Annotated in this window: 56 protein-coding genes, 2 tRNA genes and 1 riboswitch (2 of these 59 only partly in view); of the genes, 38 read left to right on the forward strand and 20 right to left on the reverse strand. The window is 62.0% G+C overall.

From position 1 onward, the window contains the following. The 4 genes in view from ASU23_RS31455 to era are tightly spaced (at most 48 nt apart) and all read left to right on the forward strand, a layout consistent with a single transcriptional unit that may run on beyond the window. Positions 1-174: the final stretch of a PhoH family protein gene (locus tag ASU23_RS31455; protein WP_223304543.1), read on the forward strand. It extends 828 nt beyond the left edge of the window; only the last 174 of its 1,002 coding nucleotides appear in the window; its start codon lies beyond the left edge, outside the window; its stop codon occupies positions 172-174. A gap of 48 nt (positions 175-222) precedes the next feature. Next, a complete protein-coding gene (gene ybeY, locus ASU23_RS31460) occupies positions 223-765 on the forward strand; it encodes an rRNA maturation RNase YbeY (protein WP_003944525.1) in 543 nt (180 codons plus the stop codon). A 21-nt stretch (positions 766-786) separates the two neighbouring features. Further along, positions 787-2,091, forward strand: a complete 1,305-nt coding sequence (locus tag ASU23_RS31465; RefSeq protein ID WP_058039411.1) for a hemolysin family protein — start codon at positions 787-789, stop codon at positions 2,089-2,091. 24 nt (positions 2,092-2,115) lie between these two features. After that, the gene (gene era / locus ASU23_RS31470) at positions 2,116-3,033 is read left to right on the forward strand and encodes a GTPase Era (RefSeq protein ID WP_003944451.1); all 918 of its coding nucleotides are present in this window, start codon (positions 2,116-2,118) and stop codon (positions 3,031-3,033) included. On the opposite strand, the gene ASU23_RS31475 is transcribed toward era, so the two are convergent. Then, positions 3,030-3,581 (reverse strand): TetR/AcrR family transcriptional regulator, encoded by a 552-nt coding sequence (locus tag ASU23_RS31475; RefSeq protein WP_003944561.1) that lies wholly within the window; start codon positions 3,579-3,581, stop codon positions 3,030-3,032. The two genes, era and ASU23_RS31475, sit on opposite strands and share 4 nt — an antisense overlap. A gap of 4 nt (positions 3,582-3,585) precedes the next feature. After that, entirely contained in the window at positions 3,586-5,004 is a 1,419-nt protein-coding gene (locus tag ASU23_RS31480) for an amidase (RefSeq protein WP_058039412.1), read from the reverse strand. A gap of 329 nt (positions 5,005-5,333) precedes the next feature. On the opposite strand from ASU23_RS31480, the gene kdpF reads away from it, so the two are divergent. From kdpF to ASU23_RS31510, 6 genes are read left to right on the forward strand one after another with little or no spacing between them, the layout of a single operon-like run. Further along, positions 5,334-5,432 (forward strand): K(+)-transporting ATPase subunit F, encoded by a 99-nt coding sequence (gene kdpF / locus ASU23_RS31485; protein WP_007731078.1) that lies wholly within the window; start codon positions 5,334-5,336, stop codon positions 5,430-5,432. Further along, positions 5,432-7,117 (forward strand): potassium-transporting ATPase subunit KdpA, encoded by a 1,686-nt coding sequence (gene kdpA, locus ASU23_RS31490; protein ID WP_003944472.1) that lies wholly within the window; start codon positions 5,432-5,434, stop codon positions 7,115-7,117. The genes kdpF and kdpA overlap by 1 nt, the downstream gene beginning before the upstream one ends. Continuing rightward, positions 7,114-9,219: a potassium-transporting ATPase subunit KdpB gene (gene kdpB / locus ASU23_RS31495; protein ID WP_058039413.1), complete on the forward strand. Its 2,106-nt coding sequence runs from the start codon at positions 7,114-7,116 to the stop codon at positions 9,217-9,219. Before kdpA ends, kdpB begins: the two co-directional genes overlap by 4 nt. A 6-nt stretch (positions 9,220-9,225) precedes the next feature. Next, positions 9,226-9,876 carry a potassium-transporting ATPase subunit C gene (locus ASU23_RS31500; protein ID WP_050654653.1) on the forward strand — a complete coding sequence of 217 codons (651 nt, stop codon included), beginning with the start codon at positions 9,226-9,228 and terminating at the stop codon, positions 9,874-9,876. Positions 9,877-9,883: 7 nt separating this feature from the next. Beyond that, complete coding sequence (locus ASU23_RS31505; RefSeq protein WP_058039501.1) at positions 9,884-12,424, forward strand: sensor histidine kinase KdpD; 2,541 nt, start codon at positions 9,884-9,886, stop codon at positions 12,422-12,424. Beyond that, positions 12,421-13,101 carry a response regulator gene (locus tag ASU23_RS31510; protein WP_003944545.1) on the forward strand — a complete coding sequence of 227 codons (681 nt, stop codon included), beginning with the start codon at positions 12,421-12,423 and terminating at the stop codon, positions 13,099-13,101. Before ASU23_RS31505 ends, ASU23_RS31510 begins: the two co-directional genes overlap by 4 nt. 9 nt (positions 13,102-13,110) lie before the next feature. Here ASU23_RS31510 and ASU23_RS31515 read toward each other — a convergent pair whose 3' ends face one another. Then, positions 13,111-14,091 (reverse strand): zinc-binding alcohol dehydrogenase family protein, encoded by a 981-nt coding sequence (locus ASU23_RS31515; protein ID WP_030536604.1) that lies wholly within the window; start codon positions 14,089-14,091, stop codon positions 13,111-13,113. Continuing rightward, positions 14,088-14,549 carry a MarR family winged helix-turn-helix transcriptional regulator gene (locus ASU23_RS31520; RefSeq protein WP_007731082.1) on the reverse strand — a complete coding sequence of 154 codons (462 nt, stop codon included), beginning with the start codon at positions 14,547-14,549 and terminating at the stop codon, positions 14,088-14,090. Before ASU23_RS31520 ends, ASU23_RS31515 begins: the two co-directional genes overlap by 4 nt. Before the next feature lie 121 nt (positions 14,550-14,670). Here ASU23_RS31520 and dinB point away from each other — a divergent pair, with 121 nt between their 5' ends. Then, the gene (dinB, locus tag ASU23_RS31525; RefSeq protein WP_007731083.1) at positions 14,671-15,969 is read left to right on the forward strand and encodes a DNA polymerase IV; all 1,299 of its coding nucleotides are present in this window, start codon (positions 14,671-14,673) and stop codon (positions 15,967-15,969) included. Here dinB and ASU23_RS31530 read toward each other — a convergent pair. Together ASU23_RS31530 and ASU23_RS31535 are read right to left on the reverse strand one after the other, a co-directional pair. Beyond that, positions 15,966-17,246, reverse strand: coding sequence for an LLM class flavin-dependent oxidoreductase (locus ASU23_RS31530; protein WP_058039414.1), 1,281 nt, complete (start codon positions 17,244-17,246; stop codon positions 15,966-15,968). The two genes, dinB and ASU23_RS31530, sit on opposite strands and share 4 nt — an antisense overlap. Further along, complete coding sequence (locus tag ASU23_RS31535) at positions 17,246-18,010, reverse strand: 3-oxoacyl-ACP reductase (protein ID WP_007731086.1); 765 nt, start codon at positions 18,008-18,010, stop codon at positions 17,246-17,248. The genes ASU23_RS31530 and ASU23_RS31535 overlap by 1 nt, the downstream gene beginning before the upstream one ends. Before the next feature lie 17 nt (positions 18,011-18,027). Next, positions 18,028-18,121: riboswitch (TPP riboswitch) on the reverse strand. A gap of 138 nt (positions 18,122-18,259) precedes the next feature. On the opposite strand from ASU23_RS31535, the gene ASU23_RS31540 reads away from it, so the two are divergent. Next, positions 18,260-18,700: a DoxX family protein gene (locus ASU23_RS31540; protein ID WP_003944516.1), complete on the forward strand. Its 441-nt coding sequence runs from the start codon at positions 18,260-18,262 to the stop codon at positions 18,698-18,700. Positions 18,701-18,803: 103 nt separating this feature from the next. After that, the gene (locus tag ASU23_RS31545) at positions 18,804-19,793 is read left to right on the forward strand and encodes a diiron oxygenase (protein WP_003944493.1); all 990 of its coding nucleotides are present in this window, start codon (positions 18,804-18,806) and stop codon (positions 19,791-19,793) included. Here ASU23_RS31545 and ASU23_RS31550 read toward each other — a convergent pair. Next, on the reverse strand, positions 19,790-20,539 hold the full coding sequence (locus ASU23_RS31550) for a TetR/AcrR family transcriptional regulator (RefSeq protein WP_003944575.1): 750 nt from the start codon (positions 20,537-20,539) through the stop codon (positions 19,790-19,792). The two genes, ASU23_RS31545 and ASU23_RS31550, sit on opposite strands and share 4 nt — an antisense overlap. Positions 20,540-20,635: 96 nt before the next feature. Here ASU23_RS31550 and recO point away from each other — a divergent pair, with 96 nt between their 5' ends. From recO to ASU23_RS31565, 3 genes are read left to right on the forward strand one after another with little or no spacing between them, the layout of a single operon-like run. Continuing rightward, the gene (gene recO / locus ASU23_RS31555) at positions 20,636-21,451 is read left to right on the forward strand and encodes a DNA repair protein RecO (protein ID WP_029255636.1); all 816 of its coding nucleotides are present in this window, start codon (positions 20,636-20,638) and stop codon (positions 21,449-21,451) included. Next, on the forward strand, positions 21,408-22,226 hold the full coding sequence (locus ASU23_RS31560) for an isoprenyl transferase (protein ID WP_003944543.1): 819 nt from the start codon (positions 21,408-21,410) through the stop codon (positions 22,224-22,226). Before recO ends, ASU23_RS31560 begins: the two co-directional genes overlap by 44 nt. Continuing rightward, positions 22,223-22,645 (forward strand): YbjN domain-containing protein, encoded by a 423-nt coding sequence (locus ASU23_RS31565; RefSeq protein WP_019749000.1) that lies wholly within the window; start codon positions 22,223-22,225, stop codon positions 22,643-22,645. Before ASU23_RS31560 ends, ASU23_RS31565 begins: the two co-directional genes overlap by 4 nt. 5 nt (positions 22,646-22,650) lie before the next feature. On the opposite strand, the gene ASU23_RS31570 is transcribed toward ASU23_RS31565, so the two are convergent. Next, positions 22,651-23,082, reverse strand: coding sequence for a Fur family transcriptional regulator (locus ASU23_RS31570; RefSeq protein ID WP_003944514.1), 432 nt, complete (start codon positions 23,080-23,082; stop codon positions 22,651-22,653). Positions 23,083-23,093: 11 nt separating this feature from the next. Then, positions 23,094-23,381, reverse strand: a complete 288-nt coding sequence (locus ASU23_RS31575; RefSeq protein WP_223257795.1) for a helix-turn-helix transcriptional regulator — start codon at positions 23,379-23,381, stop codon at positions 23,094-23,096. A gap of 294 nt (positions 23,382-23,675) precedes the next feature. Between ASU23_RS31575 and ASU23_RS31580 the strand changes: the two genes are divergently transcribed. Together ASU23_RS31580 and ASU23_RS31585 are read left to right on the forward strand one after the other, a co-directional pair. Then, the gene (locus ASU23_RS31580) at positions 23,676-25,067 is read left to right on the forward strand and encodes a glycine--tRNA ligase (RefSeq protein WP_003944491.1); all 1,392 of its coding nucleotides are present in this window, start codon (positions 23,676-23,678) and stop codon (positions 25,065-25,067) included. Between the two features lie 94 nt (positions 25,068-25,161). Further along, complete coding sequence (locus ASU23_RS31585; RefSeq protein WP_058039415.1) at positions 25,162-25,743, forward strand: dihydrofolate reductase family protein; 582 nt, start codon at positions 25,162-25,164, stop codon at positions 25,741-25,743. On the opposite strand, the gene ASU23_RS31590 is transcribed toward ASU23_RS31585, so the two are convergent. From ASU23_RS31590 to ASU23_RS35025, 3 genes are read right to left on the reverse strand one after another with little or no spacing between them, the layout of a single operon-like run. Beyond that, positions 25,718-26,194 carry a MepB family protein gene (locus tag ASU23_RS31590; RefSeq protein WP_058039416.1) on the reverse strand — a complete coding sequence of 159 codons (477 nt, stop codon included), beginning with the start codon at positions 26,192-26,194 and terminating at the stop codon, positions 25,718-25,720. The two genes, ASU23_RS31585 and ASU23_RS31590, sit on opposite strands and share 26 nt — an antisense overlap. A 48-nt stretch (positions 26,195-26,242) precedes the next feature. Beyond that, positions 26,243-26,521, reverse strand: coding sequence for a nuclear transport factor 2 family protein (locus tag ASU23_RS31595; protein ID WP_253741573.1), 279 nt, complete (start codon positions 26,519-26,521; stop codon positions 26,243-26,245). After that, entirely contained in the window at positions 26,449-26,607 is a 159-nt protein-coding gene (locus tag ASU23_RS35025) for a hypothetical protein (RefSeq protein WP_253741562.1), read from the reverse strand. Before ASU23_RS35025 ends, ASU23_RS31595 begins: the two co-directional genes overlap by 73 nt. A gap of 138 nt (positions 26,608-26,745) precedes the next feature. Between ASU23_RS35025 and ASU23_RS31600 the strand changes: the two genes are divergently transcribed. Further along, positions 26,746-27,552 (forward strand): helix-turn-helix domain-containing protein, encoded by an 807-nt coding sequence (locus tag ASU23_RS31600; RefSeq protein ID WP_058039417.1) that lies wholly within the window; start codon positions 26,746-26,748, stop codon positions 27,550-27,552. Here ASU23_RS31600 and ASU23_RS31605 read toward each other — a convergent pair. Next, positions 27,527-28,264, reverse strand: a complete 738-nt coding sequence (locus ASU23_RS31605) for a polyprenol monophosphomannose synthase (RefSeq protein ID WP_003944487.1) — start codon at positions 28,262-28,264, stop codon at positions 27,527-27,529. The two genes, ASU23_RS31600 and ASU23_RS31605, sit on opposite strands and share 26 nt — an antisense overlap. Before the next feature lie 99 nt (positions 28,265-28,363). Next, complete coding sequence (locus ASU23_RS31610) at positions 28,364-30,430, reverse strand: TPM domain-containing protein (protein WP_058039418.1); 2,067 nt, start codon at positions 30,428-30,430, stop codon at positions 28,364-28,366. Between the two features lie 180 nt (positions 30,431-30,610). Here ASU23_RS31610 and ASU23_RS31615 point away from each other — a divergent pair, with 180 nt between their 5' ends. Next, a complete protein-coding gene (locus ASU23_RS31615) occupies positions 30,611-31,189 on the forward strand; it encodes a YdcF family protein (RefSeq protein ID WP_128638009.1) in 579 nt (192 codons plus the stop codon). 5 nt (positions 31,190-31,194) lie between these two features. Continuing rightward, on the forward strand, positions 31,195-32,493 hold the full coding sequence (locus tag ASU23_RS31620) for a deoxyguanosinetriphosphate triphosphohydrolase (RefSeq protein ID WP_058039419.1): 1,299 nt from the start codon (positions 31,195-31,197) through the stop codon (positions 32,491-32,493). 13 nt (positions 32,494-32,506) lie between these two features. Here ASU23_RS31620 and ASU23_RS31625 read toward each other — a convergent pair whose 3' ends face one another. Beyond that, complete coding sequence (locus tag ASU23_RS31625) at positions 32,507-34,057, reverse strand: serine/threonine-protein kinase (RefSeq protein ID WP_058039420.1); 1,551 nt, start codon at positions 34,055-34,057, stop codon at positions 32,507-32,509. Positions 34,058-34,129: 72 nt separating this feature from the next. Here ASU23_RS31625 and dnaG point away from each other — a divergent pair, with 72 nt between their 5' ends. Next, complete coding sequence (gene dnaG / locus ASU23_RS31630; RefSeq protein ID WP_030536590.1) at positions 34,130-36,049, forward strand: DNA primase; 1,920 nt, start codon at positions 34,130-34,132, stop codon at positions 36,047-36,049. Position 36,050: 1 nt separating this feature from the next. On the opposite strand, the gene ASU23_RS31635 is transcribed toward dnaG, so the two are convergent. Further along, positions 36,051-36,302, reverse strand: a complete 252-nt coding sequence (locus tag ASU23_RS31635) for a hypothetical protein (RefSeq protein ID WP_003941570.1) — start codon at positions 36,300-36,302, stop codon at positions 36,051-36,053. Positions 36,303-36,438: 136 nt separating this feature from the next. On the opposite strand from ASU23_RS31635, the gene ASU23_RS31640 reads away from it, so the two are divergent. Beyond that, positions 36,439-36,511: transfer RNA gene (locus ASU23_RS31640), tRNA-Asn, on the forward strand. A gap of 108 nt (positions 36,512-36,619) precedes the next feature. On the opposite strand, the gene ASU23_RS31645 is transcribed toward ASU23_RS31640, so the two are convergent. Continuing rightward, entirely contained in the window at positions 36,620-37,207 is a 588-nt protein-coding gene (locus ASU23_RS31645; RefSeq protein WP_231915815.1) for an HAD-IA family hydrolase, read from the reverse strand. A gap of 131 nt (positions 37,208-37,338) precedes the next feature. Next, positions 37,339-37,536, reverse strand: a complete 198-nt coding sequence (locus ASU23_RS35030; protein WP_223304512.1) for a hypothetical protein — start codon at positions 37,534-37,536, stop codon at positions 37,339-37,341. 177 nt (positions 37,537-37,713) lie between these two features. Between ASU23_RS35030 and ASU23_RS31655 the strand changes: the two genes are divergently transcribed. The 3 genes from ASU23_RS31655 (at position 37,714) to ASU23_RS31675 (ending at position 40,352) form a co-directional block, all read left to right on the forward strand. Further along, positions 37,714-37,787: transfer RNA gene (locus ASU23_RS31655), tRNA-Ile, on the forward strand. Between the two features lie 987 nt (positions 37,788-38,774). Next, the gene (locus tag ASU23_RS31660) at positions 38,775-39,122 is read left to right on the forward strand and encodes a hypothetical protein (protein WP_058039421.1); all 348 of its coding nucleotides are present in this window, start codon (positions 38,775-38,777) and stop codon (positions 39,120-39,122) included. Between the two features lie 711 nt (positions 39,123-39,833). Next, positions 39,834-40,352, forward strand: coding sequence for a DinB family protein (locus ASU23_RS31675; protein WP_058039422.1), 519 nt, complete (start codon positions 39,834-39,836; stop codon positions 40,350-40,352). On the opposite strand, the gene ASU23_RS31680 is transcribed toward ASU23_RS31675, so the two are convergent. Together ASU23_RS31680 and ASU23_RS31685 are read right to left on the reverse strand one after the other, a co-directional pair. Next, on the reverse strand, positions 40,353-41,825 hold the full coding sequence (locus tag ASU23_RS31680; RefSeq protein ID WP_058039423.1) for a mannitol dehydrogenase family protein: 1,473 nt from the start codon (positions 41,823-41,825) through the stop codon (positions 40,353-40,355). Positions 41,826-41,832: 7 nt separating this feature from the next. Beyond that, the gene (locus ASU23_RS31685; protein ID WP_058039503.1) at positions 41,833-42,843 is read right to left on the reverse strand and encodes an NAD(P)-dependent alcohol dehydrogenase; all 1,011 of its coding nucleotides are present in this window, start codon (positions 42,841-42,843) and stop codon (positions 41,833-41,835) included. A gap of 139 nt (positions 42,844-42,982) precedes the next feature. On the opposite strand from ASU23_RS31685, the gene ASU23_RS31690 reads away from it, so the two are divergent. From ASU23_RS31690 to ASU23_RS31745, 12 genes are all read left to right on the forward strand, one after another. Further along, complete coding sequence (locus ASU23_RS31690) at positions 42,983-43,981, forward strand: sugar-binding transcriptional regulator (RefSeq protein WP_054827191.1); 999 nt, start codon at positions 42,983-42,985, stop codon at positions 43,979-43,981. A 63-nt stretch (positions 43,982-44,044) separates the two neighbouring features. Next, complete coding sequence (locus ASU23_RS31695) at positions 44,045-45,397, forward strand: sugar ABC transporter substrate-binding protein (protein ID WP_030536581.1); 1,353 nt, start codon at positions 44,045-44,047, stop codon at positions 45,395-45,397. Continuing rightward, a complete protein-coding gene (locus ASU23_RS31700) occupies positions 45,394-46,344 on the forward strand; it encodes a carbohydrate ABC transporter permease (protein ID WP_058039424.1) in 951 nt (316 codons plus the stop codon). The genes ASU23_RS31695 and ASU23_RS31700 overlap by 4 nt, the downstream gene beginning before the upstream one ends. Then, positions 46,344-47,210: a carbohydrate ABC transporter permease gene (locus ASU23_RS31705; protein ID WP_054781981.1), complete on the forward strand. Its 867-nt coding sequence runs from the start codon at positions 46,344-46,346 to the stop codon at positions 47,208-47,210. Before ASU23_RS31700 ends, ASU23_RS31705 begins: the two co-directional genes overlap by 1 nt. A gap of 27 nt (positions 47,211-47,237) precedes the next feature. Continuing rightward, complete coding sequence (locus ASU23_RS31710; RefSeq protein WP_058039425.1) at positions 47,238-48,332, forward strand: ABC transporter ATP-binding protein; 1,095 nt, start codon at positions 47,238-47,240, stop codon at positions 48,330-48,332. Positions 48,333-48,379: 47 nt separating this feature from the next. After that, positions 48,380-49,297 carry a carbohydrate kinase gene (locus ASU23_RS31715; RefSeq protein WP_058039426.1) on the forward strand — a complete coding sequence of 306 codons (918 nt, stop codon included), beginning with the start codon at positions 48,380-48,382 and terminating at the stop codon, positions 49,295-49,297. 95 nt (positions 49,298-49,392) lie between these two features. Beyond that, a complete protein-coding gene (locus ASU23_RS31720; protein ID WP_058039427.1) occupies positions 49,393-51,609 on the forward strand; it encodes an MMPL family transporter in 2,217 nt (738 codons plus the stop codon). Between the two features lie 18 nt (positions 51,610-51,627). Then, on the forward strand, positions 51,628-52,830 hold the full coding sequence (locus tag ASU23_RS31725; RefSeq protein WP_058039428.1) for a sensor histidine kinase: 1,203 nt from the start codon (positions 51,628-51,630) through the stop codon (positions 52,828-52,830). Further along, complete coding sequence (locus ASU23_RS31730; RefSeq protein WP_042450142.1) at positions 52,827-53,501, forward strand: response regulator transcription factor; 675 nt, start codon at positions 52,827-52,829, stop codon at positions 53,499-53,501. The genes ASU23_RS31725 and ASU23_RS31730 overlap by 4 nt, the downstream gene beginning before the upstream one ends. Before the next feature lie 64 nt (positions 53,502-53,565). Next, on the forward strand, positions 53,566-54,867 hold the full coding sequence (locus ASU23_RS31735) for an HNH endonuclease signature motif containing protein (RefSeq protein WP_058039429.1): 1,302 nt from the start codon (positions 53,566-53,568) through the stop codon (positions 54,865-54,867). Positions 54,868-55,175: 308 nt separating this feature from the next. Further along, positions 55,176-56,303, forward strand: coding sequence for an NDMA-dependent alcohol dehydrogenase (locus ASU23_RS31740; RefSeq protein ID WP_058039430.1), 1,128 nt, complete (start codon positions 55,176-55,178; stop codon positions 56,301-56,303). 36 nt (positions 56,304-56,339) lie between these two features. Beyond that, on the forward strand, positions 56,340-56,490 hold the beginning of the coding sequence (locus tag ASU23_RS31745) for a serine hydrolase (protein WP_007735479.1). 689 nt of this gene lie beyond the right edge of the window; the window shows 151 of its 840 coding nt (coding positions 1-151); its start codon is at positions 56,340-56,342; its stop codon lies beyond the right edge, outside the window.

Here is a 56,490-nt window from a genome sequence, read left to right on the forward strand (position 1 = left end):
GGGATCGACGATATTCATTTCGCCACTCTCGACAGCAGCGACGTCGTACGTCATCGGCTGGTCTCTCACATCGTCGACGCTTACGAGCGTCACGAATCGGATCGGTCCGGCGAGTTGGCGGTCGGAAACCGGGCGCAGCGCCGCGCTGCACATGCTCATTCACCGCGACGGTAGGCTGAGCGACGCATCAACCCCTACTTTTCCCAGGAAAGAGCGTCGCACATGAGCATCGAGGTCTCGAACGAATCGGGCATGGACATCTCCGAACCGGAGTTGATCAGCGTTGCCCGTTTCGTGATCGCTCGGATGGATGTCCATCCGGCGGCCGAGCTGTCGATGGTTCTCGTCGACTCCGCGACGATGGCGGATCTGCACGTTCGCTGGATGGACCTGCCGGGTCCGACCGACGTCATGTCGTTCCCGATGGACGAACTCGAGCCGGGTGGCCGTCCCGATTCCCCCGAGCCGGGGCCGTCGATGCTCGGCGACATCGTGCTGTGTCCGTCTTTTGCCGCGGATCAGGCTGACAAGGCCGGGCATTCACTGGCTCACGAACTTGCCCTCCTGACCGTCCACGGTGTGTTGCACCTTCTCGGCTACGACCATGCGGAGCCGGAAGAGGAGAAGGAGATGTTCGGCTTGCAGAACAGCCTCCTCGAAGAGTGGTACGAAGACCTTCGCCGTATCGACCGCGAAGCAGCACTGGCCGAACGCGATCAGAAGCTGCTCGGTAAGACCGGTTTCGTCGACGGAGTGGACCGATAACAGTTATCCGGGGGTTCTGTAGTGAGTAGCGCCATAGCGCTCTTTGTTCTGGCGATTGCTCTTGTCCCGGTCGGTGGTGTCTTCGCGGCCGTCGACTCGGCGCTCAACACCATTTCGTCGGCGCGGATCGACGAGATGGCAAAGGAAGAGCGAGCCGGCGCCGCGCGAGTGCAACGCATTCTGACCGATCGTCCGCGATACGTGAATCTGATGGTCCTGCTTCGCATTTTGTGCGAGATCACGGCCACCGTCGTACTCGTGGGCGGCCTGATCGACGTCCTCTCGATGGGCTGGGCGCTGACCGTTACCGCGGTGATCATGGTTCTCGTCTCGTACGTGGTCATCGGCGTCGGACCGAGAACGCTTGGGCGCCAACATGCGTACTCCATCGCGATGGCCGCGTCGCTGCCACTGCTGTGGATCGGGGTTCTGCTCGGGCCGATCAGTCGCGTCCTGATCCTCGTGGGTAACGCATTGACCCCGGGTAAGGGCTTCCGCAACGGCCCGTTCGCGTCGGAAATCGAGTTGCGTGAACTCGTGGACATGGCGCAGGAACGTGGCGTCGTGGCCGACGAAGAACGCCGAATGATCCAGTCCGTCTTCGAGCTCGGAGACACGTCGGCACGCGAGGTGATGGTGCCGCGCACCGACATGGTGTGGATCGAGAACGACAAGAATGCCGGGCAGGCGACGTCGTTGGCCGTCCGCAGTGGTCACTCGCGCCTGCCGGTCATCGGGGAGAACGTCGACGACGTGCTCGGTGTCGTCTACCTCAAGGATCTGGTCAAGCAGACCTACCACCTGCCCGACGGCGGCCGGAACGTCAACGTCTGCGACGTCATGCGGCCCGCCGTCTTCGTTCCCGACTCGAAGCCGCTCGACAGCTTGCTGGCCGAGATGCAGCGCGACCGCAACCACATGGCGATACTCGTCGACGAGTACGGCGGAATCGCCGGGCTCGTCACGATCGAGGACGTCATCGAAGAGATCGTCGGTGAGATCGCCGACGAGTACGACGAGGACGAGACGCCGCCCATCGAGGATCTCGGTGACGGAATGTTCCGCGTATCCGCGAGACTTCCCATCGAAGACCTCGGTGAATTGTTCGATCTCGAACTCGAACTCGACGAGGTGGAGACCGTCGGCGGGCTGATCGGATACGTACTCGGCCGAGTGCCACTTCCCGGTTCCGAAGTGGAGTACGACGGTTTGATCCTGCGCGGCGAGGGAACCAATACGGGCCGAGGCCGGGTACGCATCAGCACGGTGTTCGTGCAGCGCATCCCGCCGTCCGAAGACGAAGAGACAGAAGACACCGATGACTGAGCGAGAGTTCAGCGAGGAGCAGTTATGAGCAAGAACGAATTCCGGTCAGGCTTCGTGTGTTTCGTGGGTCGACCCAATACGGGCAAGTCCACGCTGACCAACGCGTTGGTCGGCAGCAAGATCGCGATCACGTCCTCGCGCCCGCAGACGACGCGCCACACGATTCGCGGCATCGTTCACCGCGAGCATGCGCAGCTGATCCTGGTGGACACCCCTGGACTGCACAAGCCCCGCACTTTGCTCGGGCAGCGCCTCAATGACCTGGTTCGCGACACGTACTCCGAGGTCGACGTCATCTGCCTGTGCATCCCGGCTGACGAGGCCATCGGGCCCGGAGACCGCTGGATCGTGCAGCAGGTCCGTCAGATGGCGCCCAAGACCAAGCTTGTCGGCATCGTGACCAAGATCGACAAGGTCAGCCGCGACGCCGTCGGAAAGCAGTTGCTCGCGTTGTCCACCCTGCTCGGCCCCGAATCCGAGGTCGTTCCGGTGTCCGCGAAGTCGGGTGAACAGGTCGAGATCCTGGTCGACGTCCTCGCCGGTCTGATGGACGAGGGCCCGGCCTTCTACCCGGACGGGGAACTGACGGACGAGCCCGAAGAGGTGCTCATGGCCGAACTGATCCGTGAGGCTGCGCTCGAGGGGCTCGGCGAAGAATTGCCGCACTCCCTGGCTGTGGTGATCGAGGAGGTCATTCCGCGCGAGGGACGCACCGAGAAGCAGGGCGAGATGCTCGACGTGCATGCACTGCTCTACGTCGAGCGGCCCAGTCAGAAGGGCATCGTCATCGGTAAGGGCGGAGCGCGTCTGCGGGAAGTCGGTACCAGTGCGCGCCTGCAGATCGAGAAGCTGCTCGGTGTGCGGATCTTCCTGGAGCTGCACGTCAAGGTCGCCAAGGACTGGCAGCGCGACCCGAAGCAGCTCGGCCGGCTGGGCTTCTAGGGCCGGAGGACCCTGAGGATCGCCGCGCCGATGTCCTGCTCGTCGACGCCGGTGGCCAGGCGTCGGAGTTGGAGGCCGGTGATGACGGCGACGAGCGTCGATGCAATCGACTCCGGATCAGGTACACCGAGTGCCGTCAGAATCGTGACGGTCAAATCGTCGTAGGCGGCGAAGCATTCGACGGCGACTTCGTGGAGTTCGTGGTCGCGCCCGGCGGCGATGTACATCTCGAACGGCGCGATCCGCTCGGCCGAGAACGAAAGATCTCGCGTCACCTTTTCGGCTATTGCCGCGGCGTCCTCGACGCTCAGACCTTTGTCGCGGTACTCCTCGGCCAAGGCGCGCAGGCGCGTCGTCTCGTCTGTCACGAAACGAGACAGAGCAGCGCGGAGCATGTCCGACTGGCTGGCGAAGTGATACGTGATCGATCCGAGTGAGACGCCGGCCTGCGCGGCGATGCGCCGGTTGCTCACACCCGGGATGCCGTCGGTACCGACGACGTGCAGAACGGCGTCGAGTATTCGCGCGCGGACGTCCCGGTTACTCATCGAGTCACCACCACGGCTCGGGGCGGACCTGATCCCAACGCAGGACCGATTCCAATTGTGAAGCGAGGGAGACCAACAGAGGTTCGGTGTTCTCGTTGCCCATCAACTGCGCACCGATGGGAAGGCCGGTGTTGCTGAATCCGGCCGGTACGTTGACCGAGGGCCAGCCGAGGACGTTCCACGGCCACGCGTACGGGCAGGCGCCGGTCATGACCTTGTCTGTGTCCCAGCCACCGATGCCGTCGATCGCGGTCGCCATGATCGGTGGAGTTGCCGTCGTGGGTGCCAGGACGACGTCGTAGGTGTCGAAGATCGCTCCGATCCGCTTTCGCATCCGTGGCTCGGCCGCGCGGGCCGCGCGCAGAGGTGCGCCGCGAAGTAGCTTGCCGTTCTGGGCATTTCCGCGTGTTCTGGCATCGACCAGTGTCGGGTCGGGAACGCGTCCGAGCCAGTCGTGGACCCCGACGAGTGAGCGGGGCAGAAAGTTCAGGCCGAAGATCAGGCCGTATGCGGGATCGTCGACGACGACGTGGTGTCCGAGCTCCCGCAGCGTGTCGGCGATCGAATGCACGGCCAGGCGCACTTCCGGGTCCAGCTTCACGGGAGTGGCGGTGAACGGATTGCGAAGGGAAAGCGCGATTTTCAGTTTTCCGGGGTCGCGTCCCACCGCGTCGCTGACGGTGACCGGTGTCGGCTTGTGGAGATCGCCGTCATGGTTGCCGGCAGCGACGTCGAGCAGCAGTGCCGCGTCGGCGACGGTGCGAGCGAGCGGTCCGTTGACCGTCAGGCCGTAGAACGCTTCGGCGTCGGGCCAGGTTGAGATGCGCCCGCGCTGCGGTTTGATTCCGACGAGGTTGGTCCAGGCCGCGGGGATTCGGATGGAACCGGCTCCGTCGGAACCGATTCCGGCGCTGACCAATCCGGCGGCGACGGCCGCGGCGGTGCCGCCCGACGATCCGCCTGGAGTGTGGTGACGCGACCACGGATTGCGCGTGTAACCGAAGGCTGAACCGCTCGTGAGCGGCCACTGGCCCAATTCCGGGCTGTTGGTCTTGCCCACGATCACTGCGCCGGCGTCGCGGAGGCGTCGAATCATCTCCGAGTCCTCGGTCTTGGCCGGGAAATCGCCAGGGCAACCGAAGGCCGTGGGTTCGCCGGTGATGTCGACGTCGTCCTTCACTGCGATCGGCACACCGAGTAGCGGCAGACGCTCGCCGAGTGCGAGACGTCTGTCGGCCTCGGCAGCTTCCTCGAGTGCCTTCTCTCGCCGCACGATCTTGAACGCATTGAGGTGAGGCTGAGTGGCCTCGATCCGGCTCAGCGTTGCCTCGGTGGCCGCGACGGACGAGGTGGCGCCCGAGGCCAGACTCGCAACCTGGTCGACAAGACCGGGGGCGAGATCGTGGTCGGTTCGAGAAGTCATCAGGTTCCCTTCGCAAAACTGTTCGTTCGAACGAACAGTAACTTGTTTCAGTATTAGTGAACTTCGGTTTCGCGTCAAGATCGCGTCAAGACGCCAGGTCGGTGCGTAAGCGGATCGTCAGAGACGCGGAATCGGCCTTTCCGGAGGTCGAAGCTGAGAGAGCGCATCCGGTCGAGGGCGACCGCGCGTCATGGCTGCGATGCACAGCAGCACGGCAAAAGATTTCGAAGAGGGAAGCTCATGGCCGATCTGGCCTACGTTGCTCTGATTCTCGGCGGTTTTCTCGTGTGCGCGCTGGTACTGCGCGCCCTACAGGCGAGCGCTCCCAAATGACGGTTGCCGGTGTGGTCAGCGTGGTTCTGATCGCCGTCGCCGCGGCATTGGTCATTTACCTGCTCGTTGCACTCGTAGATCCTGAGAGGTTCTGATGTCGCCCGCTCTTGCAGCCGGCCTGCAGATCGCTTTTGTCCTCGTCGTTCTGGCAATCGCCTACGTTCCGGTGGGCGACTACATGGCGCGTGTTTACTCGTCGACGCGAGATCTTCGGGTCGAGAGTGTGATCTACCGCGTCGGTCGGATCGACTCCAGGGCCGAGCAGACGTGGTACGGCTACGCCGCAAGCGTTCTCGGATTCTCGCTGGCCAGCGCATTGTTCCTGTACTTCCTGCAACGGATTCAGGGAGTACTGCCGCTCAGTGACGGTCTGTCCGGGGTCAGTCCTGCCGTAGCGTTCAACACCGCGATTTCGTTTGTGGCGAACACCAACTGGCAGTCGTACACGCCGGAAACGACGATGAGCAACTTCGTTCAGCCCGTCGGTCTGGCGGTGCAGAACTTCGTCTCGGCAGCGGTCGGCATGGCGGTGGCCATCGCATTGGTTCGCGGCTTCATTCGGGTGGCCAGGGGCGGCGAGATCGGCAACTTCTGGGTCGATCTGACGCGTGGTTCTCTGCGCATCCTCCTCCCGTTCTCCTTCGTGATCGCCCTGATCCTGTTGAGCCAGGGAGTGATCCAGTCGTTCCACAGCGGTTTCGCCTCCACCGGCCTCGACGGCAATGCGGTGACCAATGCACTGGCCCCCGTCGCGTCCCAGGAAGCGATCAAGGAACTCGGCACCAACGGTGGCGGGATCTTGGCTGCCAACTCGGCGCACCCGTTCGAGAACCCCACCCCGTTGAGCAATGTCGTCGAGATCCTGGCGATCCTGTTGATTCCGGTCTGCCTCACCCGAACGTTCGGAACTCTCGTCGGGGATCGTAGGCAAGGCCTCACCCTGCTGGCAGTGATGGGAATCCTGTGGAGCGGGCTGCTCGCAGTCACGCTCGCTGCCGAATCCGGCGCACGCGGTGTTGCCGCCACAGCAGCTGGTTCGATGATGGAGGGCAAGGAAGTTCGCTTCGGAATCCCCGGATCGGCGTTGTTCGCGGTGGCGACCACGGGAACGTCGACGGGCGCGGTGAACTCGGCCCACGACAGCATGTCACCCCTCGGCGGCGGCGCGGTCCTGCTCAACATGTTGCTCGGCGAAATTGCGCCAGGTGGAGTCGGAACCGGCCTCTACGGGATTCTTGTGCTGGCATTGATCGCAGTGTTCGTCGGCGGACTGCTGGTCGGTCGCACGCCCGAATATCTCGGCAAGAAGTTGGGTCGACGCGAGATCACCCTTGCGGCGCTGTCGATTCTGGTCATGCCCGCGCTGGTCTTGATCGGTACCGCCATCACCGTCATCCTCGGTTCTACCACCGGTTATCAAGGCAATGGGGGAGATCCGGGCACGCCGGGATCGATCCACGGGTTCAGTGAGGTGCTTTACGCCTTCGCCTCCGCCTCCAACAACAACGGCAGCGCCTTCGGCGGTCTGACGGTCACCAGCGACTGGTTCCAGTCGTCTCTCGGAATCTGCATGCTTCTCGGCCGATTCCTGCCGATCATCTTCGTTCTCGCTTTGGCCGGTGCTCTTGCCTCGCAGAAGAAGGTGGCGCCGACGGCCGGCACCCTCCCGACGTCCGGACCGATGTTCACCGGTTTGTTGACCGGCACCGTCGTTCTTGTTGCTGCACTTACATTCTTCCCGGCCCTCGCGCTGGGCCCGCTAGCGGAGGCTCTTCAATGACCGTGCGTATCAGTGAGAAACCCGTGGTAGCGCAAGACGCCGCCGACAAGGCTGATCCAGGGCAGTCCCGTCAAGTACACGCAGGCGTTTTCAACCCGCGGCAGATGATCACCGCGTTGCCGGGGGCCGTGCGCAAACTCGACCCACGCCACCTCGCCCGCAACCCGGTCATGTTCGTGGTGTTCGTCGGTTCCGTCATCACCACTGTCATGGCGATCGCCGATCCCTCGGTGTTCTCCTGGGTGATCACCCTGTGGCTCTGGTTCACGGTGATCTTCGCGAACCTCGCTGAATCCGTGGCCGAAGGGCGCGGCAAGGCGCAGGCGGCGAGCCTGCGAAAGGTGAAGCAGGACACCACAGCACATCGGATCACGATGAGCGGTGCGATCGAATCGGTTTCCGGCACCGAACTGGTGGTCGGCGATCGGGTGATAGTGGTTGCCGGCGAGGTCATCCCCGGCGACGGCGACGTGGTCGAAGGTATTGCCTCCGTAGACGAATCGGCGATCACCGGTGAATCCGCGCCGGTGGTCCGTGAATCCGGTGGTGACCGGTGCGCCGTCACCGGTGGTACGACGGTTCTCTCGGACCGCATCGTCGTGGAAATCACCGCAGCACCGGGCAGTTCGTTCGTGGACCGGATGATCGCGCTCGTCGAGGGTGCTTCACGTCAGAAGACACCCAACGAGATTGCGCTCAACATCCTGCTCGCGTCGTTGACCGTCATCTTCCTCCTCGCCGTCGTAGCCATCGGCCCGATGGGCTTGTACGCGGGGCACGAGCAGGATCCGATCAAGCTGATCGCACTTCTCGTCTGCCTGATCCCGACGACCATCGGAGCGCTGCTCTCGGCGATCGGTATCGCGGGCATGGACCGCCTCGTCCAGCGCAACGTTCTCGCGATGTCGGGACGCGCGGTGGAAGCTGCGGGCGACATCGACACCCTGTTGATGGACAAGACCGGAACCATCACTTTCGGTAACCGCCGGGCCACCGCACTCCATCCGGCGCCCGGTGTATCCGCCGACGATCTTGCTGCGGCAGCTCGCTTGTCGAGCCTGGCCGACGGAACTCCCGAGGGACGGAGCATCGTCGAGCTGTGCGCAGCGGAGTTCGGTCTTGCTGCCGAGCCGACGCTGGACGAGGAACGCGCAGAGTTCGTTCCGTTCACGGCGCAAACCCGGATGAGCGGACTCGACCACTCCGGACGCCAAATCCGAAAGGGTGCAGCAGATGCGGTGATGAACTGGGTCGTCAGTGGTGGTGGACACGCGGAGACCGCGGTGACCGACACCGTGGGCGACATCGCCCAAGCCGGCGGAACGCCGCTGGTAGTTGCCGTCAAGCAAGGTGAGAGTATCTCGATCCTCGGCGTGATCGCGTTGTCCGACGTCGTCAAGCCGGGAATGGCTGACAGGTTCGCCGAACTCCGGGCGATGGGTATTCGCACGATCATGATCACCGGCGACAATCCGTTGACCGCGAAGGCGATTGCCGACGAGGCGGGCGTCGACGACTTCATGGCGGAGGCCACCCCGGAAGACAAACTGGCCCTGATTCGGAAGGAACAGGAAGGCGGACGTCTCGTCGCGATGACCGGTGACGGGACCAATGATGCTCCCGCCCTTGCCCAGGCGGATGTCGGGGTCGCGATGAACACGGGAACCTCGGCAGCCAAAGAGGCCGGGAACATGGTCGATCTCGATTCCGATCCCACCAAGCTGATCGAGGTGGTGGAAATCGGCAAGCAATTGCTGATCACCCGCGGCGCGTTGACCACATTCTCGTTGGCGAACGACCTGGCGAAGTATTTCGCAATCCTGCCGGCCTTGTTCAGCGGCATCTACCCGCAGCTGGACGCGTTGAACATCATGCGTCTCGCCACCCCCGAATCGGCGATCGTCTCGGCCGTGATCTTCAACGCCTTGGTGATCATCGGTTTGATTCCGTTGGCACTCAAGGGTGTTCGATACCGACCGTCGACGGCATCGCAGTTGCTCGGACGTAACCTGCTCGTCTACGGTCTCGGCGGTGTGATCACACCGTTCGTCGGTATCTGGTTGATCGATCTCGTCGTACGTTTGATTCCTGGAATTGGGTGACCTGACATGCGTTTCACTATCGGTTTTGCCAAACAGGTGTGGGCGGGTTTGCTCGTATTGCTCGCGCTCACCGTCGTTCTCGGTGTGGTCTATCCCGCCGCGGTGTGGGGTGTCAGCCGGATCAGCTCCGGATCTGCCGAAGGCTCACCGGTCACCGATGCCGCCGGTTGCGTGGTCGGCAGTGCCTGGGTGGGTGTCGATCCGCAGGTCGCCGAAGGGCAGCAGGACCCGTTCTTCCACAATCGTGTTGTCGGATCCGTTTCGGACGAGGATCCGTTTGCCACCGGTGATCCCGCTGCGGCACTGCCGTCCAACCAGGGGCCGAGCAGCGAGATTCTGGCCGGATTCGTCATCGAGCGCCGGGCAGCCATCGCGGCACGTGAGGGTGTCGACCCTGCATCGGTTCCCGTCGACGCAGTCACCGGTTCGGGCTCGGGTATCGATCCCCACATCAGTCCGGCGTACGCCCAACTGCAGGTCGCGAGGGTGGCGGCGAACAACGGCATCTCGGAAGACCAGGTGCGGGACTTGGTGGCCGAGCACACCGACGGTCGGCAACTCGGATTTCTCGGAGCCGAGCGAGTCAACGTACTGGAATTGAACCTGGCACTCGGATTGACGGCACCTACGTGTGCTGCGCCGACGACTGGTGGATGATTGTCACGTGAGTTCTTCGGAGAAGGTCGGTCAATCTTTCGGTAGGGCACGCAAACGTGGTGAATTGCGTATCTACCTCGGCGCTGCGCCCGGCGTCGGAAAGACCTTCGCGATGCTCGGTGAGGCTCATCGGCGTCGAGATCGTGGCTGTGACGTGGTCGCGGCCGTCGTGGAGACACACGGCCGCGCCCGCACCGCGGCGCAGATCGGAGACCTCGAAATAGTGCCGCCCAAGCTGGTGGATTATCGCGGAACACGGATGCCGGAACTGGACGTCGAGGCCGTGTTGGCTCGGCGTCCGGCCCTTGTCCTGGTGGACGAGTTGGCACATACCAACACGCCAGGGAGCAAGAATCACAAGCGCTGGCAGGACGTACAGGAACTGCTCGAAGCCGGGATCGACGTTCTGTCCACGGTCAACGTGCAACACCTCGAAAGCCTCAACGACGTTGTCGCGCACATCACCGGCGTGGTTCAGCAGGAGACGGTTCCGGACGCGGTAGTGCGTAGTGCGGCGCAGGTCGAGCTGGTCGACATCACCCCGGAGGCGCTGCGCCGCAGACTTTCTCACGGAAACGTGTATTCACCGGAACGGGTCGATGCGGCCTTGGGCAATTACTTCAGACGCGGAAACCTCACGGCGCTACGCGAACTGGCTCTGCTGTGGGTGGCCGATCAGGTGGACGCCGCACTGGCGAAATACCGGGCCGAGAACAAGATCACCGATACCTGGGAAGCGCGCGAGCGTGTCGTCGTTGCCGTGACCGGGGGACCGGAGTCGGAAACCCTGGTACGACGCGCATCTCGAATCGCGTCGAAGTCGAGCGCCGAGCTGATGGTGGTCCACGTCGTACGCGGTGACGGACTCACCGGCGTCTCGGCCCCCGAGATGGGCAAGGTGCGCGCGTTGGCTGTCGGAGTCGGCGCCACGCTTCACACCGTTGTCGGTGACGACGTACCGTCGACGCTCCTCGAGTTCGCGCGTGAGGAGAACGCCACACAGTTGGTGCTGGGAACGTCGCGGCGTTCCCGCCTGGCTCGCATCCTCGACGAGGGGATCGGCGCTGCGGTGGTTCAGCAGTCCGGTGGTATCGACGTTCACATGGTCACGCACGAGGAAGCGACGGCGCGACGACGCATTTCGGTGCTGGGGCGCTCGGAGCGCCGGGTCCTGTCGTGGATTGCGGCGATCGTCGTGCCTTCGCTCGCGGCCGCGATCATGGGTCTCGTCGACCGAATCTCCGGGGTCAACGGCGAGAACGCGCTGTTCTTCGTCGTGGTCGTTCTGGTCGCCCTCCTCGGCGGCGTCGGCCCGGCGATATTGTCGGCCCTGATCTCGGGACTGCTGCTCAATTACTTCTTCACCGATCCGCGGTACAGCTTCACCATCGCCGAACCTGACAACTTCATCACCACTGTCGTGCTGTTGATCGTGGCTGTGGCAGTTGCCGTTCTGGTCGACGCCGCAGCAAAGCGCGCCCGCGAGGCGAAGCGCGCATCCGAGGAAGCCGAACTGCTCACACTGTTCGCGGGATCAGTTCTCCGCGGAGCGGATCTGTCGACACTTCTGGCGAAGGCACTCGAAATCTATCGCCAGCGAGGGGTTTCCGTCATTCATCACGACGACGGAGTCATCGCCGCCGTGGGTACGCAGCCGCCGACCACGGACGACGAAGCGGATACGGTCTGTGAGGTCAACGACGGGGAATACGCGCTGTTGTTGGCTGGGCCCGACCTGAGTGCGCGGGATCGACGAGTGCTGACGGTGGTGGCTCACCAAGCAGTTGGGATGATCCGCCAGGAGAAACTGACAGTCGAGGCGAGCAAGGCTGCCGCGCTCACCGAGGCTGATCAACTGCGTCGAGCCCTGCTGTCAGCGGTAAGCCATGACCTGCGAACGCCTCTCGCCGGAGTGAAGGCGGCGGTGTCGAGTCTGCGCAGCGACGACATCGAGTTCTCGCCCGAAGACACCGCTGAATTGTTGGCAACCATCGAGGAGTCGGCGGATCAGTTGACGGCGCTGGTCGGGAACTTGCTCGACTCGTCCCGACTTGCCGCCGGGGTGGTGAAACCCACGCTGCGGCCGGTGTATCTGGACGAGGTGGTTCACCGCGCGTTGCTGGGCCTCGGCATCGGTGGACGCTCGGATTCGCGGGCTCGAAGTGTAGTCGTCGACGTGGGTACCGTTGCAGTGCAGGCAGATCAAGGTCTGCTCGAGCGGGTGATTGCGAACATCGTCGACAACGCTCTGCGCTACGGGGGAGAAACCCCGGTGCGCGTCGGGGCGGCGCAACTCGGTGATCGTGTGGTGATCAGTGTTGCCGATACGGGCCCAGGTGTTCCGCGAGGTGAGGCCGAAACGATGTTCCAGCCGTTCCAACGGATGGGAGATCGCGACAACACCGGCGGAGTGGGCCTCGGACTTTCCGTGGTGCGCGGATTTGTCGATGCGATGGGCGGAACGGTCAGCGCCACAGACACACCTGGTGGGGGATTGACGATGATCGTGGAGTTGGCTGCGGCCGGTACGAATGGGAATGGATCATGAGTCGAATCCTGGTAGTGGACGACGAACCGCAGATTCTGCGAGCTCTGCGTATCAATCTTTCGGTGCGCGGGTACGAGGTGGTGACCGCGTCGACGGGCGCCGGTGCCTTGCGGGCTGCTGCCGAGCGTCCACCGGACGTCGTGGTACTCGATCTCGGACTGCCCGACATGGACGGCACCGAAGTGCTTGCCGGCCTGCGTGGCTGGTGCACGGCGCCGGTCATCGTGCTGTCGGCGCGCACGGATTCCGCGGACAAGGTCGAGGCTCTCGACGCCGGTGCGGACGACTACGTCACCAAGCCCTTCGGGATGGACGAGTTTCTGGCCCGCGTGCGCGCTGCGGCGAGGCGGGGAACCTCCGCGGCGGACACTTCGGAACCGTCGGTCGAGACCGCGTCCTTCACGGTGGACTTGGCTGCGAAAACAGTGAGTCGGCGCGGTGAACAGGTGCATCTGACTCCGACCGAGTGGGGCATGCTCGAGATGCTTGTGCGCAACCGCGGAAAGCTGGTCGGGCAGAAGGAGTTGCTTCGGGAAGTGTGGGGACCGGCGTACGACACCGAGACCCACTATCTACGTGTCTACCTGGCTCAACTTCGTCGGAAGCTCGAGGATGACCCGGCGAACCCCAAGCATCTGATCACCGAGGCAGGAATGGGTTATCGATTCGTGGTGTGAGAAGCCAGGTCAGAGCACAACTACCAATTTGCCACGTGCCGTACCGGCTTCCATCTTGGCATGTGCTCGCGCGATGTCCTCGAACGCGAACACCTCGTCGATCGGTACCACCGCCTCGCCTGACGCCACAGCGGAGAGGAAGTCTTGCAGTACGTCGGCAGGCAGGTCGGACGCGTCCCCACCGTACGAGGTCAATCGCACTCCGCGTGGAATGTAGTCGATCGGATAAAAGTCTTTGACTGTCCACTCGTTGGACAGCATTCCCGTGAAACACACGGTGCCGTGAACGCGGGTCGCGCGCAACGTGTCGGGAAGTGTTGGTGTTCCGACCAATTCGAGGGCCAGATCAACACCGCCCGGGAGGATGTCTCGAACCTGGCCGGCCACAGCACCGTCGTCGACGATAACGTGGTCAACCCCGATCGCGGTCAACGACGACGCTTTGTTCGCATCTCGGGTGGTCGCAAGGACAGTGAGTCCCCACTGCTTCGCCAGGACTGCGGTTGCCATGCCGACCGAGGAGGTTCCTCCCCGGATCAACAGGGATTGACCGGATTTCGCGTCCAGTCCTACCGTCAGCGAGCCGTAGGACGTTTGCAGCATCTCGGGAACAGCTCCCACTGTCGACCAGTCCAGTTCGCTCGAGAAGGGAACGACCTGACTGACGGGAACGCACGTGTACTCGGCATAACCGCCGTCGAACGTCCTCCCCATCCCACCCATCATGGCGGCGACTTGCCGGCCTTCGGTGAGCTCCCCGCCGGGGCAGTTCACCACTTCGCCGACGGCCTCGATGCCCAGCACCCTCGGGAATGTCACGCCTTCGGCGAGGCCGAGGCGGGTGTGAAGTTCGGATCGATTGAGGCCGAATGCCTTCACCCGGACCAGTACCCAGCCCGCAATCGGCACGGGTATCGGAATCACTTTGATAGTCAATGCTTCTGGCGGGCCGGGGGCGTCGAGCACGATTGCGCGCATTGTGTCGGTCATGCTTTTTCCTTCGTGGTCGGTGTCAGGTTTCGATTGGCTTCACGCAGCGTGGCCAGTGTGGCGCCGAATCGATCGAGAGCGTCGGGCGTCAGCACGGAACCGAGACGGCGCTCCAATTCGCCGTCGAACGTTGCCTTCGCCCGCCGCAACAGCTCATTGCCCTCGGGAGTCAACTCGATGAGTGAGGATCGTTTGTCGGTGGGATTGGATTTTCGACGGCAGTGTCCAGCCGCTTCGATTCGATCCACCAGCTTGCTCGTGCCACCGACGGTGATCGCGAGGGCCTCGGCGATGTCGAAGACCCGACAGGAGCCGAGCCTGTCGATGATCTGCATCGGCTCGAATCGACTCAGTGGCAGGTCGTGCTCGATTCGGAGTCGCTGGTCGACGGCCGTCCACAGTTCGGTTTCGAAGCGGACGAGGTTGTCGAAGTGCCTGCTCAGGGCTGATCTGGTCACGAGCAGACTCCGAACCGATATGCATTCCGTGGAATCATTTTCTCACCGTACGCCCGATTCGTGATTAATTCCATGGAATCTATTTGCGGCCTTTCATTGTGTCGGTGGCGCATGGGAACATATGTTCGTGTCGCATGAACCGCTGGATCAAGAAACGCCAGGTAATCACCCTGGCGGTGCTCGTTCCGGCGGTAATCATTCTGGCGGTAGTCGGTCCACAGGTGACGCAACAATCCTGCATGCGGATCTCGATTCGTTCTACGCATCAGTCGAGCAACGCGACGACCCGACTCTGGCCGGCAGGCCGGTCATCGTCGGTGGTGGGGTGGTCTTGGCGGCAAGCTACGAGGCCAAGGCGTTCGGGGTTCGCACAGCCATGAGCGGTGGTCAGGCCCGATCACTGTGTCCTCAGGCGATAGTTGTCCCTCCGCGAATGTCGGCGTACTCGCAGGCGAGCAAAGACGTGTTCGACGTCTTTCACGACACGTCGCCGCTGGTCGAAGGAATCTCCATAGACGAGGCCTTTCTCGAGGTCGGCGGGCTCGCCAAGATCGTGGGAAACCCGCTGCAGATCGGAGCCAACCTCAGACGCGATGTGGCCGAGCAGGTCGGACTACCGATCACGGTCGGAATCGCACGCACCAAGTTCCTGGCCAAGGTCGCCAGTGCATTCGCGAAACCCGACGGATTGCTGCGAGTGCCGCCGGAGGGCGAGACCGAGTTCCTGCATCCCTTGCCGGTCGAGAAGCTGTGGGGCGTCGGCAAGATCACGGCCCAGAAGCTGCGAAACTTCGACATCGTGACGGTGGGTGACATCGCTCGGCACGACGAATCCTCGATCGTCTCGATTCTCGGGGGCGGCGCCGGTCGCCATCTCTACGCACTCTCACACAATCGAGATCCGCGCCCCGTCCGCGCCTACCGTGGCCGCAGTTCGATGGGTGCTCAGCATGCGCTGGGTCGCGGATCCCATCCCCGCGCAGAACTCGATGCGTCGTTGATGTCCCTTGTCGACCGTGTCAGTCGACGCATGCGTTCGGCGCAGCGGACGGGGCGCACGGTCACGCTCCGGCTCCGCTTCGCGGATTTCACGCGGGCAACTCGATCTCACACGCTGCGCCGGTCCACCGCCGACACAGCGGAATTGCTGAGCGCCTCGATGGTGCTGCTGGACGAAGCGATACCGATGATCGCGGACAAGGGCATCACGTTGATCGGTGTCGCTGTCTCCAACCTGGATCGGGACGGCGCCGAACAACTCGAATTGCCCTTCGACGGTCCAGGATTCGCGGGTCCGGACACTGCCGCCCTCGACTCGGCAATGGACAGTGTCCGGAAGAAGTTCGGCTCCGCGGCCCTCACGAGGGGAGTGCTCCTGGGACGCGATCCGGACCTGTCGGTGCCGCTACTGCCGGACTAGGTGAGGTTTTCTCGCAGAGTCGCTCCCTCGTATTCGCGACGGAACAACCCACGCGCCTGCAGCACCGGAATCACGTGATCGACAAAATCTTCCAGACCCCGCGGATAGGTTGGCGGCATCAGATTGAAACCGTCGGCACCGCGGCCGTTCAACCAGGATCCCATCTCGTCGGCAATCGACTCCGGTGTTCCGATCATCGTTGCGTGACCACCACCCGCAGCGAGCGTCCCGAGGAGCTCCCGCACAGTCGGTGCGTCCTTCTCGACGATCCGCAAAATAGTGGCGTAGCGTCCCTGCGGCCCTGTGAACGCTTCGAGTGGAGGCAACGGGGGCACGGGCCCGTCGAGATCCCAGTTCTCGCAATCCTGTCCGGTGAACAACGAGAGTTGGCGTATCGACTGTTCGGTGGGCAGCAGGAGATCGAGTTCGGCCTTCTTCGCCCTGGCCTCGGCGACGGTGCTGCCGACGTAGGTGACCAGTCCCGGCATCACGGCGACAGAGTTCGAATCCCGGCCGGCTCGCTCGATTCTCGATTTCACGTCCGCGTAGTAGGCCTGTGCGCTGGGTAAGTCGTAGGCAACCGAATAGATTGCCTCGGCGCGACGCGCCGCCAGATCGCGGCCCTGCTCGGACGCCCCGGCCTGGAACAACACCGGCCGGCCTTGCGGGGAGCGCGGAACCGTCAACGGCCCGTCCACCCGAAAATGTTTGCCGTCGTGATCGATTCGAGAAATCCTGTTTGCGTCGGCAAAACGCCCCGACCGGTCGAGAATCAGCGCGTCTTCCGACCATGAATCCCACAATGCGAGGGCCACTTCGACAAATTCGTCGGCTCGTTCGTATCGGGATGCGTGATCGGGCATCGCCTCGAGTCCGTGGTTGCGCGCCTCCTGGTCGAACATCGAGGTCACGACGTTCCAGCCGGCCCGTCCGCCGCTGATGTGGTCGAGCGAGGCCAACAGTCGCGCCGCGTGAAACGGCGTGTAGAAAGTGGTGGAAATGGTGGTCACCAGGCCGATGTCCGCTGTCGCTCGTGCCATGGCAGTCAATGCGGTGATCGGCTCGAGAAACCACGACGCACCCGACTCGGGTTCGCGAACACTGTGACCGTCAGCGAAGAAGACGGCGTCCAGCTTGCCGCGTTCGGCGATCTGGGCGAGCGACTCGTAATACGTGATGTCGCCGAGACTTTCGACCGGTGAGTCGCGATGACGCCATGCCGCACTGTGATGTCCGCAACCGAGCAGGAACGCACCTATCCGCAGCTGTGCGCCCATCAGTTCTTGACGAGTCCGCCGTCGACAACCAGGTTCTGGCCGGTCACGGCCCGTGACCATGGTGAGGCGAAAAAGAGTGCAGCGTCGGCAAATTCGTCCGGCGTCGTGACTCGGCGCAGGGGAGTGCTTGCCGCGATCATGTCGAACACGGCTTCCGGTGTCGCGGCACTCGCATCGGTGGTGCGGAGCAAGCCGCCGGAGACCATGTTGACTGTGATCCCGTCCGGACCGAGGTCGGCGGACAGCGTCCGTGTCAGTGCCAACAGTGCGGCCTTGGCAGCGGTGTAGTCGTGGTACGGAACTACCGGATTCTGGACCAGATTGGTTCCGACAGTGATGATTCGGCCGAAGCCGAGTTCGCGCATGCCTGGTAGCGCTGCCTGGGTGGTATTGAGTGTTCCGGCAACAGCTCCGCGTAGTTGAGACTCGAAGTCGGCCCAGGTGATCGTGTCCGCGTTCGGCCGTGCATCGCCGTTGAACGAGAAGTCGACCAGTGCATTGTCGACCACGGTCGAGATCGGTGCGTCGAATCTCTCGCGTGCAGCGGAGAACAACTGGTCGACGGAACTGCGGTCCGTCACGTCCGCCTGGACTGCGAAGGTGCGATCCTCACCCAGTTCGGCGACCAGGGCCTCGGCGGCATCGCGGCTCTTGTTGTAGTTCACAATTACGCGGGCGCCCGAGCGGGAGAATGCTCGGCTCAGTGCGGCGCCTAGCCCGCGGGCGCCACCGGTGATCAGAACGATCTGCTCGTCGAGGTTCAATGCGCGCTGAAATTGCTGTTCGGTCACGTCGACATCCCTCCGCCAGTGCTAACTGGTCAGGTTCATCGGGTCTGATCTCAGCCGACTTTTTCGGCACCCCGTGTCACCGTCCATCAGACCACGTGAGGTGAATCGTCCTGAACGCCGGGTGCGTTGTAACGGCCGGCGCGATGAGTTTTCGATCGCGCGGGAGTCGTAATTGCAAGCGAAGTGGCAACCGGCCGCTCGCCTTCGCCCCAGGAGATTCCGATGACCACCCAGCCCGTCCACAACGAAACTGTTTCCGGTAACGCCACGACGACGACACCTTCGGCCACGGCTCGCAAGCTCGGATACGTCCTGAGTGGGCTGTTCGTCGTTTTCATGCTCTTCGACGGCATCATCCACATTCTCAACCTTCAGACAGTCAAGGATGCGTCGGCTGAACTTGGGTTGCCGGACTCGCTGGCATTGACGGCTGGGGTGGTGCAACTGATCTGCCTTGCGCTGTACGTGATTCCGCGAACGTCGATACTCGGCGCGATTCTGCTCACCGGTTACCTGGGGGGAGCGGTGTTGACCAACCTTCGAGCTGAACAGCCTCTGCTGAGCACGACCCTGTTTGCCGTCTACACCGGAATCGTCATGTGGGCGGGACTGTATCTCCGGGACGAGAAGGTTCGCGAGATCATCCCGCTGCGTCGGGCCTGAAATAGGCCCCCGAGGGGGTTGCGTGGGACGCGGTGTCCCATTATGTTTGACCTCATTCAAGTCCGTCGACTGCAATCGACGGACTGGCCGTGAGGAGACACCGATGGCTCGGTCAGCGTCGATCGAAGTGGAAAAGCCGTACCACCAGGTACTGCAGACTTTGTCCGAGGGCTCAGTTGCCCGCAGTTTCGATCCCTATCTCGACATCGACTGGGATTCACCAGAGTTCGCGATCGATCCGCATGATCCGAGATGGGTGCTCTCGTCCGTGTCGGACCCCCTCGGGGCGACGCAGTGGTACCAGGATCAGTCGTTGGAGCGTCGAATCGCCATGGGAATGTGGCGTCAGGCGAACGTGACCAAGGTGGGTTCGGCCTTCGAGAGCATCTTGATCCGGGGAATGCTGCAATACATCATGGCGCTACCCAACCAGTCGCCTGAGTTCCGGTACTGCCTGCACGAGATGACCGAAGAGTGCAATCACATCCAGATGTTCCAGGAACTCGTCAATCGCATGGACATCGACGTGCCGGGTATGCGTCCGATGTTCCGGCGACTGTCGCCGATCATCGGAGTGCTGGGAGCAAAGTTCCCGGTCATCTTCTTCATCGGCATTCTGGCTGGTGAAGAACCGATCGACCACTTCCAGAAGGATCTCATCCGTGAGGGTAAGGACACGCCGCCGGCGATGCTCCGCACCATGGAGATCCACATCGCCGAAGAAGCGAGACACATCTCGTTTGCTCACGAGTTCCTGCGCAATCACGTCCCCAGACTCAGTCGTACGAGTCGAGCCATCACATCGGTCGCCTTCCCCGGCGCGATGCGTTGGCTTGCGGGTGAAATCATGTCACCGCCAAAGGAATTCGCCGAAGAATTCGGAATCCCGGACGAGGTGATGAAGAGCGCCTTCTGGGGGAGCCCGCATTCACGCCGCATCCTGGGTAACTACTTCGGCGAAATGCGAGCCCTGGCAGACGAACTCGGATTGATGAATCCGGTGTCGAAGCGTGCGTGGCGAAAGCTGCGCATCGACGGCGACTACGCCCGCTACCGCGGCGAGCCGAAGCGTTCCGACAAGACCCGGATCTAGTCCGGCCGCGAAGTTCCTCCGTCGGAGGACACCAGCTCGGCTATGAGCGTGGACAATTCGACATGGGGATCGATCTGTAGTCCGCTCGAGCGGGCAACGCCGTCGAACATGTACCAGGTGTATTTCGCGAGGTCGGCGACGATCTCTTCGCGGCTCGGTTTCGGATCGGTGCTTCGGACCCAGTGGGTGAGCGTGCCCTCGACCATTGTCACCACTGCGAACGGTAGTGAATCGAAGGGTGAGGAGTCGATCCCCACGGATCGACCGACTTCGGTGATAGTGGTGCGGGCGGAGTCGGCGATTGTGGCCTTCAGACTGCTGATCGCGTCGATGCTCTCGTCGTCGTAGTCGGTGGGGCCGGTACCCATGAACTCGTGAATCCGCGGATGCTCGGTGATCCACTCGGCGACGGCGCTGATGGTTCGGGTCAGGATCTGGTCGAGAGTGCCTACCGAAATGCTCATCGAAGCGTCCAGGGCCGCCGCAAATTGGCCGAGCACAAACGCTCGCACTCGTCGATCGAGGTCGTCTCGGCCGCTGAATTGGCGGTACACCACCGACTTGGCGAGGCCGGCACGATCGGCGATCTGCTGGACGGACACCTCGGCACCTGCCGCACGCTCTTCGATCAGTTCGACCGCCGAGGTGAGTATCCGTTTCTGACGCTCGGAGTTGTGTCGCTCCCACCGCGCTTCGCGACCGGTCAACTCTGCAGTGACAGGTTGCACAATTGCGTCGCTCGGCATCGCGCCAGTCTATCCGGACGGACCTGCCGTGTTTCCGACTTGTCATCGGGCGCGGCATCGGGATCGGTCGTCGGTACAACGTGGGACACTGGTCGAGTGAGGTTGTATCGAGACACGGCGGTGGTGCTGCGCCTGCACAAACTGGGCGAAGCCGACCACATCGTCACGTTGCTCACCCGTCAGTTCGGGTTGGTACGTGCCGTGGCCAAAGGTGTCCGCCGAACCACCTCCAAATTCGGTGCCAGACTCGAACCGTTTGCTCACATCGACGTGCAACTACTTCCGGGCAAGAATCTCGACATCATCACTCAGGTGCAGACGGTCGACGCATTCGCCACCGACATCGTCGACGACTACAGCCGGTACACCACGGCCTGCGCCGTACTCGAAACTGCCGAGCGGTTGGCCGGCGAGGAACGCGCGCCGGCCCCGCAGCTTCAGCGATTGACGGTGGGAGCACTGCGTGCGATCGCCGAGCAGGCACGACCGGTCGAGTTCGTGCTCGACGCGTTCTTGTTGAGAGCCATGGGCTATGCGGGTTGGGCGCCTGCCCTCGAAGAGTGCGCCCGCTGCAGTGCTCCTGGACCGCACCGGGCCTTTCATGTCGCCGCAGGCGGAGCCGTGTGTACCTATTGCCGCCCGGCGGGTGCTGCGACGCCGTCGCCCGGGGTGCTCGACTTGATGGAAGCCCTGCTCCGAGGGGAGTGGGAGGGTACCGATTCGGCGCCCGCGACGCTGCGGACGCAAGCCAGCGGACTGGTCGCGGCACACCTGCAGTGGCATCTCGAGCGCCAATTGCGGACGTTGCCGCTGATCGAGCGTTCGAGGCCGCATGCAGCCGTCGAGGTCGACTTGCCCGTGAGGCAGGATGGAACACGTGATTCGACGACGCGAACCGCGAACTCCGCTTGATTCTGCTGCTGACCGGGTGATCCGACCACCGGACCCACATCCGTCCGGGGCGACCCCGCCGATCCTGCAAACCGAACTGATCCCGCGCCACGTCGCTTTGGTGATGGACGGCAACGGACGATGGGCGCAGGAGCGCGGTCTGCCCCGAACCGCCGGGCACGAACGCGGCGAAGCTGTCCTGATGGACACCGTCTGCGGGTGCATCGAGATGGGTGTCGAGTGGCTCTCCGCTTACGCCTTCTCCACCGAGAACTGGAAGCGGAGTCCCGACGAGGTTCGATTCCTGATGGGCTTCAACCGTGATGTCATCCGCCGCCGACGCGACGAGATGAACGAAATGGGTGTGCGTGTTCGCTGGGCCGGTCGTAAGCCGCGCCTGTGGGCCAGCGTGATCAAGGAACTCGAGATCGCCGAAGAACTGACCAAGAACAACACCGTCATGAACTTGACCATGTGTGTGAACTACGGCGGCCGGGCCGAAATTGCCGATGCGGTAAAGGAAATCGCGAAGCGTGTCGCGGCCGGTGAGATCAATCCGGACAAGATCACCGAGGCGACGGTTGCCAAGTACCTCGACGAACCCGACATGCCGGACGTCGATCTCTTCCTGCGTCCGTCGGGGGAACAGCGGACGTCCAATTTCTTGATCTGGCAATCCGCCTACGCCGAAATGGTGTACCAGGAGAAGCTGTTTCCCGATTTCGACCGCCGCGACCTTTGGGCCGCCTGCGTCGAGTACGCCTCACGCGACCGTAGATTCGGTGGCGTCAAATGACAGGGGAGAACATGACCGACACCACCGACGAAGCAGCCCGCCTACAAGAACGCGCGGCCGCCTCGCTGGCGCATTTCGTGACGGTCGATGTTGCTGCCGACGGATCACTGGGTTTCCAGTACTCCGGCGCGCTGTGTTCCATCCAGGCGATGAATCTGTCCGAGGGTCTGGACGTGCTGTCCATGACGTGCGTTCTCGCATGGGACCGACCGGTGAGCGCGGCACTGCATCGCAAGGTGGCCGAGCGAAATCGCACCATCCAATTCGGCTCCATCGCGGTGTTCGGCCACGGCAGTCTGGCGGACGTCATCCTGCGTTACACGTTCCCTGCCGCCGGACTGGACGACGAGGCACTGACCACGATGTTGCTACTGGCGCTCACCGGTGCCGATACCGCCCGGCAGGGTTTGATTCCCTGACGCTCTCAGGCGGCGGCGCAGTCGCGGCAGGTGCCGAAGATCTCGACGGTGTGACTCACTTCGGTGAAACCGTTGTCCTCGGCGATGGTCTGTGACCACTGCTCGACCGTCGGGCCCTCGACCTCTACGGTGAATCCGCAGTTGCGGCACACCAGGTGATGGTGGTGCCCGGAGGAGCAGCGTCGGTAGACGGACTCACCTGTGTCGGTGCGTAGGACGTCGATGGTTCCGGCGTCGGAGAGTGCCTGCAGCGTGCGGTAGACGGTGGTCAGGCCGATGCCTTCACCTCGCTTGCGCAGTTCGTCGTGCAATTCCTGTGCCGACTTGAATTCGTCGATGTCGTCGAGCAGGGCGGAGATGGCGCTGCGCTGTTTCGTGGAACGAACGCCGACTGTGGCCGGTCCACGTTTCGAGGTCGTACTGCCCGGGGTGTTCATGCGGTGGAATCTCATCCTTCTTCGGCGTGGGCGACAGCGTCGACGACGATGTGTGCAAGGTGATCGTCGACGAGTCGATAGAGAACTTCTCGTCCGTTGCGCTCGCCGCGGACGACGCCCGCTGCTTTGAGTACGCGCAGATGCTGGCTGATGAGTGGCTGAGTGACACCGAGAGCTCCGACGAGTTCGTGAACGCAACGCTCCGACTCGTGCAACTGAAGCACGATCGCGATCCGAACGGGTGCAGCGAGCGCCCGCAGAATTTCGCCGGCGGCCGCCAGGGTTTCCTTGGGCGGCACGGGCGCGGGCGGTGCGGCTTCGAACGGGTCGTGCGTGTGTCCGAGGTCGGAATGATCATGGCTTTTGTGGAGATCGCCGGTATCCGCAATGCTCACAGCGAGGCTCCTTCGAGGGGTAGATCATGATGTCCGGGCATAGCCATCTCACCACATTATTGCAAATCACTTTCATTTTGATATGCACAAGTATGCATGTCAACCTTGGACGGAAGTGCGTGGCAGCCGCCAGATAGGCTGATGGTGCGAAAAGCGCACGAAAATCATGCATCTATTACCCAGATGGAGAGCAATCGAGTGGCACCCAAGTCCAAGATCGAAGCCGTTGTCAATCTCGCCAAGCGGCGAGGCCTGGTCTACCCGTGCGGTGAGATCTACGGCGGTACCAAGTCCGCATGGGACTACGGCCCATTGGGTGTCGAGCTCAAGGAGAACATCAAGCGCCAGTGGTGGCGCAACATGGTCACCAGCCGCGAGGACGTCGTCGGCCTCGACTCGTCGGTGATCCTGCCCCGCGAGGTGTGGGTCGCGTCCGGTCACGTCGGTGTCTTCAACGACCCGCTCGTCGAGTGCCTCAACTGTCACAAGCGTCACCGTCAGGATCACCTGCAGGAGGCGTACGCGGAGAAGAAGAAGCTCGACAACCCGGACGACGTCTCGATGGATGTCATCGGTTGCCCCGACTGCGGCACCGTCGGCCAGTGGACCGAGCCGCGCGACTTCAACATGATGCTCAAGACGTACCTCGGCCCCGTCGAGAGCGAAGAGGGTATGCACTACCTTCGCCCCGAGACCGCACAGGGCATCTTCGTGAACTTCGCCAACGTGCTGACCACCTCGCGTAAGAAGCCGCCGTTCGGCATCGGCCAGATCGGCAAGAGCTTCCGCAACGAGATCACCCCCGGCAACTTCATCTTCCGCACCCGTGAGTTCGAGCAGATGGAGATGGAATTCTTCGTCAAGCCGGGCGAGGACGAGCAGTGGCATCAGTACTGGATCGACTACCGCCTTGACTGGTACACCGGCCTCGGTATCAACAAGGACAACCTGCGTCTGTACGAGCATGCGCCGGAAAAGCTTTCGCACTACTCGAAGGGCACGACCGACATCGAGTACCGCTTCCACTTTCAGGGCAGCGAATGGGGCGAGCTCGAAGGTATCGCGAACCGTACCGACTTCGATCTCTCGACGCACTCCAAGCACTCGGGCACCGAGCTGAACTACTACGACCAGACGACGGGCGAGCGGTACACGCCGTACGTCATCGAGCCGGCGGCCGGTCTCACGCGTTCGCTGATGGCCTTCCTGGTCGACGCCTACACCGAGGACGAGGCGCCCAACTCCAAGGGCGGCGTCGACAAGCGCACAGTGCTCCGCCTGGATCGTCGACTCGCTCCCGTCAAGGCTGCCGTTCTGCCGCTCTCGCGTAACGCGGACCTGACGCCGAAGGCCAAAGATCTTGCAGCGCAGCTGCGTCAGAATTGGAACGTCGAGTTCGACGACGCCGGCGCCATCGGTCGTCGTTACCGTCGCCAGGACGAGATCGGCACACCGTTCTGCATCACGGTCGACTTCGACACTCTCGAAGACCAGGCTGTGACGGTGCGTGAGCGTGACTCCATGGCGCAGGAACGCGTCGCCCTCGATCAGGTGGAAAGCTACCTGGCCGCACGGCTGATCGGCTCCTGATTCTCGTTCTAAGCTGACGGGCGGTCCTTCTCAATCGAGAAGGACCGCCCGTTTTCTCTTTCCCCGATGGTCCTTCAGGCGCAGGATCGAAGTTATGAGAAAACTCAGCGTGACCAACAGCGTGACTCTCGACGGTGTCATGCAGGCACCTGGTGGGCCGGACGAGGACCGTCGTGGCGGATTCGAGCACGGTGGGTGGGCAGCACCCTTCAACGATTCCGTCATGGCGCAGAAGATGGGGGAGGGGATGGCGAAGAAATCGGCGTTGCTGTTCGGACGCAAAACCTACGAAAACTTCGCCTCGTACTGGCCGTTTCAGACCGACAATCCGTTCACCGAGGTGCTCGACAACACGCAGAAGTACGTAGCGTCAAGGACTTTGGGTGAACCGCTGCCGTGGAAGAACTCGACCTTGTTGAAAGGTGATGCCGCCGACGCGGTCGCCACGCTCAAGGAAAGTGAGGGCCCGGATCTGGTGATTCTGGGCAGTGGCGACTTGATCACGTCCTTGGCTGATCGGCGTCTCGTCGACACCTACACTCTGCTGATACATCCGCTGGTTCTCGGAACTGGGCGCAGATTATTCCCCGACGGAGCTGCGCTCGCTCAGTTCACCCTCACCGACAGCGTCCCTACGACAACAGGCGTCATCATCGCGACGTATCAGTTGAGCTGAACACAGTCGAGCTGAGTACATCAGGGAACTCGCCGAAATGCCGAATCTGCCAGCGCTGAGTTCTGACTGCTTGCGCGCTGGTCGGCGTAACCCAGGGCGCATAGACCCGGACAGCGCGCTTACCGCCGGAGAAGTTCGTCGAGACGATGTCGTGTTCGACGAGGGTTTCGACGGGAAAGACGAAGTGCCCCGAATGCTCTTCGTCGTATACCTTCACCACGAACAGCATCACGCGGTCGCTGGCGTCGAATGGGCGGATGGGCCCGGCCGCGGAACGGCGCCACAGTGTGACGAACTGACCGAGCTTGGTCGGCGTCGTCTTGGCGGTTCGATAGACGGTGGGAAGGCCGTTGACGGTCAGCGTGTGAGCGTCGTACTCAGCACCCTCGGACTCGGGAATCGGTGTGGACCAGGTAAATCCGTCGGCGTTCATCGGCACCGATGATGCCACGAACCACCGACAGCCTTCGTGACGAACGCTGTCGGTGGTAGTCCCGATTCAGGCCGAAGGCACCTTGTCGAGGAACCCGAGGACAAGCGTCACCCGGCCGTCGTCGTCGCGTTCGAGTACGTCGAATCCGTCGATCAGTGACTCGGCCCCCGACGGGCCGAGAGCCCAACCGAATCGGGCCTGTCGGTGATGCGCGTCCACCGGTCCGACGAGGGTGAAGTGCATGCCCGGAAATTGTTGCTGCACAGCGTTGATCATCGCGTCGATCTGATCGTGTCCGGTGACGTCCGCGAGCGGATCGGTGTAGCGACCGCCGGGTCGAACAATTGCTCGACCCGTGCTTTACGGGCGGTGGTATCGGTTTCGTTCCACATGTCGATGTAGGCGTCGGCGATTGCGTCGAAGTCGCTCATGGTCGCTCCCTTGATCAGTTTCCGGTGGTGAATGTCCGGCGGCCTCGCCGGCTGAGACCACTGTTCCTCCGAAACTGCTTCGGGTCGATTACCTCTGAGGTCATGGCCTCGGCTACCTCGGGTCGCTAACTTGAAAGAATGACCTTCGAGACGATGGACGTGGGCTCCGAACTCAAGCGGTGGCGGGAGCGGCGAAGGCTCACTCAGTTGGGTCTCTCGGCGGCGGCAGGAGTGTCGACCAGGCATCTGAGCTTCATCGAAACCGGCCGCTCCAAGCCGAGCCGGGACATGATTCTTCACCTGTCCGAATGTCTGGATGTTCCTCTACGACAACAGAACACGCTTCTGCTGGCAAGTGGCCACGCGCCGGAGTACTCGCAGAAGTCGTTGGCAGAAGCGCCGATGTCAGCGGTGAGTGAGGCCATCGATCGCATCATCGACGCGCATGACCCGTATCCGGCCGTGGTGGTCGATCAGCAGTGGGAGATGGTCGCCGGGAACCAGGCCGTGGGAATCTTGACCGCGGGCGCCGCTGATTTCCTCCTGGAACCACCGGTGAACGTATTGCGTCTGAGCTTGCATCCTGAGTGCATGGCGCCGCGGATCGTGAACCTCGCGCAGTGGCGGGCCCACCTGCTCACAAGGCTGGCTCGGGAAGTGGAGGTCAGTGCGGATGCGCAGCTGTCGTCGTTGCTCGACGAGCTGCGCGCCTATCCGAGCGGCGGAGACTGGCACGACGACCGCGCGAATTCCCTGCTGGTTCCGTTGCGTGTACGCGTCGGCGATACCGAACTGGCGATGTTCAGCACCACCACCGTGTTCGGTACGCCGCGCGACGTCACGCTCGCAGAGATTGCGATCGAATCGTTCTACCCGTCGGACACGCAGACGGCCGACTACTTTCGATCGGCCGCCGAGGTCACAGGGACTTCTTGCCGAACTTGAGCTTCCACGGCACCAGTGCAGACTCCAACTGAACCGAGAGACTCATCTTGGATACGCCTTCGGTGCGCTCCTCGAAGCGGATGGGCGTTTCGGCGATCTTCATGCCGCGCTGAACAACTCGGTAGTTCATCTCGACCTGGAACGCGTAGCCGTTGCTCTGCACCGATTCGACGTCGATGTCGCGCAAGGTCTTTGCATGCCACGCCTTGAAGCCGGCGGTCGCATCCTTGACGTGCAGTCGCAGAATGGCGTTGACGTAGAAGTTCGCCCAGGCGGACAAGGCCTTGCGGTGCCACGGCCAGTCGCCGGCGACTGCGCCGCCTTCGACGTAGCGGGAGCCGAGAACGACTGCCGCGTCGGTAGTGGTGAGGATCTCGATCATGGCGGGGATCGCTTCGGACGGGTGCGAGAGATCTGCGTCCATCTGAATGACGATGTCTGCGTTCTCTGCCAGAGCCCGGCTCATGCCCGCGACGTAAGCACGGCCGAGTCCGTCCTTGACCGTGCGGTGAAGCACTCCGACCGGGATGGGACCGTCGATACCCAACTTGTCCGCAACCTCGCCCGTTCCGTCGGGGGAGTTGTCATCCACCACGAGGACGTGCAGGTTCGGGATCTTCAACGCGGCGAGGCGATCGACGAGCTTTGGCAGGTTCTCACGCTCGTTGTATGTAGGTACAACGACGGTTATCTGCGGGGCGACGCTTTCCATAACACCTTCGTATGATCTGTGATCCCGACTTGCCGGATGAAGCGTACGACGAGTGCGGTCGTGAACAAAGTAGGGATTTTACTACCTCGACGGGATCCGTCAGAACCGGCCGCCGCCGCCTCGACTGGTTCGGCCGCCGCCCCCGCCGCCGAAACCACCGCCGCCGCCACCGCGACCGGAGCGTCCGCTGCTGCTCGGTCCGCCGTACGAGCGGGGCCCTCCGCCACCTCGCAGAATGCTGTTGATCAGGATGCCGCCGAGGATCGCTCCCGTCGCATCGCCGCCGCCACCGCGGGGTCGTTGGTTTGCTTCCCAGGTGTTGACGTCGTTCTGCGCGGCGCGAAGTGAGTGCGTCGCCAAGGTGGTCGCGGCCTGGGCGTGTTGCAGTGCCTTCGACGGATCCGAGGCCTGCAATTGCTGGGCCGCCTGCAGGTGCCGCTGAGCCTCGGCGTAGCGAGTGCGCGCCTCCGCCCCGATCGCGCCGCGCCTGGTTCCGAGGAAGTCGCCTGCAGCGGTCACCTGAGCCTGTGCGGCCAGAATGTCCTGGGCGAGGCGCTGCTGTGCACGTTCGAGCTGCTGCTTCTGCTCCTGAGCGTCGGCAAGAAGCGCGTCGAGTTGGGCGTCGGCTGCGACGATCTGGTTGAAGGCTGTCAGCGGATCGCTGTCCTTCGACGTCTGAGCATTCGCCAACGCTGCCTGGGCTGCGGCCTTCGCGTCCGCCAACTTCTGCCCGCCTTGCGCCAGGTAAGCGTCCGCAGCGGTGATGCCCTGCTGGACGTCGTCCATCGCGGACGGAAGTGTCGCGATGGCGTTTCGGATGTCGTCGGCGGCGTGATCGACGCCGTCGAGTAGCTTGCGTGCCTGATCGAGGGCGGCTTCGGCCGTGCGAATCGCAGTGACGGCAGCGCCTTGCTTACCGGCCGGCAGTGCCGTCGCGTCTCGTCCTTCCTCGATCGACTTCTCGGCGAGCGTCAGGCGCTCACTCGCCATCGTGACGTTGTTCACGACCGATGCCAGCGTCGGCGCGGGGAATTGATCCTTCAATTTGGTCAGAATCGCCTCGGATTCGGGCAAGCGCACGCTGAGAGAAACAACACTCTGCGTCAACGCATCGAGGCGGGCGGGGGCGTTGATGAGAAGGTCGCGGAGTCCGTCGAATTCCTCGATGCGAGCTTCGAGTTCTTGGTCGGCTCGACCGCACGAGGAAATGATGTCGATCAGCATCTGTCGGCGTTGATCGGGAGTTTCCGGGATGGCGTCGTCGAGTCGCTGCCTGATCGCGAAGGCTTCGGCGAGGGTGGCCTTGGCCTTGTCGAATGCTGCCGAGAAGGGTGCGACGGCGGAGTCTCCGAACTCGCTGCGGGCCAGATCGAGCTCCTCCTGGCTGCCGGCGATCGCGTTGTCCGTCTCGACGAGGATCTCCTTCGCGCGTTCGTCGAGCGTCGGCAGCGGGAGTGCGTTGAGGCTGGCGATGTCGTCGGGGGAGATGTTCTTCGCGGCTTCGACGCTTGCCTTGTTCTTGTCGTTCTTGCGCTTCCGTGAGTACAGGACCACACCGCCCGTCCCGACCACCACAGCGCCGCCCGCGATGAGGAGTGTTCCGACTCCCATTCCGCCGCTCGTGTTGTTCGCGTCGCCGAGTGCGCCGGCTGCGGCAATTGCCGCGCCGGTCCAATCATCCTCGGCGAGAGCCGGTTCCACCGCGTCGGTATTGATCGATTCGATGTCGGAATCCGTGATGTTGCTCAGCTCAGCGGGCACATCGAGGTAGTAAGCACGCTCCGCCGTGGCAACTGCAAGCAGGACGGACTTCGTGCTCAGCGTCGACTTCGTGGCTGTCTGCTGTGCCCACGCCTGGCCACCCAGGTTGTTGAAATCGGGGACGAACGCGACCCACAGATCGATCTGGTGGTCCTCGCCGAGTTGATCGATCGCGGCTTGTATATCGCTGCGTTGCCCGGAATCGAGGACCCCGGAGGTGTCGGTGATGTGATTCGGCAACACCATCGGGGCGTCCGCCGAGGCGAGCGCAGGACTGAAGACGAGCGCCAGCAAAGCGAAAATCGCAGCGACGGCGGCGGCGCTTCCCCGACGCCGAACGGGTCGGGTGGTTGTCCGACTCTGCTCTACCGAGGACAACTGCGCGAAGTGTGGTGCGAGGGCCATGACGCAAATCTATCCGTTGTGGCGCGTCGGCATCGGAGGTGATCGCTGCGAACTGGCAGAATTGCGGGAGTGAAACCTGCTTTCGGTAACCGCCCCCACGACCCATCACCCTCGCGGGCGGGCGGCTTCGGGGCAGGATTGGCTCGCTGGACGCGCCGTCTGATCGCCGGTGCGGTGTTGATGGCCGTGGTTCTGGTCGGGGGTACTGCGTTCCGGGTGTGGCAGGTGGCGCGCATCGACGACACGCGGCCGGCCGACGCGATAGTCGTTCTGGGCGCGGCTCAGTATTCCGGCACTCCGTCGTCCGTCTTCGAGGCCCGACTCGAGCAGGCGTACAAGCTGTACAAGCGCGGAGTGGCTCCGCAGATCATCACTGTCGGCGGTAAACAGGAAGGCGACGAGTACACCGAAGCGGCGTCGGGAAAGATGTATCTGACCGATCGCGGAATTCCTTCGAGTGCGATCACCGCGGTGGAGACCGGTTCGGACACACTGCTCAGCATCGACGCAGTCAGTGCCGAGATGTCTTCGCAGGGAATCAATTCCGCCGTCCTGGTCAGTGATCCGTGGCACTCCTTGCGAACGCGGACGATGGCCCGCGACACGGGCCTTCAAGCGTGGACCGCACCTACTCGTCAAGGCCCGGCTGTGTTCACCCGCGAATCCCAGTTACACGGAATCGCTCGCGAAACCGGCGCGCTGCTCTGGTATCAGCTCACGCACTTCTCGGCAGACTTCCCCTACACGGCAGGGCAATAGAGACCATGACAGCTCACACCACCTACGGAGGCGGCACCTACTCCGAACACGACCTCGAACGTCGTGTCGTCGAGGCGCCGAAGCGAGCGGGGTTGCCGGGTTCGCAGATCGCAGCGGCGCAGCATCGTTCGGACTTCTCGCGAGATCGGGCGCGTGTCCAACACTCCGCGGCTTTGCGGCGCTTGGCCGACAAGACCCAGGTTGTCGGCCCGCGCGACGGTGACACACCTCGCACGCGGTTGACGCACTCGATGGAGGTCGCACAGATCGGGCGAGGGATCGCCGACGGACTCGGTTGCGATCCGGACCTGGTGGACCTCGCCGGTCTCGCGCACGACATCGGGCACCCACCGTACGGTCACAACGGCGAGAAGGCCCTCGACGAAGTCGCCAAGGACTGCGGAGGTTTCGAGGGCAATGCGCAGAATCTGCGGATCTTGACCAGCCTCGAACCCAAGATCCTGCGCCCCGACGGTCTGAGCGCAGGCCTCAATCTCACCAGGGCGTCACTCGACGCAGCCATCAAGTATCCCTGGACCCGCCCTGAGCCCGGCGCGAAGTTCGGGGCATACGACGACGACGCAGAGGTGCTCGCCTGGGTTCGCGAGGGAGCACCCGAGCGTCGGCAATGCCTGGAAGCTCAGGTCATGGACTGGGCCGACGACATCGCGTATTCCGTGCACGACGTGGAGGACGGGGTGATCGCAGGCCGTATCGACCTTCGCTCGCTTGCTGATCCGTCCGAGCAGCGCGCACTGGCAGAACTGGGGGCCTCCGAGTTTCGGGGGTTGGTAGTCGACGATCTGATCGAAGCCGCCCAACGGCTGTCCGAACTCCCCGTCGTACGCGGGGTCGGAAGTTTCGACGGAACACTCGGAAGTTCCGTCGCGTTGAAGAATCTCACGAGTGAATTGGTGGGTCGCTTCGCCACCGCGGCGATCGCCAGCACCCGGCTGACACACGGTGACCGACCCCTCTCGCGCTATCAAGCCGACCTCGACGTACCCGAGGCCGTCGCATCCGAGGTGGCGTTGCTCAAGACCGTAGCGCTGTATTATGTGATGTCCGACGCCGGACACAAGGCGCGTCAGGATCGGCAGCGTGATCGTGTTCATCGCGTCGCGGAATGGCTGCTGGCAACTGCGCCGGCCGGGCTCGATCCGATCCTGCTGCCCGCGTGGGAACGCACCGCGGACGACGGTGCTCGGGTCCGGGTAGTGGTGGATCAGATCGCGTCGTACACGGAGAGTCGGCTCGAACGGGTGGACAAAGCGAGCCTGGGCGCGCAGGCCAGCTGGGGCTGAGCCACTTACGCCCTCAGCAAGTCATCCGCGTCGACGGGTCGGTAGTGGTATCGAGCCACTTGCCGTAAGCGTCGCCACCTGCTGCGCGAACGTCCTTGCAGATCTTCGACTCGGTGTTCCCGGATTCGCGATACACCGTGTAGATCGCCGTCCCCGAATCGGAGACTTGACGTAGTGACGGGCAGGACTGGTCTGTGCGTAGGTATTTCGAGCCGGGGAACGCGTCGAGGTAGTTCTGAATCTCGCTGGCGTACGTTGCCGGATCGGTGGCATTGGCCAACACCACGATTCCGGTTCCTTTGCATGAGGGGACGGTGATCGGCTTGCTCACCCCGAGGTCGCCATTTCTCGCGGACGGGTTCGACGCCCGGGTGGTCGTGGTCGCCTGCAGTCCGGCGGTGGGTAGCGGCTCGAGCTTCGGCGTTCTGACTGGATCCTGAATGGGTGCCGGTGCCGACGTGGCGGTGGAAGCTGCTACAGCGGTTGGTGATTCGGGGCCCGAATTCCCCAGCGTCACCCAGGCCGCCGTGCCTCCTGCGGCCAGAACGAGTGCAATTCCAGCCGCACCGATCGCGATCGGTGCTCGGTTTCGCTTGGTCTTTGTCACGATGTGCGTGTAGTTCCCGTGAGCGGGATTCGCCGTGGTGTAGGTGGGCTGCCCGACGATCGTGGGTTGCAATCCGCCGGCGGCACCGGGGGTGTGGGTCGTCGAGAGGGCCTGCCGCGCTTGGAGTGCGAGCGCTCCCGTAGTCGGATAGCGGTGTGCGGGATCCTTTGCCATGCCGCGAGCCACGATGGCGTCAAGGCCTTGCGGGAGCGACGGAACCGCCAGTGTGGGGCGTGGCGGCGGAGCGTTCAGGTGCGAATTGACCAGATGCTCGATGCTTGTGGTGTTGAAAGGTGTTGTTCCGGTGAGTGATTGGTAGAGGACACAAGCCAGGGAATAGACATCCGCTGCGGCCGTCGGCGTTTCGATTCCGAACCGCTCCGGCGCCATGTATGCATACGAACCGACTGCGCTTCCCTCGGTGGTGATCTTCGTGTCCGTCTGTGAGTATGCGATTCCGAAGTCGACGAGGTAGGCGAAGCCGTTGTTCGTGAGAATGATGTTGTCTGGTTTGACGTCACGATGGATGAGCCCGCGGGCATGGGCGGCGTCCAACGCCGACGCGATTTGCGAGACGATGTCGACGGCTCGTACAGGCGTGAGTCGGCCGAATTCGGTCAACTCGGCTCGCAACGTATGACCTTCGACCAATCGCATGTCGATGAAGAGAACTCCGTCGATCTCGCCCCAGTCGTGCACAGGGATCACGTGCGGTTCGTTCAGGGCGGCGGTGGTGCGAGATTCTCGGCGGAAACGAGCTTGGAATGACGGGTCGGCCGCAAGCTCTCGATGGAGCAACTTGAGAGCGACCAGGCGATCCTTCGAGGTGTCGTACGCCTCGTACACTTCACCCATTCCGCCTCGGCCGAGGAGGCTACGCAACTCGTACACGCCGAATCGGGTTCCTGATCGCCCTTCGTGCGAGCTCGAGGCGTTTTCAGTCATCGTCGGTCCCATCGCTGCGGTGCAGAGTCGGCCATCAACATATCGTTGTCAGGAGGTGCCGGGCGACCGCCTAGACTGATGTACGTGGCGGGCCGAATTTCTGACAGAGACATCGCGGCCATTCGCGAACGCACTCGCATCGAGGACATCGTCGGTGAATACGTTTCACTCAAGCGTGCCGGTGGCGATTCGATCAAAGGTCTGTGTCCCTTTCACGACGAGAAGTCGCCGTCGTTCCATGTGCGACCCAACCACGGCCTCTACCACTGCTTCGGCTGCGGTGAGGGTGGTGACGTGTACTCGTTCCTGCAGAAGATGGATCACATCAGCTTCGTAGAGGCCGTCGAGCAGTTGGCGGATCGACTCAGCTACACGATTTCGTACGAGGGCGGCGGACCGTCCGTTCAGCGCGATCGCGGCACCCGTGCACGCTTGATCGCAGCAAACGCGGCGGCTCAGGAGTTCTACGCCGCTCGTCTGCGCGAACCCGATGCTCAGGCGGCTCGCGACTACCTCACCGAGCGAAACTTCGACGGTGCAGCGGCCCTGCAGTTCGGGTGTGGATACGCGCCAGAAGGTTGGGACACTCTCACAAAACACTTGATGTCCAAAGGTTTCGAGTTCAAAGAACTAGAAGCAGCCGGGCTGTCCAAAGAAGGCCGGCGAGGTCCGATCGACCGGTTCCATCGCCGACTTCTGTGGCCGATCCGCAGCGTCGCCGGTGACGTCATCGGCTTCGGTGCCCGCAAGCTCTTCGACGACGACACCATGCCGGGTAAGTACGTCAACACGCCGGAAACGATTCTCTACAAGAAGTCTCAGGTCCTGTTCGGCTTGGACCTCGCCAAGCGCGACATCGCCAAGGGGCACCAGGCGGTAGTCGTCGAGGGTTACACCGACGTCATGGCGATGCACTTGGCCGGCGTCAAGACCGCCGTCGCTTCGTGCGGAACCGCCTTCGGTGAGGAGCACCTTGCGATGCTCCGTCGACTCCTGATGGACGACAGCTACTTTCGCGGTGAAATCATCTACACCTTCGACGGTGATGCCGCGGGGCAGGCCGCTGCGATGAAGGCGTTCGAGGGTGATCAAAAGATGGCCGGGCAGACGTTCGTCGCCGTCGCGCCCGACGGAATGGACCCGTGCGATCTGCGACTGAAGTCTGGTGACGCCGCCGTTCGCGACCTCGTGGCACGGCGCACTCCGATGTTCGAGTTCGTGGTGAAGTCCATCCTCACCGAACACGATCTGGAGACCGCTGAAGGTCGTGTCGAGGCACTGCGTCGTACCGTGCCCGTCGTTGCGCAGATCAAGGAATCAACTCTGCGCGACAGCTACGCGAATCTGTTGTGCGGATGGGTCGGTTGGGACGATCTTCCGTCGGTTCGACGACGCGTGCGTGACGAAGCTCGCAAACGGGCGTCGACGCGTGGATCGTCACCGGCGCCCAAGCGTCGTCAGGTTGTCGACCAACCTGCTGCCGATGCGCTTGCGCTGCCGATCGGAATCTCCAGGCCCCGGCCCAACGATCCCGCGCTCTCGACGCAGCGAGCTGTCCTCAAGGCCGCATTGCAGCACCCTGGCATCGCCGGCAGTGTCTTCGACTCGTTGCCGCCCGAGACGTTCACCCACCCCGCCTACGTTGTCATCAGACAGGCAATGGCTGACGCCGGTGGAACGAGCAAGGGACTCGGCGGCGCCGAGTGGATCGAAGTCGTAACCAAGGGCGTCGAAGACATGACGGTGGCCTCGGTTGTATCTGAGCTGGCCGTCGAACCGATGCCGTGTGACGAAGACACGGTTCCGCGCTACATCAACGGAGTGCTCGCACGACTGCAGGAAGCGTGGGTGGGCGAGCAGGTTGCCGACCTCAAATCCAAGCTTCAGCGCGTTTCACCTGCTGCAGCCCCCGAGGAGTACAACTCACTGTTCGGCGACCTCGTGGCGCTGGAGCAGTATCGCCGACAGCTGCGTGAGCAGGCTGTCGGCGACCAAAGCGTCTGACCTAGCGGTTTTTCTTCAACTGGTCGTGGGGGACCAGAATCGTAGTCTCCTCGTTGATCGGCTTCATCGGCTCGAGCTTGGGCTGAGTACTCAGTGAGTCGGCCAGCTTCTGCCGTGACGCGTCCAACACCTTCTTGGTGGCCGGACTGGTGGCCACCGCCTTCGCGGCCCGGCTGATCTGCTCGTATCGTGCGCGGCCCGCTTTGGTTCCCAGGACGTACCCAGCTGCAACACCGATCAACAAACGCATCATTCCTGCTTCCCTCCAGCACCGATCGTCCTGACTCCATCCTGCCTGATGACTCGCTGGGCAGGCGATTTGGTACTTCGGTGAAGGATTCGCTACAGTTTCTCAGGCAACGCCGGAACGGGCGAAGCGAGCAAGACAATCCCCTGTAGCTCAATTGGCAGAGCTTCCGACTGTTAATCGGACGGTTGCTGGTTCGAGTCCAGCCGGGGGAGCAGCAAAGCCCCTCACCTGAGAAATCGGGTGGGGGGCTTTCTTGTTGTGGTCTGACCTTGTTTTTGTCTGACCTAGTGCGCTCGCAGCAGACCCACCGATCGAAGTGCCTATTCGACGTCTGCCGCCTTGTTTGCTTGTTCGCCGCGAATTCCCAGCCGTCGAGCGCTGAGGACGTTCACCGGGTTGTCGTCGACGAAGAAGGTCTGCTGTGGACGCGCATCGAGCAACTCCAGCGCAGCCAGGAAGGCCGCAGGTTCGGGTTTGGTAGCTCCGAGCATGCAGGAGAAAACATGCTCGTCGATTGCCGATGGAGTTACGACACTCTCGATGGCGGCCAAGAGAACAAGTCCGTTGTCGGAGAGTGTGGCGACCACGACCCCCTCGCTTCGAAGCGCGATTGCGAGATCGATGACCGCGCGGTCCGGGATGAAGGCCTTGGCCCAGGCTCGGCGTAGCTCGTCGCGGTCACCAGGAAACCCGAGTCGTCGAAAGCGTTCCAGGATCGCGGTTTCGGAGTGAATGCCGAGATCGCATTCCTGGTCGAACCCGGACGCGAACACGAGGGCATGAATCTCGTCTTCCGTGACGCCGATGGCCGCAGCCAGTTCTGCGGCGCGACGGTCAGGCTCGAATCGACACAGCACACCGCCCAGGTCGAACAACACGAGTTCAGGTGGTCCGCTGTCGTTCGCCATGTCGGAGAGGATAGGCGGCATCAGCACCCGTGAACGCGACGCGAAGATATTGGCGACAGATACACCAAAGCCCGACGCAATACTCTGCGTCGGGCTTTCGGCGGAACCGTCGAACTGTTCGGCCGGTGCGCTTACTTCGCTGCGCGATCCGAAGGCTCGAACAGTCGGACGATGTGGCTGGGGTTGATGTAGTAGACACCATTCGGAGAATTGAGAACGAGAGTGTCTTCGGTGAAATCGGTGACGGTGCCGTTCAGTTTCGCGCCGTCGGACATGATGATCCGGATCGTGGCCTTCGAGTTCTTGAATTCGGTCAGTGCAAGCTTCATGTGGTGATCCTGTTCCGTGGGGTGTGCACTCCCACGGTATCGGCTCATCGCGCCTGTGCCGACCAACCTTGGAAGACTCGACTCGAAAGAGTGCAACGCGTCACCGCCTGCCCGATTGTGATCCGCGTCGGATGTGCCGGTAACATTCGGATTCGCCGCGATGCATCGCATCCGGATGGGGCGGTAGCTCAGTCGGTTAGAGCCGTGGACTCATAATCCATTGGTCGCGGGTTCGAGCCCCGCCCGCCCCACGTTCAGTTGCCGTGAGCCCGCAGGTCAGACCCAATGACTTTTGTCGAAAGTCATGCTGCCGACGATCGCAACGGCGACAATGCGCAGAGTGCAATCAACAGGGCAGTTGCCCACAGGTAGTTGGTGCAGTTGCCCACACGTAGTTGGTATCGAATCGCACGCAACGCGCATGCGGGTACGGCTGAGTTGATCCTTCGTGGCTACACAAGTAAATGTCGTACCGCGATCGTCGATCTCGGACGAGGTGAAAGTCTCGGATCCGGATACCCAATCCTCGACAAGTATCGGGAGCGCAGTGCAATTGGGCGCAACCGAGCGAGCGACGTGCCGGACGTGAAGGAAAAGTAGGTACCTATCCGGGTATTTCAGCGTATGTGCTCGACGTACAGAAGTGTCACGCTTTAGACGTGCCTACCGGTGTAGGTACAAGGCAGTCGAGCCGTCCCCCCCCGGCTCGGCTGCACCCAAATGTTGACGCGCTGACCGGCAGCCGACTGTCGGAAACGACTCTACGCAAGGAACGGCAACGATAGTGGGCCCCGCAACTGCGGGGCCCTTTCCCTGTCTGAAAAGCGCTGTCGGACTTGGGTCATCACCATTGAGGACTTCGTGCTCGATCACTGGAAATGAGAGCCAACGAGGGCTGTCTCGCCGTCCTTGTCTGCATCGGATCCATTTTGCCGAGCTTCGTGAATTGCAGAATCCGCAGCCCGCGAGAGCTCAGTAGTTGCCTCGATCGGATGCGAAACCGGGCAATCGGAACAAAACACTTGTCGATGCGTTACAACTATTGTTAAAGTGTAACGACGAACTGCAAGTGAACAGCAACTTGAAGGTCTCGCTACCGGAAGCCGATGGGCGCCGGGGGAGATTCGTCTGCTGTCGATGGACGCGACGCCGTTGGGCGACACGGATAAAGGCTCTGCGAATTGCGCCGGGTCGCACCCCTGATCAACCTGACAGACCAACGTAACGGAGAACATACTGTGACAATCAAGAACTCGATCGGGCCTGGTGTCGAAGCCGATCATGGAAACAGGCTGTTCGGCAACACTATTCGATCAGCTGAAGGTGAGGAACTGGTCCAGCGGCTGAATGCCATGTTCGAGCGAGCGAACAGCGCAGGTCAGGTGGTGAATCAACGAGAACTCTCGACCGTGCTTTCTGTGCGGAGATCCGAGGGTTCGCCGGGCGACCGGTCGATTCCGGCGCCTGACAGGCTGATGCATGCGATCGAGGGACTCTCGTACGAATCCCTTTCCCTGTTGATTTGTGCGGCCGAGCATTTACTGCGTTCGGAAGGGGTATATGTCGACTCGACGCCCTTCACGTGAGGGGCGACGAGACCCGTCGAGGAAATCGAAGTGATCGGTCCGTCGCCGACGAACGAGTATTTTTTCACGAACGGAATGACGTAGTTACGTCGTCGTTTGTAATTCTGTTGTGCGACCGGCGAATCAGGCCTCCGGCGTTGCTCAGTCGCACGATCCCGATTCCGCTGCTTCGAAGGCTTCTTGGGTGCGCTCACGCGCCTCAGCGTCGAATCCTCTCCAGTCGTCGTGCGGTCCGCTCATGTCATCGCGGACTCGATCGATCGGCGACGTGGAATCAGTCGGAGTATGTCCAGTTCTTCGGCCGATCCGAGTATCGACCGGCAAATCTTGTCGACGGAGTCAGATGCCGGATACCGGCACCGAAATACGGATCAACATTCACCTCGGGAAGCCGCATGAAGTGAATTGACTATCGCAGTCTGCTGTTGTGGTGTGAACGCTGCCCAGGCGCTGGCGGAACCCGCGAGTTCAGGGACATCGTTCCATCCAGGGCTCTGTAGCCGGGCCAACGCCGCCTCGACCGTCCCGAAAACTTCGAGGTACGCATGTGCGTCGTCGCATGTGAAGGCGAGTTCGTATGGTTCGGCGTCGCCCCCGTCCCCGCCACACGAAGTAAGCATCAGCGCGAATGGAATCGCAATACCGAGCATGATGCGCTTCATCGGCCAATCGAAGCAGACCGACTCCGCTCCCGCGGACTATTCTCGATGCATGCCGATCACCCCGGATACAAAGAACTGGACCTGGGTCCTTGAACGCCCATGCGGCGAGTGCGGGTTTGATTCGTCCGCTGTGGCGTTCGCGGATGTTCCAGATCTTGTGCGTAGCAATGCCATCTCATGGGCCGAGGTACTGGAGCGCGAGAACGTGACGGTGCGGCCAGACAGCGAAACGTGGTCAGCGCTGGAGTATTCCGCCCACGTACGCGACGTGTTCAGGATCTTCAAGGTGCGGTTGGAACAGATGCTCGAATTCGACGATCCGAGATTCGAGAACTGGGATCAAGACGCAACAGCTGAGACCGAGCGGTACAACGACCAAGATCCGGCAACGGTGGCAACGGAGCTGGCGGATGCCGCCGCAGCGGTCGCGAATGCCTTCGAAACCGTGCCGCAGGGCAGCCGCCAACGACGGGGTCTCCGCAGTGACGGATCGGCGTTCACCGTCGAATCGTTGGCGGCCTACTTCATTCACGATCCGATCCATCACCTGCACGACGTCTCGGCGTAGTCAGAGCCCGCGTACCTCCTCGAGGGTTCTTCTGGCTCCGACGGAGTGCAACGAGTCGAGCGTCTTTCGGAAGCTAGCGACAAATCGGCGATCGTCCACGAGATCGCCGAACACTTGGCGGTACCCGATGAAGGCCAACGGGTCGCTCGACTGCTTCTGGGCCAGTGGCACCAGAGTGTCCGACAGCTGATCGACGACGGTGATGGGGTCACCGTTCTCGTCTGTGCCCTCGGCGTAACGGGCCCAGCTAGCGACAATTGCGGTCGACAGGTTGATCGACCCACCGGTGTCGAGTTGGGTCCGGATGACGGGCAAAAGCCACTTGGGAATTCGATCGGACGACTCGGCGCACAGACGTGCAATCGTGTCGCGGACCTGGGGGTTCGAGAATCGTTCGATGAGGGTCTTCTTGTACTGATCGAGGTCGACGCCGGGTACCGGATCAAGGGTCGGCGTCGCTTCCAGATTCATGTAGTCGAGCAGGAATCCTGACAAGAGTTCGTCCTGGCATGCCTCGTGGACCAGACGGTATCCGGCAAGGTAGCCGAAGTACGCGATGCCTTGATGGCCGGCATTGAGAAGGCGCAGTTTCATCAGTTCGTACGGGCGAACATCCGGCACGAGATTGACGCCGGCATTCTCCAGAGGTGGCCTGCCTGAGGTGAACTCGTCCTCGAGGAACCACGCGGTGAACGGCTCAGCCGCGACCGGCCACTGATCGTCCACGCCAAACGTCTCGGCGATCTCGGTGGTCACCTCGGCTGTCGTGACGGGTGTGATCCGGTCGACCATGGAGTTGGGGAAGGCGCCGTTCTCGTCGATCCACTCCGCAAGTTCGGGATCCTTCAGCGCGGCGAACGCTCCGACTGCCGTCCTGGCGACCGATCCGTTGCCTTCGATGTTGTCGCAACTCATGATCGTGAAGGGGGCGAGGCCCCGGTCGCGACGGAGTGCGAGTGCCGCACAAATCAGACCGAAGGTGGTGCGGGGGAGTGTTCCCGGCTCGAGATCGTGCATTACATCGGGATCGGACGCGTCGAACTCACCCGTAGTGTGCGAGATGTTGTATCCGCCCTCGGTGATGGTGAGAGATACGATTTTCGTCGATTCGGATGCCATCTTTTCGATCACCGCCTCCGGATCCTCCGGAGCGAACAGGTACTCGACGATCGACCCGATGACCCGGGCCTCGAGGGTTCCGTCAGAATGCTTGAGCGCCAGCGTGTAGAGGCCGTCCTGCGCGCGGAGAGCGTCTTTCATTCGCTTGTCCGACGGCATCACTCCCACTCCGCAGATTCCCCAGTCGAAACCCTCACCGCGTCGCAGGAGAGCATCGATGTACATGGCCTGGTGTGCACGGTGAAAGCCTCCGACCCCGAAATGCACTATGCCGGTGGTGACTTTGCTCCGGTCGTAGTTCGGCACTTCGAGTGCCGCATCGAAGTCGAGCAGGGTCTTCGTATTGAGTTCCATGAAAATACTAGTCTCCTTCGGCGACGATGACTACGGCTTTGATGCTGCCGGGAATGCGATCGGCCACCAGGGCCTCTTGCGACTGTTCGAGTGAAAAGCGTGCTGTGACCATCGAGTCCAGATCGACGCGCCCGGCAGCGACCAGTGCGGCGGCGATCGGCCACGTGTTGGCGTACCGGAACACCCCGGTCAGCATCAGTTCGCGATTCTGAATGATCGGGACCGGCAACGGTATCTCGTCGGCACCCATTCCGACCAGAACGACGGTCCCAGCGGGCCGAACTGCGTGAATCCCGTCGATCACCGCGGCCGTGGCACCCGAGGCGTCGATGAATGCGTCGACGGCCAGCGAGCGTACGTCGCCCTCACGTGGATCAACGACGGTTGTTGCGCCGAATTTCAGTGCCACATCACGCCGGGCCGCGTCGATGTCCGAGACGATGACTTCCGTCGCGCCGAATGCCTTGGCCACCTGCGTCGTCACGATTCCTACCGGGCCGGCGCCGGCGATCAACACCCGAGAGCCGGCAGTGATCCCCGCCTTCTGGGCTGAGGCGATCCCTACGGAGAGTGGCTCGAACAGCGCAGCTGCCTCGTAGGACACGGAATCTGCGATGGGATGGGCGAAGTCGGCACCGATCGTGACGTAGTCGGTCAGCGCACCGTCGATCGGCGGCGTCGCGAAGAACTCCATATGAGGGCAGAGGTTGTATCTGCCTGCCTTGGATTCGGGACTTGTCGGATCGGGCTTCTGAGGCTCGATGGAGACACGCTGCCCGATGCGTGTTGGGTCGACGCCGTCACCGACTGCGGCGATGCGTCCCGATGCTTCGTGTCCGAGAACGAGCGGTGAGTTGACTACGTAAGGGCCGATGCGACCTTCGTGAAAGTAGTGCGCGTCCGACCCGCACACGCCCACGGCATGGATGCGAACGAGGACCTCACCCGCCTTCGGGGACGGTCGTGGTCTCTCGACCATCTGCATCTTTCCGGTCTCGACGAGGACATTTGCCCGAATTGTCGCAGGTAGATCGACGGATTCTCCGGAAACTGTTGTGTGGGTCACAACGTAGATGTTAGCTTAATGAGCATAAGAACATCTAGTGAGCATTTGCTCACGATCGAGAAACTTTGAACCTGATGCACAAGGAGACCGTGTGAACCAGTCGGCTCAGCCCACAGGACTCAAGACGTCGAAGTTGCCCGCTTCCGAAGATGTGCGGCTCGCCTTGCGGGCAGCGACCATGTATCACCTCGAAGGTGCCACTCAGGCGGAGATTGCAGCGAAGTTGGGCGTCTCGCGGCCGACAGCCGGGCGACTGTTGGCCAGGGCGCGGACGCAAGGTTTGGTCAGGGTCGAGATTTTGGTACCGCCGGAGCTCGAAGGTTCGGTGAACACGGAGTTGGAATCGAAGCTGGAGAAGCACTTCGGGTTGGCCGAAGTGTTGATCGTCCCCGAAGCGATTTCGGATGCGGACGACCCGGACTTCGACGCACTCGGTCGACGAGCAGCGGAAGTTCTGGTTCGTCGTCTGCAGCCGTCGAGCGTTCTCGGGTTTACCTGGGGTCCGGAAACCGTTGCGGTAGCAGGGTCTTTGCCAGACAAGGCCGCGAAGTGCTCGGCTGTAGTACAACTTGACGGCTCCATGACGGTGACCGACTACCAAACCGGTGTCGACTTCACCATCGGCCGATGTGCACAACAGTTGCAGGCCAATCCTATTCGTCTCAACGCTCCGCTGTATGCCGACCCGGCGACTGTGGAGTCGATGCGAAACGACTCGGTGATCTCGAAGGCGCTGCAAGCCGGAACTGATTCCGACATCATGGTTTTCGGAGTTGGTGCCGTCTCGACTGCCACGACCTTGTTTGCCGGTAGCTTCGTCGACTCGACCATGCTGGACGAGTTGGAAAGTCGAGGCGCTGTCGGTGAAATCGGCGGCCGTTTCTACACGATCGACGGCAATCCAGTGGAGGGGCCACTGCCTGAGCGAACGGTCTCCGTATCGCTCGACGCAGTGAAATCCTGCGATCAGACGATTCTGATTTCGGGGGGAACACACAAACGCCAGGCCGTTCTGGGCGCATTGCGCGGAGGTTTGGCAAACGTACTCGTCACCGACGTCGAGTGCGCCCAGTGGCTGCTCGAAGGCTAGCGATCTCACGAGTTTCGCGGTCCGAGCGCGCGACTGACACGCAAGTGTGAAGGAAGGTAATCCGTGAAAACAGGAAGACGAGTGTGGGGCGCTGCCGCGGCGGCGCTCTGCCTCCTGGTGTCGGGATGTGCGGGCGCTGGTGCGCTCGGTGGTTCCGGCGAACGAACAGTCACCATCGCGATGGTGTCGAACTCGCAGATGCAGGACGCCATCAAACTGGCGCCGGCTTTCGAAGCCGAGAACCCTGGCATCGACCTCAAATTCGTCAGCCTTTCCGAGAACCAGGCGCGCGCCAAGATCACGGCGTCGACGGCAACCGGCGGCGGTGAGTTCGACGTCGTGATGATCAGCAACTACGAGACACCTCAGTGGGCCGCCAACGGTTGGCTCACGAACCTGTCCGACTATGCAGACACGACGCCCGGTTACGACGAGGACGACTTCGTACCGTCGATCAAGACTTCTCTGTCGTACGAGGACAGTATGTACGCGGTCCCCTTCTACGGGGAGTCGTCGTTCCTGATGTACCGCAAGGATCTGTTCGATCAGGCGGGGATTACAGTTCCCGAAGACCCGACGTGGCAAGAAGTTGCAGGTTGGGCAGCACAGTTCGACAACCCGGACGCCAAGATGGCGGGAATCTGCTTGCGCGGAAAGCCTGGCTGGGGTGAGGTACTCGCACCGCTGAACACCGTGATCAACACCTTCGGTGGACGCTGGTACGACGAGAATTGGAATGCGCAGCTGACCAGTCCGCAGGTCGAGGATGCGGTTCAGTTCTACGTGGACACGGTCAAGGAGCACGGTCAGCCGGGTCCTGCCACAAGCGGATTCGGTGAATGTGCAACACAATTCGCGCAAGGCAACACGGCGATGTGGTACGACGCGACGTCGGCTGTGTCGGTTCTCGAGGACCCTGCGTCGTCGAAGGTAGTCGGCAACATCGGATATGCGAAGGCCCCGAAGGTCGAGAAGTCCGATCCTGGTTGGCTCTACACGTGGGCGCTCGGAATCCCGGAGTCGGCAAAGAACAAAGATGACGCCTGGAAGTTCATTTCCTGGATGACGAACAAGGACTACATCCAGAAGGTCGGAACCGAACTCGGCTGGTCGAGAGTTCCTCCGGGAAGTCGCCTATCGACCTACGAGATTCCGGAATATCAAGAGGCCGCACAGGCATTCGGTCCGATCACCCTCGAATCGATCAACAATGCAGATCCGAAAAACCCGACAGTGCAACCGGTTCCGTACACCGGCGTCCAGTTCCTCACCATCCCTGAGTTTCAGGACCTGGGCACTCGCGTCAGCCAGCAGATCAGTGCGGCCATCGCGGGTCAGAAGAGCGTGAAAGAAGCACTCGAACAATCCCAGCAGTATGCCGAGGTGGTCGGCAAGACCTATCAGGAGAACCGATGACTACGGTTGCCGAGCCCAGAACTACGGTGGACGACGCGCCACCGGTCCGTGTCGAAAAGAAGATCTCCCGCGCCGAGGGTTGGCGTCGTAGAGGTCCCCTGTTGCCGGCGTTGATCTTCTCGATCGTCGTCACCCAGATTCCGTTTCTGTTCACCCTCTACTACTCGACGCAGTCGTGGAACCTAGTCCGGCCGGGATCGCGGCACTTCAACGGGTTCGACAACTACATGGAGGTTTTCAAGGACAGTCAGTTTCGGGAAGTCGCGGTCAACACGGTCATCATGATCGTGGGAACCGTCATCGTTTCCGTGATCCTCGGACTCGCGCTGGCGCTGTTACTCGACCGCGCATTCCTTGGTCGGGGCATCGTCCGGACACTGCTGATCACGCCGTTTCTCATCACTCCCGTCGCCGGCGCATTGCTGTGGAAGACAACAATGTTCGACCCGGTGTTCGGTATCGTGAACTTTGTCCTCCAGCCTTTCGGCGTCGGCCAGGTCGACTGGGTCAGCAAGTTTCCGCTCGCCGCCGTCATGATCAATCTGATCTGGCAGTGGACGCCCTTCATGATGCTGCTCATTCTGGCCGGTTTGCAGTCCATGCCCCGAGACATTCTCGAAGCCGCACGAGTGGACGGAGCCAAGCCGTTTGCGATGTTCCGCGAACTGACGTTGCCGCACCTGCGCCGCTTCATCGAACTCGGTGCAGTTCTGGGTGCGATTTACCTCGTGAACACCTTTGACGCGGTGTACATGATGACCTCGGGTGGGCCCGGCGTGGCCAGCTCGAACCTGCCGTTCTACATCTACCAGCGCGCGTTCCTCGGCTTCGACGTAGGTCAAGCTGCGGCGATGGGTGTCGTAACAGTGATCGCGACGATCATCGTGTCGACACTTGCGCTCCGATTGATCTTCAAGAGCTTCACCGGCAACGAGGAGGCGGCGTGATGACTGCCGTAGAGACGACAAGCGCGACGGCCGACAAGCCCGTCGTCAAGAAAAGGAAGAGCAGCAAGTTCAGTCCGTGGTCGGTTGTGGCGTGGATCGCCGCTCTCGGGTTTTTCTTCCCGGTCTTCTGGATGGTCCTCACCGCGTTCAAGACCGAGGCAGACGCCTACACGGATCCGCCGAAGCTGTTCTTCACTCCCACCCTCGAACAGTTCCGTGCCGTCCTCGACTCCGGTCTCGGCACGACGCTGGCAAACTCCGCATTTGCGACGGCCATGTCGACGATTCTTGTTCTGCTACTGGGTGTTCCGGCTGCGTTTGCATTGTCGCTTCGCCCGGTAGCCAAGACTCAGGACGTTCTGTTCTTTTTCATCAGTACCAAGATGCTCCCAGTCGTCGCTGCAATCGTGCCGCTGTACGTGATCGTCAACGACATCGGATTGCTCGACAACATCTGGGCGCTGGTCATCTTGTACACATCGATGAATCTGCCGATCGCAGTGTGGATGATGCGTTCGTTCTTTCTCGAAGTCCCCGGCGAACTTCTCGAAGCTGCCAGCATGGACGGCGCGAGTTTGTGGACCTCGGTTCGCGAGGTGATCCTCCCGCTGATCTCGCCCGGAATTGCTGCGACTGCGCTGATCTGCGTGATCTTCTCGTGGAACGAATTCTTCTTCGCCGTCAACCTGACAGCTGTTCAAGCACAGACGATTCCGGTCTTCCTGGTCGGGTTCATCACCGGCGAGGGGCTGTACTGGGCTCGGCTCTCCGCGGCAGCGACCATGGCGGCATTGCCCGTCATCCTGGCCGGTTGGTTCGCCCAGAACAAACTGGTGCGCGGCCTGTCCTTCGGTGCAATCAAATAATTCTCCTCACCCTCTCAGGAGTTCGTCATGGCTGAAATCTCGTACCAGAAAGCGTCTTGCATCTACGAAGGTGCCGGGACCCTCGCTGTCGATTCACTCGATCTCGACATCAACGACGGGGAGTTCATCGTGCTCGTCGGTCCGTCAGGTTCCGGAAAGTCAACGGCCCTGCGCATGTTGGCAGGGCTCGAGGACATCGATTCCGGCGCGATCACCATCAACGGCAAGGACATGACCGATGTCCCGTCCAAGGATCGCGACATCGCAATGGTCTTCCAGAATTACGCGCTGTACCCCAACAAAACCGTCGGGGAAAATATGGGATTCGCGTTGAAGATGCGCGGTGTGCCCGTCGAGGAGCGTAAGAAGAAAGTGGCCGAAGCGGCCAAACTGCTTGACCTGACGGAATACCTCGACCGCAAGCCGGCCAAGCTTTCCGGTGGTCAACGGCAGCGAGTTGCCATGGGCCGAGCTATCGTTCGTGAACCGCAAGTGTTCTGCATGGACGAGCCGCTCTCCAACCTCGACGCAAAGCTACGCGTCCAGACCCGCACGCAGATCGCGGCGTTGCAGCGTCGTCTCGGAACCACCACCGTCTACGTCACGCACGATCAGGTGGAAGCGATGACGATGGGTGATCGAGTGGCAGTGCTCAAGGGCGGCAAGTTGCAACAATTCGCCTCTCCGACCGAACTTTACGATCGGCCGGCCAATGCTTTTGTTGCCGGTTTCATCGGATCTCCAGGTATGAACTTGGTAACGGCGCCGGTCAGTTCGGGTGGGGTGCGTTTCGGTGACGTCGAGGTTCCGCTGGACCGCGAGCAGATGGCGGCAATCGCCGCGGCCGGTCTGGACTCGGTCACAGTAGGAATTCGACCCGAGCAATTCCAGGTGGTTGCCGCTGGAGACGGAATCGCAGCTCAGATCGACCTGGTAGAGGAACTGGGCAACGAGTCGTACATCTACGCACACGTGCCTGGTACCGAAGCCGACCCGATCTCGCTCGTTGCACGCACCGGCGGTCGATCGAAGCTGCAGTACGGCCAGACGCTGGGCTTCGAGCGGGTGGACGGCCTCGTTCACCTCTTCGACCCGGCTACGGGCGAGCGTGTGGGTAGCTGAATCCCATCACATCCATCTTCGACTGGTGAGAAGGTTAGGGTCTACCGATGAGTGATACACGCGAACGATCCGTCGTGGTGTGTGGTGAGGGACTGGTTGATCTGGTTCCGGTGGGGGAGAACTTCTCACCCAAGTTGGGCGGTGGACCGTTCAACGTTGCGATTGCACTGGGTCGACTCGGATCCGACGTGGGATTCGTCTCTCGCTTGTCCACAGACGCTTTCGGAGATCGGATGATCGACTCGCTGGCCGCGTCCAATGTCGACACAACTGGGGTCGAACGTGGGCCCGAGCCGACAACTCTGGCCGTCGTGAACCTTGCAGCGGACGGAGGTGCGCGGTATTCCTTCTACCTCGAGGGAACGGCGGATCGACAGTTCGCGCTGCCGAAACTTCCCTCTGCCCGGGCATTCTCGTTCGGAACGCTGTCGCTGGTGCTCGAGCCCGGGGCCTCTGCCTACGAAGCTTTGCTGCACGAAGCACACGCCCGCGGTCGACTCACCATGGTCGACCCCAACATTCGTCCGGCGGTGATCTCCGACCCGGACGCGTATCGACGACGGTTTCGTTCGTGGTTGCCCGCCATCGATATTCTCAAAGTGAGCGACGACGACGCGAAGTGGTTGGGTTGGGTCGACGGCGCCGAGTGGCTCCACGAAGGCGTCGGCGCCGTCCTGCTCACCCGTGGTGGTGACGGGTTGCGGTTGATCACCGAGGAACTCGATGTTTCGGTGCCGGCGCCCGCGGTCGACGTCGCGGACACGATCGGTGCGGGCGATACCGTTCACGGAGCCCTGTTGGCCTACCTTGATCGTCACGACGCACTCGACGTCGCTGTTGTGCGTGCGTTCACCGAGGCAGATTGGTCGGCCGCGTTGACCTTTGCCGCACGCGCGGCAGCCGTCACCGTGTCACGTCCCGGGGCGGATCCGCCGTGGTCAAGGGAGTTGGGCCGGCCCGTCTAGCACTGGGGACCACCGCCCTACTGCGAGCGCAGTACGTCGAACTGCCTACCTGTGCACGATGTGCGACGGGGTCGTGTATCGGCACAGTGACACGCATGTCGATATTCCTGTACAAACTCTCGCGACTCGCGTTTCGGCGCCGTTGGGCAATGGTGGGCTTCTGGGTCGTCCTGCTGGTGGCGGGCGGAGTAGGCGCAGCAACGCTGTCCGGTCCGACCGTCAATACGTTGTCGATTCCGGGCACCGAATCACAAGCGGCGCAAGATCTTCTGGCTGAAAGATTTCCGCAATCGTCCACCGACGGAGCCAGTGCTCGCATCGTCTTCGAATCTCCGGCGGGCACGACGCTCACCGATCCGGCGATTCGACAATCCGTCAGTGACTTGGTCTCTGCGCTCGGGAAGGATCCTGAGATTGCAGCGGTATCGGATCCGTATGCCTCCGGCGGAGTGTCGCCGACTGGGACGATCGGATACATGCAGGTCTCCTATACCGCCGACTCGATGGACTTACCGGACAGTTCGAAAGAACTGCTCGAGTCCGCCGTCCACGACGCCGCGGATTCAGGGCTGGCAGTCGATGTTGCCGGCAACGTGCTGATGGAAAGCAGCGCCGAATCGATGGGAGAGGTGATCGGAGTCGCGATCGCCGCGGTGGTGCTGACCGTCACCTTCGGTTCCTTGGTTGCGGCGGGGCTTCCCTTGATCAGCGCGTTGATCGGCATCGGCATCGCGATCTGCACGATCACAATCGCAACTGGTTTCATCGAATTAGGTTCGAGCACAACCGTCCTGGCAATGATGCTGGGGCTCGCCGTGGCGATCGACTATTCGCTCTTCATCGTCTCGCGCTACCGCTCCGAACTACGTGACGGACATGATCCAGAAATTGCTGCGGGCCGCGCAGCGGGGACTGCGGGTTCGGCCGTAGTGTTCGCGGGGTTGACGGTGCTCATCGCATTGGCAGGACTGTTCGTCGTGAACATCCCGTTCCTGACGAGCATGGGTCTGGCTGCAGCATTCGCAGTTGCTGTTGCAGTGGTGATTTCACTGACGCTGCTGCCCGCCACACTCGGATTTGCAGGGTCGCGCGTCATGAGTCGGTCTGATCGTCGACTGCTGGCGTCCGGCGGTGAACTGACACACCGGAAACAGTCGGAGGGGGCGGGCTCGCGATGGGCCAAGTTCGTGATCCGGCGTCGAGTTCCGGTTTTGCTCGCGTCAGTCCTCGGGCTGGGATTGCTGGCGATCCCCACATTCGGAATCAACCTGAGTTTGGCGAGCCCACCAGTGCCCGACACAACTGCCGCCAGGGCTACCGACCGACTATCCGAGGGGTTCGGTGCCGGGTTCAGCGGTCCGCTCATGGTGGTCGTCGACGTTGCCGACGCCGCAGATCCGGCAGCGGCATTGAGCGGCGCCCAGGAAAAGCTCGGTGCTCTGCCCGACGTAGCGGCAGTGACGCCGCCAGCACTCAATCAGGCCGGCGATACAGCAGTCATCACGGTGGTTCCCTCGAGTGGCCCGGAAACCGAGGCAACAAAGGCGCTCGTCGCAGATATACGTGAGGTCGCCGGATCACTGACCGACGAGACCGGAGCCACGATGTCGGTCACCGGTCAGACAGCGTTGACGATCGACGTCTCGGACCGCCTGGCTGATGCCCTCGTTCCCTACCTCGCATTGGTCGTCGGCCTCGCCTTCATTCTTTTGATGCTGGTGTTCCGCTCGATCTTGGTACCGCTCAAGGCAACTCTCGGATTTCTGCTCTCGATCGGTGCGACGTTCGGTGTGCTCGTCGCGATCTTCCAGTGGGGTTGGTTCGCCGGCATTCTCGGAATCGAAGGTCAAACCGGATCAGTTGTGGCGATGTTGCCCATCTTCATGATTGGCATCGTCTTCGGGTTGGCGATGGACTACCAGGTGTTCCTGGTGACCAGAATGCGTGAAGCGTTCGTCCACGGTGACGGACCGGATGAAGCAGTCGTGAAGGGCTTCGACCAGGGCGCGCGAGTGGTCACGGCCGCGGCGCTGATCATGATCGCCGTTTTCGCGGGCTTCATCTTCGGCGGCGACGCCTTCATCATGCAGATCGGACTCGGACTCTCGTTCGCGGTTCTGTTCGACGCCTTCGTGATTCGTATGACCGTCGTACCGGCCGTCATGTCCCTGTTGGGCTCGAGGGCATGGTGGTTCCCCTCATGGCTGGACCGGTTGGTCCCGAACGTCGATGTCGAGGGGGAGCAGTTGACTGCGCTGCTCGCAGATTCGAAGGAATCCAGTGAACCCACGAGCGACAAGTTGTCGGTGTGACCCGGATACGGTAGATCGATGACTTCGACATCGACGTGGGGTCGATGGTGTGCGGAACACCCGCGCACCATCGACCTGGCACTGGCGATTCTCGTGCTCCTTGCCACGTGGACGGCGCACCGCATCGCGCTCGACGGCAATGACACCCGCGAGGTCACGGTTGTGGGAGTGCTTGTAACAGCGATCGCAGCGGCAACCATCGTGTTCCGAAGGCGCTATCCGTTCTCGGCACTGGCGGTGGCAGTACTCCTCGGCGTATTGATGATTGCACTGTCAGCGCCGCCGAATGCCGGCACAGGTTCCGCAGCGATGGTGTGCCTCTACTACGTTGCCAGCACGAGTGACCGCCGGAGGACCTTCTTCGCAGCGGCGAGCACAGTCAGCTCGCTGATGCTCGTCACGATCTTCCTGGGAGTGGGGAACAATCTCCTGCAGGAGGCACTGGGGTTGTTGGCTTGGTTGCTGATGGCAAGTTTTGCCGGCGCCGAGGTCCGTTCTCGCCGAGCCTATCTGGAGTCCGTCGAGGCGCGCGCGGTGCAAGCGGAAAGAATGCGCGAGGACGAGGCCCGACACCGCGTCGTCGAAGAAAGGATGCGGATTGCGCGAGACCTGCACGACGTTGTCGCGCACCACATTGCCTTGGTCAACCTGCAAGTCGGGGTCGCGTCGCACTTGATCGGGAAAGACCCGGAGAAGGCGACGACTGCACTACGCGGAGTGGAGGAAACGTCCAAGGCGGCACTCGATGAAATTCGGGCCACGGTCGGAGTTCTCCGTGATGCTCAGGACGGTGATCGCTCGATGAAGCCGGCTCCGGGGCTTTCGGATCTACCGGCACTGGTGGATCAATTCGTCAGTGCAGGAATGGAAATCGATGTGCGCGCTGTGGGTTCGCTGCGCCCACTCGGGCCCGCAGTAGATCTCACAGCGTACCGAATTATCCAGGAGGCACTCGTGAATGCGAGCAAGCATGCGCTGCCAGGAGCCGTCACCGTGTCGTTGTCATACGAAGCCGAGGTTCTGATGCTGTCGGTCGAAAACGCCGGAACGGCAGTGCCTTCGACGTCACCACCCGGGTACGGACTGCTGGGAATGAAGGAGAGGGCACAGGCGATGGGAGGCGAGGTCTCAGCAGGATTCCGCGCCGACGGGGGATTTCGTGTGGACGCCCAACTACCGCTTGTCTCGGTGTCCAGGGGTTCGGAGCGTGAGGAGTCGTGAGTATTCGGGTGGTAGTGGCAGACGATCAGGCGCTCTTCCGTCAAACGCTTGCGCTGCTGATCGGTTCGGAAGAGGACATGGAGGTGGTCGCCGAGGCGGCAGACGGAGAGCAGGCATTCCAGGCGGCGCTCGAGCATCGACCCGACGTTGTATTGATGGACATTCGAATGCCAGGCACCAGCGGAGTCGAAGCGACCGCCATGATTGCCGATCATCCGGATTTGACCGACGTGCACGTGTTGATTCTTACCACCTTCGAAGTGGATGAGCATGTGGCACAGGCGATCCGGGCGGGAGCCAGCGGCTTCATCGGCAAAGGAATCCGAGCCGAGGATCTACTCGATGCTGTTCGGACGGTCGCAGGTGGGAACTCTTTGCTGTCGCCGATTGCGACCAGCGCGTTGATTTCTCGGTTCCTTTCCACTCCGTCGCGGGCCGACTCGACTTCTGGGATTTTCGGTCAGTTGACCCCACGCGAACTCGAAGTGGTAACCCTCGTTGCCCTCGGGATGTCCAACGACGAAATCGCTGCGGAATTGGTGATCAGCGCGGTCACGGCAAAAACGCACGTGAACCGGGCGATGACAAAACTGGATGTCCGCGACCGCGCGCAACTGGTGGTTCTCGCCTATCAATGCGGTGTGGTGATTCCGGGACGCTCGGTGGATTGACTCGAGAAACTCTTGACTCGAACGGGTGTTCGAGTATTGTTTGGGGAGGGGATCGGGGGATTCAATGAGTGTCTTGTTGTCGGATGTGGTGTCTGGTTCTGCGGTGGGGTTGCGCGGACGCCTGTGGCAGTTGTCTGCTGCTGAGTTGCGCGCTGCTGCGGTGTCGGCGAGTGCGGAGATTCTGCGCCTGGAAGCTGTTCGAGTGGCCGTGGTGGACGAGTTGTCGTTGCGCCCGGATGATCAGGTGATTGCCAGCCGCGGGGCGGGTGCGTGGTTGGCGGCGAACACGATGTTGCAGGTTCGGGACGGGAAGAAGATCGCCGCCCTGGGTGCAGCTTTGCGGCCGTTTCCGGCGGTGGCTGCTCGGTTCGATGGCGGGGATTGCTCGTTCGATCATGCCGTGTTGATCGTGGCGTTCTGCGAGTCACCGCCGAAAGGCATGCCGGAGGAGGCGCTCCCTCGCTGTATCGACCTACTGCTTGCGGCTGCGTCGGGGATGGAGGCGACGACGACGAAGGTGCGGAACGTGATCGCGACCTTGGAGCGGTTGTTCGAATCCGATGAGATCCCGCCCGCCGAAGATGTCGACCGGAACGAGTTGCGGATCGCCTCGACATTGAACGGTCGGGTGGTGGTGCGCGGCGATTTCGACGCCCTCACCGGCGAAATGCTGCTCTCGGCCCTGTCGAATCTGACGATGCCCACCCCGGCACCGGACGGAACCCCCGACGCCCGGTCGGCAGCGAAACGGACTGCCGACGGGTTCACCGAACTGATTCGCCGCTATCTCGATTGCGCCAAGACCGGTACCGATGGTGGTCAGCGTCCGCATGTGAACGTGCACATCAATGCTCGGGATCTGGCTGAGCATCGGGACTGCGCCGCCACACCAACTGATGGTGGTGGAGTGGCTGTGTCGGATCTTGATGTCGGGCACATGCCCTGGCTCGGGCCACTCTCGGTGTCGCAGACCAGGCTTCTCGGGTGTGATTGTTTCCTGTCGACCGTTCTGCTCGACGATCACGGCGCGCCCTTGGATGCGCAACCAGGGAAGAGGTTGGTCACCGCCGAACAACGCGTCGCCCTCATCGCCCGAGACAAAGGCTGCGCCTTCCCCGGCTGCACATGTGTACCGGCCTGGACTGATGCGCACCATATCCGGCACTGGGCCAACGGTGGCCCGACGGTGATGAACAACCTGGTCCTGCTGTGCCGTTCACATCATCGATTGATGCACCGAAAAGCCGGGTTCGTCGGGAAATGGGAAATCCGCATCGGTGTCGACAACAAGCCGTGGTTCATCCCGCCGCTCTCGATCGACCCGCAGCAGCAACCGAGGCCGGCGAACACCACCTTCAAAACCTGAGGACGAACCTCAGATGCACCAGAACATGCCCAGGTCTGTTTCAGACCCGCTGCTCTGTGTCCGACCGATTGGTGGGAGGTGGAGTCGAATGGTTGCGTGCTTTCGGGGCGGCTCTACTTTCGGGTGCCCGTGTGGCCTGTCCCACTCAGTGGGTCATTATTCCGTCGTTGCCGCGCCGGTTGTGCCAGGTCATTTGGACGTCTGACCTGCAGTGCAAAATCTTTCGTTAGAACACGTTCCAATTTCGCAGATTTGTGGCTATGGTCACAGAGATAGATGCGGGTGTGCGAATGAAAGGGTGAAGTGACGTGAAGACCAAGGGTGCAATCCTGTGGGGCCTCAATGAAAAGTGGTCCGTCGAGGAGATCGAGATCGGTGAGCCGGTAGCCGGCGAAGTTCAGATTCGCATGGAAGCGGCCGGAATGTGCCACTCCGATCACCACATCGTCACCGGCGCGACCCCGATGCCGTCGTTCCCCGTCATGGGTGGGCACGAGGGTTCGGGCGTCATCACCAAGCTCGGCCCGGAGGTCAAGGGTCTGGCGGTCGGCGACCACGTCGTTCTGTCCTTCATTCCGGCTTGTGGAACCTGTCCGGCGTGCTCGGCCGGCCATCAGAACCTGTGTGACCTCGGGATGGGCCTCCTCAGCGGCCAGGCCATCAGTGACGGTACCTACCGAATCCAGGCTCGCGGCGAAAACGTGATCCCGATGTGCCTGCTAGGGACGTTCTCGCCCTACATGGTCGTGAACCAGTCGTCAGTGGTGAAGATCGACAAGGATATTCCGTTCGAGGTTGCCGCACTCGTCGGTTGCGGCGTCCCGACCGGTTGGGGATCGGCAACCCACATCGCCGATGTGAAGCCCGGCGAAGACGTTGTGATCATGGGTGTCGGCGGCGTCGGTATCAGTGCGCTACAGGGTGCAGTTGCATCGGGCGCCCGGTACATCTTTGCCATCGACCCCGTGCCGTGGAAGCGTGAGCAGGCTCTGAAGTTCGGCGCAACGCACGCTTTCGAAAGCGCTGCCGCTGCCATTCAGCCGATCATCGACGCTACGTATGGCCGCATGGCACAGAAGACGATCATCACCGTCGGCGAAATGAAGGGTGAGTACGTCGAAGAAGCGATGATTCTGACGGCAAAGGCCGGCCGTTGTGTCGTCACCGCAATGGGGCACCTGACGGACATGGATGTGAAGCTGAACATGTTCCTGATGGCGATGCTTCAGAAGGACCTTCAGGGCAACATTTTCGGCGGTGGCAACGCTCGCCAGGACGTGCCGAACCTCCTCGCGATGTACAAGGCAGGCAAGCTGAACCTCGACGACATGGTGACTCGGACCTACACGCTCGAAGGCGTGAACGACGGCTACCAGGACATGTTGGATGGCAAGAACATCCGCGGCGTCATCCGCTACACCGAAGCTGACTGGTGATCGGAAGCACAACCCTTGTGCCAGTAGTCTGATCGGGTGCCCAGTACTCACAGTCTCGACGTAATCCAGCAGTGGCCGGTCGACAATGCGGCAGCGGTCGTCCTCTCCGGAAAGAATCCCGGTGAGGGCGACCGCATTCGTGGTTTCAGTGGCGACCAGGCGCATGTTTTCCCCCTGGCTTCGGTGA

This window comes from Rhodococcus sp. KB6 (genome assembly GCF_001445685.1).
Taxonomy (GTDB): domain Bacteria; phylum Actinomycetota; class Actinomycetes; order Mycobacteriales; family Mycobacteriaceae; genus Rhodococcus_F; species Rhodococcus_F qingshengii.

Bases quoted from the DNA above. Each gene is read 5' to 3' on its own strand.
- ybeY (WP_003944525.1), top strand. From the start codon at position 223: ATGAGCATCGAGGTCTCGAACGAATCGGGCATGGACATCTCCGAACCG.
- era (WP_003944451.1), top strand. From the start codon at position 2,116: ATGAGCAAGAACGAATTCCGGTCAGGCTTCGTGTGTTTCGTGGGTCGA.
- ASU23_RS31475 (WP_003944561.1), bottom strand. From the start codon at position 3,581: ATGAGTAACCGGGACGTCCGCGCGCGAATACTCGACGCCGTTCTGCAC.
- ASU23_RS31480 (WP_058039412.1), bottom strand. From the start codon at position 5,004: ATGACTTCTCGAACCGACCACGATCTCGCCCCCGGTCTTGTCGACCAG.
- kdpF (WP_007731078.1), top strand. From the start codon at position 5,334: ATGACGGTTGCCGGTGTGGTCAGCGTGGTTCTGATCGCCGTCGCCGCG.
- kdpA (WP_003944472.1), top strand. From the start codon at position 5,432: ATGTCGCCCGCTCTTGCAGCCGGCCTGCAGATCGCTTTTGTCCTCGTC.
- kdpB (WP_058039413.1), top strand. From the start codon at position 7,114: ATGACCGTGCGTATCAGTGAGAAACCCGTGGTAGCGCAAGACGCCGCC.
- ASU23_RS31500 (WP_050654653.1), top strand. From the start codon at position 9,226: ATGCGTTTCACTATCGGTTTTGCCAAACAGGTGTGGGCGGGTTTGCTC.
- ASU23_RS31510 (WP_003944545.1), top strand. From the start codon at position 12,421: ATGAGTCGAATCCTGGTAGTGGACGACGAACCGCAGATTCTGCGAGCT.
- ASU23_RS31515 (WP_030536604.1), bottom strand. From the start codon at position 14,091: ATGACCGACACAATGCGCGCAATCGTGCTCGACGCCCCCGGCCCGCCA.
- dinB (WP_007731083.1), top strand. From the start codon at position 14,671: ATGTTCGTGTCGCATGAACCGCTGGATCAAGAAACGCCAGGTAATCAC.
- ASU23_RS31530 (WP_058039414.1), bottom strand. From the start codon at position 17,246: ATGGGCGCACAGCTGCGGATAGGTGCGTTCCTGCTCGGTTGCGGACAT.
- ASU23_RS31540 (WP_003944516.1), top strand. From the start codon at position 18,260: ATGACCACCCAGCCCGTCCACAACGAAACTGTTTCCGGTAACGCCACG.
- ASU23_RS31545 (WP_003944493.1), top strand. From the start codon at position 18,804: ATGGCTCGGTCAGCGTCGATCGAAGTGGAAAAGCCGTACCACCAGGTA.
- ASU23_RS31550 (WP_003944575.1), bottom strand. From the start codon at position 20,539: ATGCCGAGCGACGCAATTGTGCAACCTGTCACTGCAGAGTTGACCGGT.
- ASU23_RS31560 (WP_003944543.1), top strand. From the start codon at position 21,408: ATGGAACACGTGATTCGACGACGCGAACCGCGAACTCCGCTTGATTCT.
- ASU23_RS31565 (WP_019749000.1), top strand. From the start codon at position 22,223: ATGACAGGGGAGAACATGACCGACACCACCGACGAAGCAGCCCGCCTA.
- ASU23_RS31570 (WP_003944514.1), bottom strand. From the start codon at position 23,082: ATGAACACCCCGGGCAGTACGACCTCGAAACGTGGACCGGCCACAGTC.
- ASU23_RS31585 (WP_058039415.1), top strand. From the start codon at position 25,162: ATGAGAAAACTCAGCGTGACCAACAGCGTGACTCTCGACGGTGTCATG.
- ASU23_RS35025 (WP_253741562.1), bottom strand. From the start codon at position 26,607: ATGAGCGACTTCGACGCAATCGCCGACGCCTACATCGACATGTGGAAC.
- ASU23_RS31600 (WP_058039417.1), top strand. From the start codon at position 26,746: ATGACCTTCGAGACGATGGACGTGGGCTCCGAACTCAAGCGGTGGCGG.
- ASU23_RS31605 (WP_003944487.1), bottom strand. From the start codon at position 28,264: ATGGAAAGCGTCGCCCCGCAGATAACCGTCGTTGTACCTACATACAAC.
- ASU23_RS31610 (WP_058039418.1), bottom strand. From the start codon at position 30,430: ATGGCCCTCGCACCACACTTCGCGCAGTTGTCCTCGGTAGAGCAGAGT.
- ASU23_RS31615 (WP_128638009.1), top strand. From the start codon at position 30,611: ATGGCCGTGGTTCTGGTCGGGGGTACTGCGTTCCGGGTGTGGCAGGTG.
- ASU23_RS31620 (WP_058039419.1), top strand. From the start codon at position 31,195: ATGACAGCTCACACCACCTACGGAGGCGGCACCTACTCCGAACACGAC.
- ASU23_RS31625 (WP_058039420.1), bottom strand. From the start codon at position 34,057: ATGGGACCGACGATGACTGAAAACGCCTCGAGCTCGCACGAAGGGCGA.
- ASU23_RS31635 (WP_003941570.1), bottom strand. From the start codon at position 36,302: ATGATGCGTTTGTTGATCGGTGTTGCAGCTGGGTACGTCCTGGGAACC.
- ASU23_RS31645 (WP_231915815.1), bottom strand. From the start codon at position 37,207: ATGGCGAACGACAGCGGACCACCTGAACTCGTGTTGTTCGACCTGGGC.
- ASU23_RS35030 (WP_223304512.1), bottom strand. From the start codon at position 37,536: ATGAAGCTTGCACTGACCGAATTCAAGAACTCGAAGGCCACGATCCGG.
- ASU23_RS31675 (WP_058039422.1), top strand. From the start codon at position 39,834: ATGCCGATCACCCCGGATACAAAGAACTGGACCTGGGTCCTTGAACGC.
- ASU23_RS31680 (WP_058039423.1), bottom strand. From the start codon at position 41,825: ATGGAACTCAATACGAAGACCCTGCTCGACTTCGATGCGGCACTCGAA.
- ASU23_RS31700 (WP_058039424.1), top strand. From the start codon at position 45,394: ATGACTACGGTTGCCGAGCCCAGAACTACGGTGGACGACGCGCCACCG.
- ASU23_RS31705 (WP_054781981.1), top strand. From the start codon at position 46,344: ATGACTGCCGTAGAGACGACAAGCGCGACGGCCGACAAGCCCGTCGTC.
- ASU23_RS31710 (WP_058039425.1), top strand. From the start codon at position 47,238: ATGGCTGAAATCTCGTACCAGAAAGCGTCTTGCATCTACGAAGGTGCC.
- ASU23_RS31715 (WP_058039426.1), top strand. From the start codon at position 48,380: ATGAGTGATACACGCGAACGATCCGTCGTGGTGTGTGGTGAGGGACTG.
- ASU23_RS31720 (WP_058039427.1), top strand. From the start codon at position 49,393: ATGTCGATATTCCTGTACAAACTCTCGCGACTCGCGTTTCGGCGCCGT.
- ASU23_RS31725 (WP_058039428.1), top strand. From the start codon at position 51,628: ATGACTTCGACATCGACGTGGGGTCGATGGTGTGCGGAACACCCGCGC.
- ASU23_RS31735 (WP_058039429.1), top strand. From the start codon at position 53,566: ATGAGTGTCTTGTTGTCGGATGTGGTGTCTGGTTCTGCGGTGGGGTTG.